This window comes from Candidatus Aenigmatarchaeota archaeon, assembly GCA_016932615.1.
Classification (GTDB): domain Archaea; phylum Aenigmatarchaeota; class Aenigmatarchaeia; order QMZS01; family QMZS01; genus JAFGCN01.
Genome location: JAFGCN010000017.1, coordinates 1 through 49,270, shown reverse-complemented (window position 1 = coordinate 49,270; position 49,270 = coordinate 1). Strand labels below are relative to the sequence as shown.

General features: G+C 47.0%; 43 protein-coding genes and 3 tRNA genes. 19 read left to right on the top strand and 27 right to left on the bottom strand.

Annotated elements, in window-relative coordinates; translation table 11 throughout:
* On the bottom strand, positions 1-672 hold a 672-nt coding region (locus tag JW727_04610; GenBank protein MBN2095303.1), incomplete at its 3' end, for a hypothetical protein.
* Between the two features lie 19 nt (positions 673-691).
* Between JW727_04610 and amrS the strand changes: the two genes are divergently transcribed.
* On the top strand, positions 692-1,678 hold the full coding sequence (gene amrS / locus JW727_04605; protein MBN2095302.1) for an AmmeMemoRadiSam system radical SAM enzyme: 987 nt from the start codon (positions 692-694) through the stop codon (positions 1,676-1,678).
* A 21-nt stretch (positions 1,679-1,699) separates the two neighbouring features.
* Here the strand turns inward: amrS and JW727_04600 are convergent, their stop codons facing one another.
* The 5 genes from JW727_04600 to JW727_04580 all read right to left on the bottom strand — a co-directional run bounded on the left by JW727_04600 (position 1,700) and on the right by JW727_04580 (position 5,995).
* On the bottom strand, positions 1,700-2,197 hold the full coding sequence (locus JW727_04600) for a hypothetical protein (GenBank protein MBN2095301.1): 498 nt from the start codon (positions 2,195-2,197) through the stop codon (positions 1,700-1,702).
* Positions 2,198-2,289: 92 nt separating this feature from the next.
* Positions 2,290-2,469: a hypothetical protein gene (locus tag JW727_04595; GenBank protein ID MBN2095300.1), complete on the bottom strand. Its 180-nt coding sequence runs from the start codon at positions 2,467-2,469 to the stop codon at positions 2,290-2,292.
* 98 nt (positions 2,470-2,567) lie between these two features.
* Positions 2,568-3,839 carry a translation elongation factor EF-1 subunit alpha gene (gene tuf, locus JW727_04590; protein ID MBN2095299.1) on the bottom strand — a complete coding sequence of 424 codons (1,272 nt, stop codon included), beginning with the start codon at positions 3,837-3,839 and terminating at the stop codon, positions 2,568-2,570.
* 97 nt (positions 3,840-3,936) lie between these two features.
* Positions 3,937-5,748, bottom strand: coding sequence for a glutamine--fructose-6-phosphate transaminase (isomerizing) (gene glmS / locus JW727_04585; protein ID MBN2095298.1), 1,812 nt, complete (start codon positions 5,746-5,748; stop codon positions 3,937-3,939).
* Between the two features lie 132 nt (positions 5,749-5,880).
* Positions 5,881-5,995, bottom strand: a tRNA-Phe gene (locus JW727_04580).
* Between the two features lie 51 nt (positions 5,996-6,046).
* Here JW727_04580 and JW727_04575 point away from each other — a divergent pair.
* Both JW727_04575 and JW727_04570 read left to right on the top strand, forming a co-directional pair.
* Positions 6,047-7,018: a flap endonuclease-1 gene (locus JW727_04575; GenBank protein MBN2095297.1), complete on the top strand. Its 972-nt coding sequence runs from the start codon at positions 6,047-6,049 to the stop codon at positions 7,016-7,018.
* 299 nt (positions 7,019-7,317) lie between these two features.
* A tRNA-Gln gene (locus JW727_04570) sits at positions 7,318-7,498 on the top strand.
* 117 nt (positions 7,499-7,615) lie between these two features.
* On the opposite strand, the gene JW727_04565 is transcribed toward JW727_04570, so the two are convergent.
* Together JW727_04565 and JW727_04560 are read right to left on the bottom strand one after the other, a co-directional pair.
* Positions 7,616-8,212 carry a hypothetical protein gene (locus JW727_04565; protein ID MBN2095296.1) on the bottom strand — a complete coding sequence of 199 codons (597 nt, stop codon included), beginning with the start codon at positions 8,210-8,212 and terminating at the stop codon, positions 7,616-7,618.
* A 70-nt stretch (positions 8,213-8,282) separates the two neighbouring features.
* Complete coding sequence (locus tag JW727_04560) at positions 8,283-8,849, bottom strand: acetate--CoA ligase family protein (GenBank protein MBN2095295.1); 567 nt, start codon at positions 8,847-8,849, stop codon at positions 8,283-8,285.
* Positions 8,850-8,931: 82 nt separating this feature from the next.
* On the opposite strand from JW727_04560, the gene JW727_04555 reads away from it, so the two are divergent.
* Positions 8,932-9,660 (top strand): hypothetical protein, encoded by a 729-nt coding sequence (locus JW727_04555; GenBank protein MBN2095294.1) that lies wholly within the window; start codon positions 8,932-8,934, stop codon positions 9,658-9,660.
* A gap of 38 nt (positions 9,661-9,698) precedes the next feature.
* Positions 9,699-9,888 (top strand) — tRNA-Arg (locus JW727_04550).
* Positions 9,889-9,897: 9 nt separating this feature from the next.
* Here JW727_04550 and JW727_04545 read toward each other — a convergent pair.
* Positions 9,898-10,788: a hypothetical protein gene (locus JW727_04545; protein ID MBN2095293.1), complete on the bottom strand. Its 891-nt coding sequence runs from the start codon at positions 10,786-10,788 to the stop codon at positions 9,898-9,900.
* 11 nt (positions 10,789-10,799) lie between these two features.
* Entirely contained in the window at positions 10,800-20,423 is a 9,624-nt protein-coding gene (locus JW727_04540) for a VWA domain-containing protein (protein ID MBN2095292.1), read from the bottom strand.
* Positions 20,424-20,607: 184 nt separating this feature from the next.
* Here JW727_04540 and JW727_04535 point away from each other — a divergent pair, with 184 nt between their 5' ends.
* Positions 20,608-21,558, top strand: coding sequence for a TIGR00269 family protein (locus JW727_04535; GenBank protein ID MBN2095291.1), 951 nt, complete (start codon positions 20,608-20,610; stop codon positions 21,556-21,558).
* 10 nt (positions 21,559-21,568) lie between these two features.
* Here the strand turns inward: JW727_04535 and JW727_04530 are convergent, their stop codons facing one another.
* Entirely contained in the window at positions 21,569-22,522 is a 954-nt protein-coding gene (locus JW727_04530; protein ID MBN2095290.1) for a hypothetical protein, read from the bottom strand.
* 27 nt (positions 22,523-22,549) lie between these two features.
* Here JW727_04530 and JW727_04525 point away from each other — a divergent pair, with 27 nt between their 5' ends.
* The gene (locus JW727_04525; GenBank protein MBN2095289.1) at positions 22,550-23,110 is read left to right on the top strand and encodes a hypothetical protein; all 561 of its coding nucleotides are present in this window, start codon (positions 22,550-22,552) and stop codon (positions 23,108-23,110) included.
* Here the strand turns inward: JW727_04525 and JW727_04520 are convergent.
* The gene (locus JW727_04520; protein ID MBN2095288.1) at positions 23,107-23,772 is read right to left on the bottom strand and encodes a hypothetical protein; all 666 of its coding nucleotides are present in this window, start codon (positions 23,770-23,772) and stop codon (positions 23,107-23,109) included. The two genes, JW727_04525 and JW727_04520, sit on opposite strands and share 4 nt — an antisense overlap.
* 12 nt (positions 23,773-23,784) lie before the next feature.
* Positions 23,785-24,531 carry a slipin family protein gene (locus JW727_04515; GenBank protein ID MBN2095287.1) on the bottom strand — a complete coding sequence of 249 codons (747 nt, stop codon included), beginning with the start codon at positions 24,529-24,531 and terminating at the stop codon, positions 23,785-23,787.
* A gap of 81 nt (positions 24,532-24,612) precedes the next feature.
* Here JW727_04515 and JW727_04510 point away from each other — a divergent pair, with 81 nt between their 5' ends.
* Positions 24,613-26,574 (top strand): DUF2075 domain-containing protein, encoded by a 1,962-nt coding sequence (locus tag JW727_04510; protein MBN2095286.1) that lies wholly within the window; start codon positions 24,613-24,615, stop codon positions 26,572-26,574.
* Between the two features lie 44 nt (positions 26,575-26,618).
* Complete coding sequence (locus tag JW727_04505) at positions 26,619-27,005, top strand: SRPBCC family protein (GenBank protein ID MBN2095285.1); 387 nt, start codon at positions 26,619-26,621, stop codon at positions 27,003-27,005.
* A 74-nt stretch (positions 27,006-27,079) separates the two neighbouring features.
* On the opposite strand, the gene JW727_04500 is transcribed toward JW727_04505, so the two are convergent.
* Both JW727_04500 and JW727_04495 read right to left on the bottom strand, forming a co-directional pair.
* Positions 27,080-27,694, bottom strand: a complete 615-nt coding sequence (locus JW727_04500; protein ID MBN2095284.1) for a LysE family transporter — start codon at positions 27,692-27,694, stop codon at positions 27,080-27,082.
* Complete coding sequence (locus tag JW727_04495) at positions 27,691-29,574, bottom strand: threonine--tRNA ligase (GenBank protein ID MBN2095283.1); 1,884 nt, start codon at positions 29,572-29,574, stop codon at positions 27,691-27,693. Before JW727_04495 ends, JW727_04500 begins: the two co-directional genes overlap by 4 nt.
* A 55-nt stretch (positions 29,575-29,629) precedes the next feature.
* Between JW727_04495 and JW727_04490 the strand changes: the two genes are divergently transcribed.
* From JW727_04490 to JW727_04475, 4 genes are read left to right on the top strand one after another with little or no spacing between them, the layout of a single operon-like run.
* Positions 29,630-30,280 (top strand): hypothetical protein, encoded by a 651-nt coding sequence (locus JW727_04490; GenBank protein MBN2095282.1) that lies wholly within the window; start codon positions 29,630-29,632, stop codon positions 30,278-30,280.
* Between the two features lie 35 nt (positions 30,281-30,315).
* Positions 30,316-31,428, top strand: coding sequence for an O-phospho-L-seryl-tRNA:Cys-tRNA synthase (gene pscS, locus JW727_04485; GenBank protein MBN2095281.1), 1,113 nt, complete (start codon positions 30,316-30,318; stop codon positions 31,426-31,428).
* A 48-nt stretch (positions 31,429-31,476) separates the two neighbouring features.
* Positions 31,477-32,250: a hypothetical protein gene (locus tag JW727_04480; GenBank protein MBN2095280.1), complete on the top strand. Its 774-nt coding sequence runs from the start codon at positions 31,477-31,479 to the stop codon at positions 32,248-32,250.
* Positions 32,251-32,253: 3 nt separating this feature from the next.
* Positions 32,254-32,607, top strand: coding sequence for a hypothetical protein (locus JW727_04475; GenBank protein MBN2095279.1), 354 nt, complete (start codon positions 32,254-32,256; stop codon positions 32,605-32,607).
* 60 nt (positions 32,608-32,667) lie between these two features.
* Here JW727_04475 and JW727_04470 read toward each other — a convergent pair whose 3' ends face one another.
* From JW727_04470 to porA, 5 genes are read right to left on the bottom strand one after another with little or no spacing between them, the layout of a single operon-like run.
* Entirely contained in the window at positions 32,668-34,452 is a 1,785-nt protein-coding gene (locus JW727_04470) for a DUF853 family protein (GenBank protein ID MBN2095278.1), read from the bottom strand.
* Positions 34,453-34,508: 56 nt separating this feature from the next.
* On the bottom strand, positions 34,509-35,756 hold the full coding sequence (locus JW727_04465) for an MBL fold metallo-hydrolase (GenBank protein ID MBN2095277.1): 1,248 nt from the start codon (positions 35,754-35,756) through the stop codon (positions 34,509-34,511).
* A gap of 2 nt (positions 35,757-35,758) precedes the next feature.
* Entirely contained in the window at positions 35,759-36,640 is an 882-nt protein-coding gene (locus JW727_04460) for a hypothetical protein (protein ID MBN2095276.1), read from the bottom strand.
* A gap of 37 nt (positions 36,641-36,677) precedes the next feature.
* Entirely contained in the window at positions 36,678-38,087 is a 1,410-nt protein-coding gene (locus tag JW727_04455; GenBank protein ID MBN2095275.1) for a hypothetical protein, read from the bottom strand.
* 54 nt (positions 38,088-38,141) lie between these two features.
* Positions 38,142-39,275 (bottom strand): pyruvate ferredoxin oxidoreductase, encoded by a 1,134-nt coding sequence (porA, locus tag JW727_04450; protein ID MBN2095274.1) that lies wholly within the window; start codon positions 39,273-39,275, stop codon positions 38,142-38,144.
* 34 nt (positions 39,276-39,309) lie between these two features.
* On the opposite strand from porA, the gene JW727_04445 reads away from it, so the two are divergent.
* Complete coding sequence (locus tag JW727_04445; GenBank protein ID MBN2095273.1) at positions 39,310-39,510, top strand: DUF3850 domain-containing protein; 201 nt, start codon at positions 39,310-39,312, stop codon at positions 39,508-39,510.
* 62 nt (positions 39,511-39,572) lie between these two features.
* On the opposite strand, the gene JW727_04440 is transcribed toward JW727_04445, so the two are convergent.
* Positions 39,573-39,950, bottom strand: coding sequence for a hypothetical protein (locus JW727_04440; protein MBN2095272.1), 378 nt, complete (start codon positions 39,948-39,950; stop codon positions 39,573-39,575).
* Positions 39,951-39,974: 24 nt separating this feature from the next.
* Here JW727_04440 and JW727_04435 point away from each other — a divergent pair, with 24 nt between their 5' ends.
* Complete coding sequence (locus tag JW727_04435) at positions 39,975-40,292, top strand: hypothetical protein (GenBank protein MBN2095271.1); 318 nt, start codon at positions 39,975-39,977, stop codon at positions 40,290-40,292.
* Here the strand turns inward: JW727_04435 and JW727_04430 are convergent.
* The gene (locus tag JW727_04430; protein ID MBN2095270.1) at positions 40,264-40,974 is read right to left on the bottom strand and encodes a helix-turn-helix domain-containing protein; all 711 of its coding nucleotides are present in this window, start codon (positions 40,972-40,974) and stop codon (positions 40,264-40,266) included. The genes JW727_04435 and JW727_04430 overlap by 29 nt on opposite strands.
* A 64-nt stretch (positions 40,975-41,038) precedes the next feature.
* On the opposite strand from JW727_04430, the gene rps28e reads away from it, so the two are divergent.
* From rps28e to JW727_04415, 3 genes are read left to right on the top strand one after another with little or no spacing between them, the layout of a single operon-like run.
* Positions 41,039-41,227 carry a 30S ribosomal protein S28e gene (gene rps28e, locus JW727_04425; protein ID MBN2095269.1) on the top strand — a complete coding sequence of 63 codons (189 nt, stop codon included), beginning with the start codon at positions 41,039-41,041 and terminating at the stop codon, positions 41,225-41,227.
* Between the two features lie 2 nt (positions 41,228-41,229).
* Positions 41,230-41,388 (top strand): 50S ribosomal protein L24e, encoded by a 159-nt coding sequence (locus tag JW727_04420; protein MBN2095268.1) that lies wholly within the window; start codon positions 41,230-41,232, stop codon positions 41,386-41,388.
* Positions 41,389-41,433: 45 nt separating this feature from the next.
* Complete coding sequence (locus JW727_04415; protein ID MBN2095267.1) at positions 41,434-41,862, top strand: hypothetical protein; 429 nt, start codon at positions 41,434-41,436, stop codon at positions 41,860-41,862.
* Between the two features lie 146 nt (positions 41,863-42,008).
* On the opposite strand, the gene JW727_04410 is transcribed toward JW727_04415, so the two are convergent.
* From JW727_04410 to JW727_04390, 5 genes are read right to left on the bottom strand one after another with little or no spacing between them, the layout of a single operon-like run.
* Positions 42,009-43,256: a hypothetical protein gene (locus JW727_04410; GenBank protein ID MBN2095266.1), complete on the bottom strand. Its 1,248-nt coding sequence runs from the start codon at positions 43,254-43,256 to the stop codon at positions 42,009-42,011.
* 1 nt (position 43,257) lies between these two features.
* Positions 43,258-47,130: a DUF2341 domain-containing protein gene (locus tag JW727_04405; protein ID MBN2095265.1), complete on the bottom strand. Its 3,873-nt coding sequence runs from the start codon at positions 47,128-47,130 to the stop codon at positions 43,258-43,260.
* A complete protein-coding gene (locus JW727_04400; protein ID MBN2095264.1) occupies positions 47,127-47,621 on the bottom strand; it encodes a hypothetical protein in 495 nt (164 codons plus the stop codon). The genes JW727_04405 and JW727_04400 overlap by 4 nt, the downstream gene beginning before the upstream one ends.
* Positions 47,596-47,964 carry a hypothetical protein gene (locus JW727_04395; GenBank protein ID MBN2095263.1) on the bottom strand — a complete coding sequence of 123 codons (369 nt, stop codon included), beginning with the start codon at positions 47,962-47,964 and terminating at the stop codon, positions 47,596-47,598. The genes JW727_04400 and JW727_04395 overlap by 26 nt, the downstream gene beginning before the upstream one ends.
* Complete coding sequence (locus JW727_04390) at positions 47,961-48,356, bottom strand: hypothetical protein (protein MBN2095262.1); 396 nt, start codon at positions 48,354-48,356, stop codon at positions 47,961-47,963. The genes JW727_04395 and JW727_04390 overlap by 4 nt, the downstream gene beginning before the upstream one ends.
* 19 nt (positions 48,357-48,375) lie before the next feature.
* Between JW727_04390 and JW727_04385 the strand changes: the two genes are divergently transcribed.
* Positions 48,376-49,270: hypothetical protein (locus tag JW727_04385; protein ID MBN2095261.1), on the top strand; the 895-nt coding region annotated here is incomplete at its 3' end.

The following is a 49,270-nucleotide window of genomic DNA, read 5'->3' as shown; positions in this document are numbered from 1 at the left end:
GTCAGGCACCATCAAGTTTCCTGCCAAGTCTTCTGCGCCGGTCACGTTGATTGTGTAGTTTCCGTCACCGGTGGAGATTGTGAAGTTATACCAGCCAACCCATCTGGTTGAGTTTGACCAGCCGGTTGCGGTTATTGTGTACTCGGAGGTGTTCTGTATTTTGACGATTGGGCTGACTGAAACGTTCATCTCTTCGGAGAAGTCAAGTGTGAAGGTTACGTTTCCTGCGGCTAAGGGTGAGGTGTCGTTTAGAGCGAGGTTTGTTAAGGTGGGCGCTGTAAGGTCAATGGTAACTATTCGCTCATCTGTTTGAGTAAGGTTATTGTCCGTGTCATTAGCCCAAGCATAATATGTGTATGTGCCCTCAGACAGGCCAGATATGTTCTTGTAGAACAAATACCTGCTGGAGTTGTAAGAGCTTATTTCTGGGGAAGCGTTGGTGTAGCTAGTGTTGCTCCCATTCCAGTTAAGGATAAATTCGCTAAAGTTGCCCGTGTCTATCGTTGTGTTAATCTCAAACCATGGGTGGTTTATGGAGCTTGCATTCTGCTCGGTCGGGTAGACAAAGTCCAGCAGAATGCTTTCGCCAAATACAAGCGCCAAGCCAAAAATAGCCAGCAGGAACAGCAAAGAATATTTTTGGATATTGGAAACTCTGCAACAGCAGTTCATAATATAATCTATATATCTTATGAAAGAAGCCCTATTTTACGAAAAGCTTCCCGAAAAAAAGGTCCGCTGCCAGCTTTGTGCAAGAAGTTGCCTTATCGGCGAAGGAAAGGCAGGATTCTGCTCCGTAAGAAAGAACATTGAAGGAAAGCTGTTTTCGCTTGTCTATGGAAAGCTATGCTCAATTGCAGTAGACCCTATCGAGAAAAAGCCATTCTACCACTTCCTGCCAGGAACAAGAGCCCTGTCAATTGCAACCGTGGGATGTAACCTGGCCTGCAAGTTCTGCCAGAATTTCGACATCTCAAAACCCAAAGAGATATTTGGAAAAAATACTGGGCCAAAAGAAGTGGTTGAGGCAGCAAGGAAAAACAACTGCCAGTCCATTGCCTATACCTACACCGAGCCAACCGTATTCTACGAGTACGCCCTTGATGTGATGAAGCTTGCAAAAAGGCAGGGGCTCAAAAACGTCTGGGTCTCAAATGGATATACCCAAAAGGAGCCAATTGCAAAAATGTCCAAGTACCTTGATGCAGTAAACGTGGACATAAAAGGGGACGAGAAGGTCTACAGCTCACTCTGCCTTGCCTCCTTGAAACCAGTCCTATCAGCCCTTAAGGAATACAAAAAGCGAAAGGTCTGGATTGAAATAACTATGCTTATAATCCCTGGCCACAATGACTCTGAAAAATGGATGGGTGAAATTACAGAATGGGTAAGCGAAAATCTTGGAAGAGAAACGCCCCTCCACATCTCCAGATTTTTCCCGATGTACCTGATGACTGACGTTCCTCCAACGCCCCTTGAAACACTCAAAAAACTGCATAAGGTTGCAAAGAAAAACCTGGACCACGTCTACCTGGGAAATATTCCTGAAGACCTTAGCAGAGATACTCTCTGCGCTTCCTGCGGCGAGCTTATGGTTTCCAGGTCAGGATATAAAATTACTCCGCCCCCAAAAGCATGCAAAAAATGCGGCAAAAAGCTTGCGGGGGTTTATGCTTAATGTTTTATAATCCGCCCCACCTTATTCCTTATAGGTACATAGGCCAGAGCCAGATTCCAACAAGACACATCGTGACGTGTCTCCAAGCAAAAGGTAGCAGTCTTCATCTGTAACGCAGCTGCTTCCGGGCGCAATGCCAGAACACCTCCAGCAGGCATTTATGCAGTCTTTTGGAGTAGCAAGCGGGTTGTTAAGGTACCCTTTGCAAACATTAAGAAAATTCCAGTTGTCTAATGGCCCAAACGTATGCTGCCCGGAGTAGGAGGGCTCTACCCGCGATACTGCCTCCTCGCTGCACCCGTAAACTTCCGAAAGAATTTCGCAGCCCCGCTCAAACTCTGCCATTTCAAACCCAGAGGACGCTTCACTGCCCAGCCAACTGACAGACTGGCCAATCTCATAGACGCTACTCACTGTCCAGACAATAAAAAGCAGCAAAACCACAGTCAGGCAAATCAACCAACCGGAGGCATAATCTTGTTTTTTATCGCGCTTTTTACTCAAAAAGCCAAATCCCATAACAGTAAATCTCCTAATAAATAAAAACAAATTGAGCATAAGTACCCCTCTGTAAGCTTCCTTTGCCGTTCAAAGAGAGCCGTTTTTCGCCATTAGTTGTCCTGGAAGATTTCATCGAACTCCTCAAAGGGGAGTGAACCTTCAAATGGTTCCTGAAGTATTCCGAACTTCGAAAAGAGCGTTTCGCAGTTTATGCACCTTAGGTAGTGTCCGTCCTTTTCTCCCATTATCCCGCAAACGGGACAATGCCCTTCCCTAAATGTCAGGAACATACTTTTTCATAAAGAAAAATAATAAATCTCTTGGTGAAATCTAAAACGATAGTCGATAATCTGGATAGAAACATTAAAATAGAAAAAACAGTTCAAAATTACTTCTTAGGTACAACATCTATGCAGATGCCTGCAGCAACGGTCTGACCCATATCTCTCAGTGCAAATCTTGCAAGCTGAGGGTATGTGCTCTGCGTCTCAATTACCATGGGCTTTGTTGGCTTTACCTTGATGATTGCAGCGTCACCAGTCTTTATGTAGTCTGGATGTTCAGCAACGGTCTGACCTGTCTTGGGGTCCATCTTCTTGACAATCTCGGTAATTGTGCAGGTAACCTGGGCGGTGTGCACGTGGAACACCGGGGTGTAACCTGCCGCAATCACAGTGGGGTGGTTCAGGACAATAATCTGCGCCGTGAACTCCTCTGCAACTGTTGCCGGGCTGTTAGGGTCACAAAGAACGTCACCTTTCTTGATGTCATTTTTGCCGACTCCCCTGAGGTTAAATCCAATGTTATCACCCGCCTTCGCCTCTGTAAGGGCTTGGTGGTGCATCTCGATGGACTTAATCTCTGCCTTAACGCCTCCAGGCATTATGAGTACCGCTTGGTTTGGCTTGACAGTGCCTGTCTCAACCCTGCCTACTGGAACCGTACCGACACCAGTAATGGAATAAACATCCTGAACTGGAAGCCGAAGCGGCTTGTCCGTAGGTCTCTGAGGTGGGGTAATCTGGTCCAAGGCCTCCAATATTGTAGGTCCGGTGTACCAAGGCATGTTGGTGCTCTTCTTTGCTATGTTGTCTCCAACGTATGCGGAAGCAGGAATGTATTTAACTGTGTCTGGCTTGAATCCTGCGCCAGTAAGAAGCTTCTCAACCTGTCCCTTGATTTCATTGAATCGGTCCTGCTTGTACTCCACAGCGTCCATCTTGTTAATTGACACGATTACCTGGTTGATTCCAAGAATCTTTGCAAGGAACGCGTGCTCCTTGGTCTGGTCCTGGATTCCTTCCCTTGCAGAAACAACCAAGATGGCTACATCTGCCTGAGAAGTACCGACAATCATGTTCTTAACAAAGTCCCTGTGGCCAGGTGCGTCGATAATAGTGAAGTAGTATTTTGGAGTCTCAAAACTCTTGAATGCTACGTCTATCGTTACGCCCCTTTCTCGCTCTTCCTTCAAGCTGTCCATTACGAAAGCAAATTCAAAGGTTTCCTTTTTCTTTTCTTTTGCCTCATCCTTTAGCTTTCTCATGGTCTCCTCTCTAACAGCGCCGCTGTCGAAAAGGAGCCGTCCTACAGATGTACTCTTTCCGTGGTCGACGTGACCTATCGTTACTAGATTCACATGTGTCTTGTTTGATGCCATACCTATACTACCCTTCTAAAATATAAATAAGGAATTTACGGTGAAAGGGGGTTTTGTGCAGCTAGAATGAGTGCTTTGGGGGGTAAGTTGCAGTAAATCATTCTACAGTCACTGACTTTGCCAGATTTTTGGGCTTATCTATCTCGCAGCCCCGCGCGACCCCGGCATAATATGAAAATAGCTGCAGGGGAATCGTGCTAAGGATGGGGGTCAGCATCTCAATTGTCTTTGGTATATATAGGACATCATCAGCGATAGTCTTTATTTCATTGTTTCCTTCCGTCGCTATGGCAAGAATCCTTCCCTTTCTGGCCTTTACTTCCTCCATATTGGAAATCATCTTCCGATACACGCTGTCGCTTGGGACAACGCAGACACAGGGAAACTTTTCGGACACAAGAGCCAACTCGCAGTGCTTTGGTTCTCCGCCCCGGCATCCCTCGGCATGCACATATGCTGTTTCCTTAATCTTGTGGGCGCCTTCCCTTGCAACTGGATAGCTATATTTCCTGCCAAGATAGAGATAATTCTCAAAGCCCTTGTATTTCTCTGCAAGTACCCTCATAGAAGAGCAATTGTTGATTGTTTGCTGCACAAGCTGCGGAATCTTCTCCAGTTCCAGGGTAATTTTCCTCCCATCTTCACGTGAAAGCCCCCTCTGCCTCCCAAGGTAAAGGGTCATCAGTGAAAGAACCGCCAGCTGCGTCGTAAAGGCCTTTGTGGAAGCGACGCTTATCTCGGGCCCGGCATGAGTGTAGAGCCCTGCATCGGTTTCCCTTGCCTGGGTCGAATCAATTACATTTGTAATGCCTAGTGTCAGAATCCCCTTTGCCTTTGCATCCCTTATTGCAGCAAGCGTATCCGCAGTTTCTCCCGACTGGGAGATTGCAAGCATAGCGGACTTTCGGTCTATAGTCGACTTGCGGTACCTGAACTCGGAAGAAACATCCACCTTGGTCGTAATGCCAGCATATTCTTCAAACATCAGCTCTGCAATAAGCCCTGCATGCCTTGCGGTGCCGCATGCCACAACATAAATCCTCTCAATTTCCTTCAGACGCTCCTCAAAATTTTTCAGGCCTCCAAGCTGGGCTCTGCCTTCTTCTGGCATAAGCCGGCCTCTAAGGCAGTTTTTGATACTCTCCGGCTGCTCCAGTATCTCCTTTAGCAGATAATGTGGATGGACGCCCCTCTCCACATCTGCCAGTTTCCACTCTATCTCCCGAAAAGGCCTCTCGGTAAATATGAAGTGGCTTTCCGGAGTAAGAATTGACATTTCGCCCTCATTAAGATAGATTACTTTCCTTGTATGGGCAATCACTGCAGCAGGGTCAGAGGCAACAAGGAGCTCTTTTTCCCCGATACCTATCAGCAAGGGGCTTCCGCAGCGCGCTGCAACAATCTTGCCTGGGTCCTGCCGGCATATTGCCGCCAAGCCATATGTTCCCTTGATGCAGTTTAACGCTTTTCTTACCGCAATTTCAAGATTTCCGCTGAAAAACTTCTCTATAAGGTGTGCTACGACTTCTGTATCGGTATCGGAAGAAAATTTGTGGCCTTCCTGGACCAGTCCATCTTTCAAATACTTGTAATTCTCAATTATCCCGTTATGGACAACGAAAACATTGTTTTTACAGTCCGTGTGCGGGTGGGCATTTTTCTCTGTAACCTCACCATGGGTTGCCCATCGTGTATGCGCAATGCCAAGATTCCCCGAATGAGTTCCGACAGGCAAACTTTTATCCAAATCCGAAACCTTTCCGACCCTTCTGAATAGATGGGGATTGGCATTCCGGTCAAGCACGCAAAAGCCATAGCTGTCATATCCCCGGTACTCCATGCGCTGAAGCCCCGATATAAGGATTGAAAATGCCTCCCTTCTGCCTATGTACCCAATTATGCCGCACATGAATGACCTTGAAAATTTGGCATATATAGGAGCATATTACTAAATAGGGCATACTGGATAATACGGTGCATCCCACAACGTTGCATTATAATTGAATTGCTTCCTCTAGCGATTATCCGAGTGTCTTGAGGATGGGGCGGGTGGGGTTTGAACCCACGACATCACGGTAACTAAGTCCCAAAATGACCCTATTGGCCCTTTCAGGGATGCTTCAGCCGTGCGCTCTCCCAAGCTGAGCTACCGCCCCATAAAGTAAGGTGGAAATAAATTAATCAAATAAGCCCCAGAATCAGATATTATGGGTGTCAACATTTCGGAAATTCTGGTCTCCGAGCAGATTGAACTGCCCTCCCTTTCAGGCAAAGTCCTCGCAATAGACGCGCTCAACATGATTTACCAGTTCCTTGGAAACATCCGCCAGGCGGACGGAACGCCCCTTATGGACTCAAAAGGCCAGGTAACAAGCCACTTGTCGGGGCTCTTCTACAGGAACATCAATTTCCTGGAGAGGGGGCTGAAATTGGTCTATGTCTTTGACGGCAAGCCCCCAGAAGCAAAAAGGTCCGAGCTTGACAGCAGGATGGAGGCAAGAACGAATGCCAAAGAGAAGTGGGAAAAAGCCATGGAGGAGGGGCGGCTCGAGGAGGCAAGAAAGTACGCCCAGAGAAGCGCAGTCGTTTCCGACGAGATGGTGGAGGAAAGCAAAAAACTTCTGGAGTGCATGGGAATCCCTGTGATTCAGGCAAAAAGCGAGGGGGAGGCCCAGTGCGCCAAAATCTGCCAGGACGGAAAGGCATATGCCGCCGTAACACAGGATTTTGATTCCCTTCTTTTCGGCTGCCCGAAGACTATCCGAAACCTGTCAGTTTCAAAGGCAGAAACCCTACAGATGATTGAGCTTGCCCGGCAAAAGCTCACAAGAAAGCAGCTGATAATGATCGGCCTTCTCGTGGGAACCGACTATAACCCCAAAGGAGTCTCAGGGATAGGACCGAAAAAAGCCCTTGCCTTGGTCGAAAAATTCGGGACGCTTGAAGAGATAAAAAAGCAGGTGGCTTGGGAGTTCGAGATAGAAATGGAGGACCTCTTCGAGTTTTTCATGAACCCACCCGTAGAAGAAACTTATGATATTGTTTTTGGCAGGCCCGACAGGGAAAAGGTAATCGGGCTTCTCTGCAAGGAGCATGACTTCTCGGAAGATAGGGTAAACAAAGGTCTTGACAAGCTCGAAATGAAAAAGCCGGCGCAGACGAATTTACTTGGGTTTTGACTAAGAGCCTTTAGGCAATCGAATAAGGAGTGGGATTCGAACCCACGAAGTCACTTAGGCGCCAGTTCGACAAACTGGAGGGTTTGACCACTTACCGTATCCTGTCAAAAACAATGACTATAATAATCAATAATCTAAATATAACTATTCAAGCATTATTTCTTCTCTTCAATCTCTTTCTTGAACCTTCTTAAGGTACTAGGTGCCTGCTCGGGGGTAACCTTCAGGAATTTGGAGGTTTTCCGGATTTCCTTGAGTTTTTGCCACATATTCATAATTTTGAAGGTATTTTATTTTATAGCCCCGTGGTGTAGCGGCCAAGCATACAGGCCTTTGGAAATCAAAGGTTTGAGGCGGGAGAAATCCTTAGCCAATGATTGAAGCTAGCCTGTGACCGCGGAAATCCCTTTTCTTGATAAGAAAAGGTCTTACAACCCCCAAAAGAAAACTTTTCGCGGAATTCGAATCCGCGCGGGGCTATAAATTAACAATTTAGCCAAAGAGGGCAGTTCTTTCTTGGTGGTGTCGGACCTTCTTTCTTTTTAAGAAAGAAGGACTGACCGTGCGGGGCTATATTTCATCAAACTACTCCCTAATCTACTTAAGGTCCTGAAATTCCTCCACCACAGACCTGACCTCTGCACGCATCTGTTCATCAATCCTTCTTTTAGCTATCCTCTCAAGTTCCTCTCCAGCCCCCAATACCTTTTCTACGGTAGGCAGTATATCCCCTAGCGTTTTTCCTTTGCCAAAATTAAGCACTTTGTAGAGGGTTGTGCCGCTTGAATCCAAACCCTCAAGTTGTGCTACCCCTCTTACGACTTCTCCAGGAAACTTAAATGCAGTCCTTGCGGGACCTATTAAACCTCCAATTACTCCCACACCAATAACATCATAATCAAAATCGCTTCCCTTTGGAAACTTGTCCTCCTTCAAACCGGCAAAGTCAAATCCATAAGGGTACCATTCAGGCCTGGTACCCGACAGGTCAGGATAAAGCTCCAAGGCGCAACCTGGCGTCTGAAGCACGTCGTCTCCCGCTGCCACATACCTGGGAGCATATTCCACATACCGGGGTAAAACAAAACCAAGCCCCTCTCTTACAGGAAACGGCTCCCTGAAACCAGAAACCCTAGGAAAGCCAAAAAGGGCTACCCTATCCAGTACATCTTCCCGAGTTACCGCCTTTGCCATAATAAACTCCCTTCCGGTGGCTTATTAATATACCAAAGAGCGTGACAATAGCACTACAACAGTAGGGCTTTCAAAATATCCTGCAGTCAACTGCCACGCCCCGTCGGTCATTGATTATGAAGGGGTTAATGTCCAGGCTGCTAATCTCAGGGTGGTTTTCTGCGATTTCTGAAAGCTTCAGTATCGCGTCCTCCACGAGGGACAAGTCATAGCTTTTGCCCCGAAAGCCCTTCAGGACCTCGTAAATCCTAAGCTCTTTTATCATCTCTGAGGCATCCTGCCTTGTTAGCGGGACTGCACGGAAGGAAACGTCCATCATGACCTGGGTAAATATGCCTCCTGCCCCAGCCATTATCACCTTGCCAAAGGTCTCATCCGTATGTATTCCAAGTATCAGCTCTATGCCGGAAACCCTCTCCTGAACCAGTATGTCCTGGGTTTTTCCCATCTTGTGCCACGCCTCGCCAAACTCCCCAGGGCAGTGTATAATCCGCACCAGGTTCTGTTCAGACTTGTGCTCCAAAACATTTGCCTTGAGCACTACAGGAAACTCCTCAGGCATGCCCCGCACATGCTTAGTGCTCGCTATGCTGATTCCGTTATCCTTCAGAAAGTTAAGGCATTCGAGGAGGTCCATAAAGGTATATTATATATTAGGAATATTCAAAAATGCTCAGACGGCGCAGAAGCATGGCATAAAAATACAAATATGTTTGATTATGGACAAAGTTCTGGATTTGATAGTCAATGGTTCCGACTGGGAGTCCGCCCTGAAAGAAATAGTGCTCGAAAAAGGCATGGACCTCTGGAACATAAACATTGTGGTGCTTTCCGAAGCCCTTGTAGAGCACCTTTCAAAGCTTGAGACCATAAACTTCAGGATTCCGGCAAGGTTTATACTCATCTCAGCAGTCCTTCTCAGGATGAAGTCAGAAACGCTTATGGAAAAGCCGGTCCAGGAAAGAATCCCGGAAGTTCTTGACATAAACGGCATCAACCTGCTTGAAATGCCTATCAAGAGAATACCTGTGCGAAACATCACCTTCGAAGAGCTTACTTACGCCCTTGGAAAGATTGTAAAGGACACGCAGGTAAAAGAAGAAATACGCATAAACAAGGAGCACAAAATCGAGAACATAAAAAAGCTCCTGGAGCTTGACATAGACAACTATGTCGACAGGGTCTACAGGGAGCTAAGAAAAATAAGGAAAACTACCTACTACACCATCACAAAAGGAAAAGAGCAGCTGGAGTCTGCAAAGTATTTTGTCGCCATGCTTCACCTGGCAAACCAGCAGAAGGTTTCTGTCCACCAGGAAATTATATTCGAAGACATCGATATAGATGTCAGGGAAATGGAGGAAATAAAAAAGGAAATCGAGAGGTCTGAAAGCGAAAACACCCCTACTGACCCTCTTGCGGGCCTTGCAAACAGTCAAGCGAGCTGAATTTGCACGTTTAATCAATTTTCAGGCAATAAATTTATGCCTCTGTAGTGTAGTGGATAACATGCTTCCCTGCGGTCATCCCTTCAGCTTAATTGGCTAAAGGTCTGACAACCCCAAGAAAAAATTTCTTGGAATCAAATGGCAGCTAGGAGGTGATCCGGGGTTCGAAAAAACAGCCCTCAAATAACCCTAAGGCAGGGGGTTGAAGCGAAATTCCCCGCAGAGGCAAAACAACCCTTATTCTGCAGTTTTCTTTTTCTTCCTGTAGATAAAAAAGTAATATCCCAAGCCAATCAAAAGCAGGAGCAAAATCCCAATACCTATCCCGGTAGGGCTTGTAAGGAACCTTCCTGTAAATATATTGGTAAGCAAGTCGTCACCATTCTCGCTTGGGCTCTCTGTCTTAGGCGCGCAGTCTGCTTCGCATATTTCCCCGGGGCTGCATATGCCGTCACCGCAGGTAACTTCAACCGACGAGAAATCACACTCCTGTGACACTGGAGGCATATCATCAAATGTGGAGCAATCATTAAGGTCTATGCAAACCCTGGTCTGGAAACCATTTATGCACTCTGACCAGTCCTCACAAGTCCAGTTCTCGCTGCATTTTTCTGTTTTATTTACCGTAACCCACTCAAGCCCCTCGACATCATCCGAGCTTGATGAAGAAGAAGGGGTTATAGACGAGCTTGATGAATGGCTGGAACTGCTCGAGGAAGTGGTCTGGGCTGGAGGGCAATCTTCAGGGCAGGTGGAAGAAGACTCCTCTCCGTTGCATAGTGTGTCGCCACACGCGGGGCCAGCAAGCGTCAGGTCAAGCTGCTCGTGAGAGCCATCAGAAAAAACAGCCCCCTCCTGCGCTTCAACTGAGCCAATCTTAAACACGATTGTGTCGCCTTCATCTGCATCTGAAACAATAAGCTCATAGTAGCCAGGGCCAATCCTCTCCCCAACAAGGGTCGTGTCATACAACTCCCCGTCAATGTAAGCGCTTACGGGAGTCCCGTCAGGCGCAAGGTCGCTTCCTACATAAGCTCGTCCCCACCAGTCTCCCGGAAAAGCGGCAAATGCAGGAGCCACAGACACCAGAAGCAAGAAAAAACCAGCCAAAACAAGTTTTGCGTTCATCTTAAGTCACCTCACACAGGAATGCAATTATCATCCTGACTACAGTCAGGGTCATCACAATCAATCAATTCGTCGCAGTCATTGTCAAGTTCATCAGCGCAGCTCGTTTCGGTATCGTGCCAGCACTCGCACCTCCCGCAGGCAGCAGTGCCTATTGCATCGCCTTCAGAGGAGGCGCACTGGTTTTGCGAGGTTGTTGAGCCGCAGTAAGCGTCGCAGCCATAATTCCAGCTCGTAACGCTCTCGGACACAAATCTTCCGATTTCATAGCCCTGCGGCGTGCAGACATTGTCCATGCACCAGGAGTCATCCGCGCATATTCCATAATCGCAAGTAAGCTCCGGCTCGCAGGAAAGCTCATCTTCTGCGCCGTTCCCGCTTTCTTCCTCAGAGCATTCAGCTTCGCACTGCTCATCATCGCAGTCAACCAGGCCATCGCAATCGTCATCAATAGTGTTATTGCAAATCTCCTGCGCTGCAGGGCTTACTGCAGAATCATCATCATCGCAATCCCTCCCGGAAGTGCTTTCCGAGTAACCAATTGGGATTTCAGAGCCGTAGCATATCGAAAACAGGTCTTCTTCATTCTGGTTTTCCTCTCCCCAAAGGTGGAACCCATCCTCGTCACCGTCATAATAGAAGGTGCCAACCCTCCAGGAGGCGTTATTGCCATCGTTGCAGTCGACAGGACCGCAATCCTCTCCCTCTATGGAATAACCATCCCCATCAAGGTCTGTGCATGAATCAATCCTTGCATCCAGATCGTCTGAACAGGTCGCCTGAACAGACAAGTCATAAAGTATTGGTGACTCGGAACCTGCAACACCCTTCAAAGTAGCTTCAACCTGAAGATACCTTCCATCAGGTGTTGTGCTGAGAGAAACGCCATTTTGCGCAGTCTCCCAGGAGGACCAGGACAAATTATCTGAAGAACTTCTCACCTTCACGGTAATTGATGTCCCGTTAGGGGAATAGCCCGTCCAGGAAACCGCGTCAAAAGAAGTTCCGTTCTTTTTCGAGTCAAAGACAACCGTCCATACCCCAACTGAAATAGAGCCCCTAAGCCCGAGCCCGCTTGCATCACTATAGGTATATGGCTGAAGTCCCGTGTCAAACACACCTAAAGGAGACCCATCAGTTCCGTTGAACTTTGCCATCTTGCTGTCTCCCCTGTGAATTGCCCAGACATTATCATCACTGTCAACAACAGTGCCTCTTATCTCAGAGGCCACCTGTGCAGGAGCAAGCCATATCAAGCTTCCATCAGGCGCGTATTTTCCCATGCGGCCATCCGAGTTGCTGCCGGAAAGGATGTTCCCTTCTGAATCCGTCGCAACTCCATAAGAATAATAGTCTGAAGTTGCCGGCTGGCTGAAGGTCTCATCGGAAGAATTAAACTGAAGGTAAGGGTTATGGTACCCAAGATAAACCTGGGTGCTGCCCTCAGAGTCATATCCAAGAGCAATTCCATAGTTGCTGCCGCTGTGCGTATAAATCGTCCAGTTTCCTGTATTGGTGTCAAGCTTAAGCAGGTTATTGTCAAGGGATGCGCCCCAAAGGAAGCCATATCGGTCGACCAAAGCGCCATAAGGCGTGTGCGCCCCAACATAAATCGGGCCCTGAATTACACTTCCGTCAGTCCCGTTAAGCTTATAGTAGGACCTTTCATTGAAAAGGCCAAGCCAGATATTTCCTTCGAGGTCTATTGCAAGCCCCCTTCCAAGGCCACTTGAAGGCCCGACAGTCGCAACCCAGGCAACCCTCTCATCGGTTATCTCCTCGGGGTCAATCCTTTCGTTTCCATTTGTGTCATTCATTGGGAGCATTTCCCCCCCCTCGATTACTGAATTATTGTTTGCGTCATATGAAGTGTCCATTATCCCGTTTCCGTTCCTGTCAATCCAGTCATTTGCAAGAATCTTTATGACATCTGCCGGGTAATCGTCAAAGTGCCTGTTTGCGACATAGCAGTTTCCGTCAGTGTCAACTGCCGTCCTGGATGGGGCAGCGCCAGACCATGCCCCATGGTCAGCAAGAACTCCAAACCAGGTGTGGTACCTTGCAAGCTCCCTATTCTGCGAAGTGTCCCATTTCGAAACAGAATCTTCCCCGGCATTTGCAACCCAAAGTATCGGGTAGGTCGTAACCTGCCCCTCAATAATCTGAAGCTGGTCTGGGACGGTGGTGTGTTCCAGACCCGACAAAGTGCCTTCATCGAAATCGGCATTAAGAGTATAACCTTTCTCGGAAACGCAGGAGTCATTTACCAGCTCAAGCGTGCATTCCTCTGAGCAACCATCTCCTCCCTGCGTGTTATTGTCATCGCATTCCTCAAACCGCTCCGTGATGCCATTTCCGCAAACGGAAATCTCAAGGCCATCCTCTCTATCCAGGCACTCCGTATCGTAAGGGTAATCCCAGTACCCATCAGCATCGTTATCGAGCCGGTCCCAGCACTCCGTAAGATCCATGGAGCAGCCCTCCCGAAGGTCATTGAAAATGACAAAGTAGCTCATGTACCTTGCGTCATCCTTGAGCTTTATATAATACTTTCCGGGACCCTGGTCAAAATCATTCAGGCTGTTCATCGGCTCTCCTGTTTCGTTGTTCAGCCGCTCAGGGTCATAAGAGGTCCAGTCCCCAGTAAGGTAGTCCTGGAAGTAGATGATATCATACTGTCCTTCCATGAGCTTCATGACATTCCACATTCTCGAGTCGTTTGTGTACAGGTCCACCATCATCTCAGGTATCTCTACTGAACGCCACTCCCAGCCAAACATTCCTGAGTACTTTATTGGAACCTTGCATTCCTCACCCGGAAGATTCTCATGGACCACGAAAGTCTCTATATCTTCAACTGTGTTTCCCAGGCAGTCCGTGACCCTCACTTTCAGCCGGTGGGTGGAGTCGCCAAGAAGGTTAAACTCTCCAGTGTAAGTCTTCCAGCTGTCCCAGATTCCGCTTCCATCGTACCATATGCTGTACTCGATCTTTGTCCTTCCCGAAGCGCACGGCTCAAGAGCATCGTAAGTCCCATCAAGGCTTATCGGAGTATCGGTGGTAATATCCCAGGCATCCTCTCCGGTCTGAGGGTTTTTGCCCATGTAAATACTTGGCCAGCCGACTTCCTTCAGGATTTCAGGCGCGTGGTTGTCGACCCTGTGGTACTGAATGTGTACCTTTTCTATATTTTCAACCCGGTCGACGGCATACCAGACAATTTTGTGAAGGCAGTCCTCGCCAAGAGTTAGGGTAGTGTTTAGTTCTGAGCTTCCGTTTGCAGGCACGTCCTGTTCATCCAACTTCACCCACTCATCTCCAGTTCCGTCCTCGCTGTACCAAACCTCATAGTGAAGGTGGTCAAGCCCTGATGAGCAGTTAGTCATCCCCTCAACCGCTGAGAGTGTTATGGTAGAGTTGCTTGTAAGCCAGAAGGACTCTATTTCCTCATCAAGAGTGAGGTTGAATAGCTCTAGGTCCTCTTCAGTTGCATTGCACATCGACCCTTCAATCAGCTTGTAAGTCCTGGGTGGGGTCTGGTCTACCTTGTGGTACTGTATATGCTCATCTTCAGGGTTTCCAAGAAGGTCTACTGCATACCAGACAATTTTGTGAATGCAGTCCCGCTCAAGGTTAATTGTAACGATTGAAGAGGAGGCATTTTCATCATCAATCTTCATGTCGACTTCTCCGTCACCGTCAGAGTCCCACCAGAGTTCGTAGTGTATGTAGTCCACGCCAACAGCGCAAGGGCTTGCCTCATCGACTGCCAAAAGTATTATATCAGTTTCATTTGAAACCCAGTAATTTTCCCAGTAGGGATTTGTCTTGTCTGTGTCGTCCCAGGTAGGGCCATCGAAAGTCTTTGTTGTAACCGGCGGCGTTGAATCGACCCTATGGTATTGGGACCGCTTTTCCTCAGTGTTTCCAAGCATATCCACTGAGTACCACTCAATTTTGTGAAGGCAGTCCTCATTAACCGTGAAGTTTACATAGCTTCCTGTAACGACGCTCCAGTTGCCCATCTCCAATCCATCGACCATTTCGTCTCCGTCCATGTCCTTTCCAACCCGGTACCACAACTCTCTTATGCCGACAGCACATGGCTCTATTGTGTCTGTCGCGTTAAGCTCAACTACAGTCACATGGTCCCTCATCCAAAAGTTTTCTGCCTGCTCTTCAGTAAGCTCAAACTGCTCCTCGTCCTTTTCGGAGGCAGGATACTTCGGGCCGATAAAGCTCTTGACAGTAACCGGCGGCTGTGAGTCAACCCTGAAAAGTTCAGTATCGTTAACTACATTGCCTAAGGCATCACGGCAGGAAATGTGGAGCTCGTGAAGGCAGTCCTCAGTAAACACTATCGGCCCCCTGTATTCAAACGGCCCTTCCCAGGTCGTGTTGTTTACAAGGTACCAGTAATCGCACTGCACCCGGTCTATTGCGCAAACGTCTCCTCCATCAACAGGGTCGAGGGTGATATTTGTGTAGTGGTCGCGAAGCCAGTAATCGCAGCCCTCACCTTCAGTGCATTCAATCTTCGGCTCTCCGATAATCTTGTTCATTTCAGGTGGGGTTGTGTCCACCTTATCAATTTCAACCTGGGTCTCTTCCTTATTGCCAAGTGCATCGACGCAATACCACTCAAGCCGGTGAACCGAGTCCTCGCCATAATTTATCGCCCTTGTGTATTCTGTCCAGTCCTGGAAGAGGACATCATCCACAAAGTACCTGTAATAAATCTTAACGCCGCCCACGGGGTGAGGGGCCTGGTCTTCGCAGTAAAGCTCAAGAAGTGTATTCTGGGTAATCCACTTGTCGCAAACCTCTCCCTCTGTGCAGTTTACGTACGTGCCGTTAATATCCTTCCATGAAACCGGCGGCTTGGTGTCAACAGCGTCAATTTCTTCTGTAAGAGGGCCCGTGTTTTCAAGGGCGTCAGAGCACCAGTAAACCAGCTTGTGGCAGGAATCCCTGAAGCTTGTAAATGACTTGTAGCCATCGGTGACTCCACTTGCAAGCTCCTCCCAGTCCGGCCTGATACACTCCTCGCTCCAGTATAAAGTCCAGTTAAGCGTAACGTCGCCGACAGGGTGGGGCATGACATCCGTGCAGTTGAGTGTGATGTTTGAAGTGCCATTGAGGTACCAATCAATAGTGCTGTTTCCCATTAGGGCGCCGTTCACTTGCTTTACTACCTCAGGCGGGCTTGAATCAACCATGTCAAGCTCGGTTCTAACTTCTTCGGCATTTCCAAGGGCGTCTATGCAGTACCACTCGAGCAGGTGGAAAGAATCATTTTCGTACGAAAATGTAACCGGGTTTGTGCTTTTTATCCAGGTTCCGGAAATCCAGGTGTCTCCTGTAGCATTCTTCCAGTCGATTTTGTAGAATAAATCAACGTTTCCGACCGGGTGTGGTAGAGAGTCCCGGCATTCCAAGGTGACCTCAGTTTCAGTTGTCACATAATAGCAGCCATCCGAGTAGTTACCCTCACCAATCTCCCTGCAGTCAGTTTCTATCTGAGGCCCCTGAATGCCTTTCACGCTTACCGGCGGCTCGTTATCCACGAATACGCACTGGGCTTTTATTCTCTCGCGGTTTCCAAGCCTGTCTTCAGACCAGTATTCTATAAGGTGGCATGAGGTTTCAGTCTTGTAGAACGGGGCAGTATATTCTGTCCAGCCCTCATCCTCGAAGTCATGGACTGGCTGGCAGTTTAGAGGCGCTTCCTCGCACATATAATCGTTAACTATCGTGTTCATCCAGTAAGTCTTATCGACTCCGACTGCGCATATTTCGCCGCCGTCAGTTGATTCCAATGTGACGGGAGTGCTGGAGTTTATCCACTTGGGGTATGAGCCATCAGTATCGAACAATGGCCAGCCATAAGTCTTGTTAGTTTCAGGCGGGGTTGTGTCCACCTTGTCGACCTCAACCTGCGTTTCTTCCCTGTTTCCAAGAATATCCGTGCAGTAATATTCCAGTGTGTGAACCGAGTCTTCAGGATAGCTGAAAGCATCATATCCTCCAAACACCTCATTCCAGCCGGTAAAGTTCCCACCATCCACCTTATACCTCCAGTAAAGAGTTACTCCGCTGACAGGGTGAGGGTCAGTATCTGTACAGTTAAGGATAATTGTCGACTCCTGGGTAATCCACCAGTCAAAAGTCTGGCCGTCGCCTTCAAGCCTTACTCCTTCAATTGTTTTTTCGGTTTTCGGCTCCGCAGTGTCAACTATGTCAAGCTCGTAGTGGTGAGTTTCCGCGTTTCCACACGAGTCTTCAGAATAATATTCTATCTCGTGTATTGAGTCTTCTCTCAGGACAATCGGCTCCCTGTAAAGAGTCCAGATTGACCAGTCCTCCCAAGGGCTTGTCCAGTTATTTCTCCATCTGATTCTGTACCAGGTTGTCAGGGATTCCGCCCGGCAGGATTCGTTCTGGGACCCAAGGTCATCAAACCCTTCGAGAAGAATCTCGGTTCCCTGCACGGTGTAAAAGCACCCTGCGTCAAGCGCGTTGCCCTCGCCGTCATCTGCCAAATCGCAAGGAATAACCGTTCCATTAATCATCTTGTTTGTCCTTGGAGGGGTCTTATCAAGTATAAACTTGTGCTGGTAGTTGGGGCTTGGCTTTCCCCAGTTTCCAGCATCATCCACTCCGTGAAGCCGCACCCAGTGGCAGCCATCAGACACATTTGTGACGTCTATAGTGGCATTCAGGTTAGCGCAAAAATATCTTCCTTCGGGCTCTTCAAGTACATATTGGCTCTGCACATACATCAAAAGGCCCTGCCCGCCAGGAATCCAGTCCGTAAATATGTCAAAATAATATTCGCCGCCCACAACATCCGACTCTGCGTCACAGACCTTTGCGTTCAAAGTCCTGTTCTGGTTGCATATATAAGGCGTAAGCGTAACATTTGTCGGGTCAAGCGGAACCTGGGTATCCACATTTATGCAGTCGCAGTATATATTGCCCCAGTAGCCAGCGTCGTTTTTGCCCCTTATGGAAAAGCAGTAAAGCCCGTCGTTTTCCTCATTAAATGTGTGAGTTGTGTTTACCAATTCCACAAGCCCGCCAAAAGAGCCGTCAAGCGCACCCATAGGCGTTCCCCTCTCAGTGTCCGGAGGATAATAGCAAACATTCTTTGAAACAAAATATTCCGCAGCAGAAACATTCGAGCAGTCCTCTGTTTCAAGGGCGCTGATGTTTACCAGCCACTTTGCTGGAAGTGGCCCTGGAAGGAATTGAGGTGGAATCGGGTCAGCAGTGAAATTACTGGTTACAGGCCCAATCATGTCCACAGGGCCAAGAATCTCATCGCAAACAAGCCCCGGGCAAGACATTTCTGCGCTTGTAACCTGGCAGCCGTTTTCGGTGCAGGACTGCTCGCCATAGTAGCAGGTTCCATTATCTTCAGTCCCAGGTGGTGGGCAGAACTGGGACAAGTAACCGCATAAGCATGAGGAATTGCATTCTCCGCCATAGTAGCAGTAATTCTCATCCTGCTTTGGAAGGCATGGAGTCTCAGTATCGCACTCGGCTCCGCATTCGACCGAGCAGCCATTCCAGGCGCATTCAGCAGACTCGCTTATGCAGTTTCCGAGAGGATAATAAACATTCCTGAAAGGGTTGTTGCAGGAAGGGCACCACTTGCAGCCCTCATCTTCCTCACAGGACTCTGAATTGGAGTGCTCGCTGCACAAAACCCCGCTGTTGTTAAATTCACAGTAAACCGCATCATTTGGACCAATCACTATTCCAGTAACCGTTCCAACGCCAGGCGTTCCCACCGGATTTTCATCCTGGTCTTTGCAAGCTGCGCTGACAAAATTATATCCCTGCTTGGGAGTTTCTGTTATGTCCACAGTTGAAACCGTGTCTGTTATGTTTATGTCAAAAACCGGGTCTATGAAGCCATCTTCACCGGTTGTGGAAGTTGCCGGGATTGATTCTCCATCGGTTACGCTTGCCGAAAATTCCCAGCCGCCTGCAGGGCTTCCGTCAACCAGCTTCCTTACTGTTATCGTGCCTCCGCAAAGCTCATCGGCAAGGTCAGCCAAGTCATCCGCAAGGGTGTCAAATCCTGAGGAATAGTAGGCATCCTCGCTTGAGATTGCTTTAAGGTTGGAAGCGCCGTCACCTGTAACGCCAATTCCAAGAGTGATTATCCTTACGCCAGACAGCTTTAACTGGTTTGCCCTTTCTATAGCTGCAGCAAGAGACTCGGGCTCTCCATCCACTGCCGGGTCGCCATGGCGGTTCGGCTGCCCGTCAGAAGCAAAAACGTACAAGTCCGGCTTTGGCGAGTTGTCAAACTCATCCTGCGCCTCCTTTAGCCCATCGTCCCAGTTGGTGTAGCCATCGCTTGTCGACACCGAATCAATTGCATTCTTTATTTCGGTTGCGTCTCCGCTATAGTCCAAAACAAGGTCTCCATCAGTATTGAACTTGACAACCGCTATGTGGGTGGGGGTATCCGGCAGGAAAGCGTCAACAAAGCCCTTAAACGCGTTTTTCATTGCCGTGAGCTCCGAGTTGTCAATGCTCCCGGAATTGTCTATAATAAGCGCAATATCTATTCCGCAAGAGCTTGGAAGGGCAGGATTATACACCAGGCACTCACTCGGCTCACCTGTGCAGGACCAACCGGCTTCAATGGCGCAGGATGAGCCGCATCCATCGGAGTCATCAGTGTTGGCATCATCACACTCCTCGGTTGCAGTTATTATGCCATTTCCGCACACTTCTGCGCAAGAGCTTGGCTCACCAGCGCAGGACCAGCCGGATTCCACCTGGCAGGAAGACGAGCAGCCGTCAGCATCGTCGGTATTAGCATCATCGCAGGATTCGGGCGCTTCAATCTCCCCATCGCCGCATACGGCGTCAGATGTGACTGTTATGCCGTCGATTAAAGTATAGGTATTGCTTGGGCTGCTTCCTGTACAGTCATTGTTAAGATAAGCGATAAAACTGGCATCATAAACGCCGGGCGCAGAAGGGGCTGTTATTGAAAAGGGCTCTGTATAAGTGTGAGTTCCTGACTCAGTGTGGTCTGGCGTATCCACGCACACGGCGCTTTCACCCTCAATCTGGTACATTGTGGAGCGCCAGTAGCTGCCGGATGTCGAAACAAGGGTTACCGCAGCAGTAATGGAAGCGCTTGGAAGAACTGAAACGCTGCTTAAGCCGTCAAGAGTCACGTTTGTAATATTCCGGCCATCCATGAAGCAGAATTCCGCATAATTTTTGCCGTCAGTCACCCGGACGGTGTAATTTCCGGTTATGCCGTTAAGAAGGTAAAGATAATCAAAAAAAGACCCTTCCCTGTCGGATATCAGGGTGCCATTCAAGAACCTAAAATAGCAGGAAGAAGAGCCGCAGGAGTCGGTAACACGGTCCGGCCGGGTAATCGTAATATTTAATGGTGCCTTTGGCAGAAAGCCGTGCCCGGTAATATTCACAGTCTCTCCCGGCTCGTAATCCGGCTTATCTGTATAAATTTCGGTGCCTGTGGTGCAAAACGCCGAATAAGTGTCCGCATTAACGCAAAAGGCGAGCAAAATAAGCGTTATCAGGCATAGACTCAATTTAAATGAAGCGCTCGACCCCTTTTTCCAAGGCAGTGACATCTTGCTCTCTACTAATTAGGATAATGTCATATATATACTTTTTAGCAGTTGTAGCCGTAATGTAATGCCTGGCTAAAGTATCTTTAGGTAGTGAATGTGAAAATGGGCAAAGAACCAATCAAAATAACGCTCTTGCCGGCAGGCAGAAAAACAAGGAAAATAGGCAAATAACGCACATATATTTATGGCTTGCAAATGCGGCAGGGAAACTTATTTTACGAGGACCTACGAGGGCACGGAACTGTGCAGAAAATGCTTCGTGCAGTCCATTGAAAAGAAAGTAAAAAGGGTCATAAGGACCAATAATCTGCTCTCCAGGGGGGATAAGGTAGGCGTTGCGCTTTCGGGGGGAAAAGACAGCTCCAGCGCACTCTACATCCTGGCAGAGATTGTAAAGAAAAGGCGCGACATGGAGATATTTGCGGTTTCAATTGACGAGGGCATCGGAGAATACCGGCTTAAGACCATCAGGAAAAGCTCAATTTTGTGCAAAAAGCTTGGCGTGCCCCATTACGTGTACTCCTTTGAAGAGGAATATGGGGGGCCACTCCCCGAACTGATGAAGCACAATCCAGAGCTGAACGCATGCACCTTTTGCGGCGTTTTAAGAAGGGGGCTTTTGAACCGAAAGGCGCGGGAGCTTGGGGCCACAAAGCTTGCGTACGGCTTCAACCTTAATGACGAGGCAGAATCGGTCTTCATGAATTTCGTCTTTGGAAACCTCGATAAATTCATACGGCTAGGGCCTATCGTGAAAAACAAAAAAATCGAGAAATTCGTGCCGCGGCTTAAGCCACTGCGGGAGATACCTGAAGAGGAGCTTTTCCTTTACTGCGATGCCCTGAAAATCCCTTATTACGGCAAAAAAAGGTGCCCTTATGGAAAAGAGTCCGTCAGAAAGACCATCAGAAAGTACCTCTACGACCTTGAGAAAAAGTACCCCGGAACTCTCTTCCAGATTGTGAAATTTGCCGATATCATCATACCTCCCTTAAGGGAGAAGTTTCAGAAAACCGGAAAAGCCGCAGAATGTGAGAGTTGCGGAGAGATTACGTCCAAGGAAATATGCAAGGTATGCGAACTACTTGAAAAAGTGCCCCACAAAAAAAGAAAGGAAGCCAAAAAGCCAGAGTAACCCTTCCGGACTATACCTGCCCCAGCTTATCCACTTCCTTTTTCAGGATTGTTAGTTCCTTGCTCAGGTCGGAAATGACATCCCCCAGCTTTGTAAGCTCAACCTCGCTGTCCCTCGTGCCTTCCAGCTGCATGCCTCTTGGCTTCAGAAGCCCTGAAGAAAGCTTCGAAGAGGTTGCAATCGCCTTTTTCTGCAGTTTCTCGATTGCAGAGATATTCATGACCCTCACCTGTTCAAGCTCAGAAACGAGCTCCAGGAGCCGTGTCATGCCTTTTAGGTAATTTTCAAGGTCGTTTAGATGCTCGAGCGTTTCCCGGTATTTTCCGACCTTTACGAAAAGAGGCGCAAAGTCCCCAGTGCTTCGCCCGATTCCATCCTCCTCTGCGGGAGGCGACTGTTCTGCACCTGGCTGGCCAACGGATTCCATTCTTCTGTCGCCTCTTGGCATTTCTTCTGCTTTGGGCATTTCAGGCGGGTTTGCGTGAATCTCAACAAGCTCAAGCTCGTGCTCTCCCTGGAAAGACGGATTTCCCTGCGGCCTTGGAGCAACCATTCCTGCAGTGCCTGGCGCAGGGCTTGCGGCGGGCGGCCTTTGCTGTTGCTGTCCTTGCTGCCCCAGAGAACCGCGGCACTTCTCAAGATAATCGATGAAAACCGGCTCGATTGCAGCATACTCATAGCCCTCCTTCTCAAGTAAATCATATATTTCATCGAGCTTCCTGCCTTTCGCGTGAAGATCTCCAATCTTGCGGTAAATTTCCCCGGCCAGCTCTCTTGCGTCTTTCTGCTTGTTGGGCTTTACTGCTCCTGTTTCTTCGTCTCTTGAAACATAATTCCTGCTTGTCGGGGTCTCTACCCTGTTGGTAACGCTGTTTTCGGTTTTAGGATTAAGGTCAATCAAAGTGGGAAGCTTGAAACCAACTGCGCCATGCTTGATTTCCTTAACATACTCTGCTTCCCCCATACACAATTTTGGATTCTTTTATATATTATGCGAGATTTTGAGCTTTTGGGGCTCCTGTACGCTTCCGGCTCGGTTAAGCTGGGCAAAGGCCACCGGATAGAATTCCAGACAAAGCGGGAAGAATTTTCGGAAATTGTCTTTTCCCGCCTTATTGAATTTGGAAAAGCCCGGATAAAAAAGGGAAAAGCAATTGAGGTGTCGCTTAGCCAAAAAGAAGAGGTCGAAGGCCTTTTGAAAAAAATCGGCCTTTCGCTTCCCTTTGACAAGGAAAAACTGCCCACTGAAGCGCTGGACACTTCGGAAAAGAGGAGAGCTTTTCTTCGCGGGTTTTTTGAAGGCAAAAGTTCAGTCTCCTCGCAAAAACGGCTCATAAAAGTTTCCGGCGGCGTTGAGCAGCTTGAGGGGCTGAAAAAGCTGCTGGCACTCGAAGGCGTGATGTCCGGCATATACTCGACAGGAAAATACAAGTCACTCTACATCCAGGGAAAGATGCGCTGCGAGAGCTTCATGAAAATCGGCTTTCTCTCAAAAGAAAAAAACAACATGCTCGATGAAACAACAACATTCGGGAAGTGGAGAAAATTTTAGTCTATTGTCTCCAAAAACTCCTCCGCCACCTTCGGTATGTCTTCTACCAGGCCTATCCCCGTCCAGGGGTCGTCCTCGCTTACCAGGTTTACCACGACTATGTTTGCCCCGTTAAAAATCGCGCTGCTCGCCTCCTTGAGGTCGACTCCTCCCGCCGCAGAAATCAGGACATCGAACTTGCTTTTAATCTTGTTTATATGCCTGTACTTAATCACTTTTCCCCTTGTCGTCTCCTCGTCGCGGCCCCTGTGAAGCACCACAACCGACGGGGGCACCTTCAAGCCCAACAGAATTTTTAGCGGCTCTTCGACCCCGATAAGGTCAATCATCGAAACCATCCGGAATTCGCTGCACTTTTTTATGAACAGGTCAAGCGTTTCCTTTGAAGCGCTTCCAAGAACCGTTGCGGCAGTCGCTCCGGCGCGATATGCAAGCTCAACTTCACCGACTGCCCCGTCCATTGTCTTGAGGTCTGCAACAACCATGCCTTTCCAAAGCTCTGAAATTCTCCTTATCCCCCGAAAGCCCTCCTTCTTTATGAATGGAGTTCCCGCCTCGATAAGAATCCGCTCATTTGCAGGAATCTGCGGAAGTATTTCCTCGACAGAAGAAAGCCCGCCGTTAAACGCAATCTGAAGATACCTTATCTTTTTTTCAAGCATTTTTACGCCACCTTATTTTTTGAAAGCCCGTTTAAACACGTCGCCTGCGTCCGAAGGAAGGAAGAGGACGATTTTTTCCGAAGGGTCTGAGGCGATGTCCCTTATCGTCTGAAGAGTTCTCAAGTGAATTGCCGCCGGGCTTTTGGACAGGTTTTCGGATGCCTTCCTGAGGTTCTCGGATGCCTTCAGTTCGCCCTCTGCGGCTATTATTACCGCGCGCCTTTCCCTCTCGGCCTCTGCCTGCTTTGCCATCGCGCGCTTCATCTCTGCCGGAAGCTCTATCTCCTGAATCTTGATCGATTCTATGTCGACCCCCCAGCCGGAAGTCTCGCTGTCGACAATCTTCTTGATGCTTGAGGCGATCTTTTCCCTTTCCGTCAGGACAAAATCAAGCTCGCTGTTTCCGACTACGTCCCTTAAGGCCGCCTGGGTGTACTGCCGGACTGCGTACTCGAAGTCCTCAATCTTAATGACTGCATCAGCTGGCTTTTCGACCTTGAAGTAAACGACAGTGTTTGCAAGAATTGGAATGTTATCTTTGGTTATGACTTCCTGGCGCGGAATGTCTGACGTCTTTATCCGTATGTCCATCTTTCTCATCGTCTGGAAGACCGGAACTATCCAGACAAGCCCAGGGTCCTTTACGTGGCTGTACCTTCCAAGCGTGAAAACGACTCCCCTCTCGTACTGGTAAAGAAGCCGCAGGCCTGAAGCAATAATAGCAAGAAGAATTACAACCAAGACGTATTCCCACACCATTATTAGTATTGGGAGAGGAGGTATTTATAGGAAGCATATCTCTTAGTATGTGCCTGAGTGCATTTATCTTAAACTATGATTATGAAACGCTCTTACTATTCAAGACCCTTGAGTGAATTCTTAACAGATGATTCTCAGACAATTTTAGGAAACTTAACTGAAAATCATGAATTTAGATTAGAAGAGCAACAAAGAAACGCTTGGTTGCAGGAAATAATCCTACTTAAAGAACAACTGGCGAACTTCGAAAAAGGCCATATTCTTTTCGAGTATTCAATCCCAAGAATGGGTCGCAGGGTAGACGTAATACTCATTGTATCGGGAATGGTTTTTGTTCTAGAATTCAAGGTAGGCAGTTCAGATTATCCAAAAAGTGCAATAGATCAAGTGGTGGACTATGCTGTAGACCTAAAAAATTTTCAAGAAGGGAGCCATAATATTAAATTAGTGCCCATTCTAGTAGCAACTAATGCTCCTGAGAAACACGCTGAGTTGAAGGTATATGAAGATGGCATCTTTCAACCCCTCTATTGTAACTCCTCAAATCTCTCCAAAACCATAGCTGAGGTCCTTACCAAACACAAGGAAAGAGAAATTAACCCTTACGACTGGGAAAATTCAGTATATATGCCAACACCCACAATTATCGAAGCCGCACAGGCCTTATACCAGGGGCATAGTGTTGAAGAAATATCCCGTTCGGATTCTGGAAAGATTAATCTAAGCAGAACTGCAGAAGCCATAAATCAAATAATTGATAAAGCAAAACAAGAAAAAATTAAAGCGATTTGTTTTATTACTGGAGTTCCGGGGGCAGGAAAAACTCTTGCTGGATTGAATCTAGCAAATGAAAGGCACAAATTCATTGAAGAAGAGCATGCGGTCTTTTTATCCGGAAATGGCCCCCTAGTAGACGTATTACAAGAGGCGTTAGCTAGAAACGAGGTTAAAACTTCCCAAGAGAAAGTTACAAAGACAAAAGCTTTAAAGAAATCCAAAGCATTCATTCAAAATATTCATCACTTTAGAGATGATGCCTTAAGTGTTAAGACCCCTCCCCTTGAGAAGGTTGTAATCTTCGATGAAGCCCAAAGAGCATGGACCCACAAACAAACCTCGGCATTTATGCAGAAGAAAAAAGGAGTCCTAAATTTTGACATGTCTGAACCAGAGTTTCTAATCAGCATAATGGATCGCCACAAAGACTGGGCAGTTATTATATGCTTGATTGGTGGAGGTCAAGAGATAAATACGGGGGAGGCCGGTTTGCCTGAATGGTTCACAGCATTGAGAAAAAAGTTCGCCCATTGGCAAATCTATCTTTCAACAGAGATATCTGAAGTAGAATATACTCAAGGGGCTAACCTCCAAGAGCTACTTGGTGAATTAATATATCATTCTATTGAGGATTTACACCTAAGCACAGATATTCGCTCATTCAGAAGTGAAAATGTATCCAAGTTCATCAAATCGCTTTTAGACTGCGATAAAGAATCTGCAATAGATATAGTCCCTCAGTTAGAGGGTAAATACCCAATTGTGGTTACGAGGGACATCAATAAAGCAAAAGTCTGGCTGAAACAAAAAGCAAGAGGTTCAGAAAGAATAGGTCTCGTCGCTAGCTCTGGAGCATATAGACTAAAACCCTATGGGTTATGCGTCCAGGTAAAGATTAATGCCAAAAATTGGTTCTTAAATCCTAAAGAAGATGTTAGATCATCATTCTATCTTGAAGATGTGGCTACAGAATTTGACATACAAGGTCTAGAGCTTGATTGGGTGTGTGTCGCATGGGACGCTGACCTCAGATTTGAAGATGGGGGTTGGGCCTATAAACTTTTCAGAGGAAAAGGTTGGCAAACTATGAGAGAAAAGGAAAACCAAAATTATCTAAAAAATACTTATCGAGTACTGCTCACGCGGGCAAGACAAGGCCTAGTGATATTTATACCTGAAGGAGACCTTAATGACGCCACCAGACTTCCAGAGTTCTATGACAAAACATTCAAGTACCTAAGGGAACTTGGGATTAAAGAAGTATGAATCATCAGTAGCCGCCCTATTAGAGAATATTGGCATTATTAAGCATGAAAGAAAACAGCATCACAGTCAGGATTGATAAACCAATTGAAGAAGTTTTCGATTTTACGACAGACCCGTGCAACACGCACCTCTGGATTCCTTCCATTCAGGAAGAAGTTGCCGAAGATTACCCGCCCAAAATCGGCACAAACTACAAAAATCGCGGAAAAGAAGGCAAGTGGAATTTCTACAAAGTTATAGAATACGAGCCAGGAAAAATATTCACGCTATCCGACCGGGAGGGAAATTATCACGTGAGGTACACTTACAAAGAATTGGATGAACGTAGAACTGAAATGACCTATTTTGAATGGATGAACGAAGGTGAACTGGAATGCCCATTTACAGAGGACATTTTGCAAAACCTCAAGCGGGTTTTAGAAAAAAGATAATCCTGCTATCTTCTCGCGCTTTTTGCAGCACTTGGGCTGAAAAGAAGCTCTGCCAAAAAATAAAATGCCTGCAGTCAGGCAAAATTTGCCAAGCCGGACAAAGCATAAACCCCATAGCATATCAGAACCAGGCCAAACAGTTTTGAAGTTGCCAAAATGTATTTGGACTCAATCTTGCCCCTGAACGTGTGAACCGCAAAAGCAAGGCCAAAAAAGAAAACCATGACTCCAAAGGCAAGCATAAGCATATGGGTAAGCGCAACTGAGCGCACTGCGTACTGGGCAAGGTAGGATCCACCCAGGGAAATCCAAACGGCAATCGACAGTGGGCTTGTAAAAGCAAGGCCAAAACCCATAAAGGCAGAGTTGGTTTCCGAAGCTTTCTTCTTCGACGCCTGTTTGATTTCTTTTTCACTTATTCGCATCGAGCTAACCCCTATGAATATGAGGAGAAGCCCTCCTGCTAGATACATTGCTACACTTAGCCAGCCAATTGCAAGAAACTGGCTTAGGCCATAAAAGGTCAAGACCAGAAGCAAAAAATCAGCCAAGAAGACGCCAAGAATCAGCAGGGATGTCTTCCCAAAGCCCCGGGCTAAAGTTCTCCGCATTACCTCAAAAAATACCGGGCCGGGAATTGCAGCTAGAGAAACCCCCAAGAGAATGCTCTCCAGATAAGGCATAATCATCCGACAAACTTGACCTGCCTGGTAAGAAGCTTTGGCACGGGAAGCGGCCTGAAAGGCATCCCATTCGTGTTCTCATTCATGTACTTGACAAGCCCGTCGAACGACATCTTCTCGGTTTTTCCGGTTTCCCTGAAGCGCACCACAAGCTCGCCGGACTTCTCCTTCTCTCCGAAAACAATTATCAGGGGAACCCAGTCGATTTCTGCGCTTCTCACTTTCTTTGGAATCGACTCCATCCTGTCATCCACGTCAGATCTTATGCCGTTTTTCTCGAGCTTCTCGGAAAATTCAACCGCCGGCCCCACAAACTCGTCGGACACCGGGCAGATTCTTACCTGTGTGGGCGAAAGCCACAAAGGCAAAATGGGGTTTTTTCCTTTCGCCTGCTCCATGGCGCATTTTTCAAGGACTGCGTAAAGCACCCTCTCAATTGCGCCGCTCGGTGACAGGTGAAGAATTACCGGCTTTTCCTCAGTGCCGTCGCTTTTCACGTAGTTTATGTCGTACGTCTTCGAGTTTTCTACATCGAACTGGTCGGTCGTAAGGGTTGCCGCCTTGTCAAGCGCATCGACAAAGTTCCATTCGTGCTTAAGCACAAAGTAGAAGAACTGGTCCTCCCAAATCTCCACAAGAACGGGCTTACCCATCTTGTCTATGAGCTTGTGGACAAACTCCTTGTTCTCGTCATAGAACTTTCTGACCAGGCGAAGCGCAAACTCGAAGTCATTTTCAATTGTAAGCCCGATTCCCTCCTGCACTTTCTTAGCCAAGTCAAAGCGCTTCATCATCTCCACCTTTGACTCTTCCATATCAGCGCACATTGCGTGGCAGTCAGGCATCGTAAACGCCCGAAGACGCCTGAGGCCCGCAAGCTCTCCCCTCTGCTCGACCCGGAAGCTATACCTTGTAAGCTCATACAGCCGTAAAGGCAGATTCCTGTAGGAGATGTTTGCGTCGTGCGCCATCAAGAACTGGCCAAAGCACGCGGCAAACCTCAAAAACACTTTCTTGTTTGGAGTGTCAATCTGGTACTGCCTTGCGGGAAAGCGGTTCAGGTATTTCTTAAGCGTCGGGTGGTTTAAGTCATACATCAAAGGAGTCTCGACCTCCATCGCTCCGTACTCAAGCATATTTTTGGTGACCCATTCCTCAAGAAGCGCCTTTATCATCCTTCCTTTCGGGTAATACCTCATGTTTCCAGGGTCTGAGGCCGGCTCGTAATCGGCCAATTCAAGCTTCTTCATCAGCTTTATGTGGGGCGGTTCGACGTCAACTGCCCGGTTCTTTGCAAGCTCATACTTTACGAGCTTTTCGAACTTCGGGAATTTTGAAAAGTTAAAGCCAATAAGCTTTCCGTCCTCAATCCGGATTTCAGTCTCATTTCCGCCCGGCTCGAAAACATAGAATTTTGATTTCAGCGTTTCCTCCTTTTTCAGGGCTTCGGAGACAATCTCCTTTTTCTCGCCTCCAATCACCCGGCTAAGCTCCGAAAGAGGGTGTCCCTTGCACTCGATTCCAAAGCTCTTGTAATAACCAAACGGCGCCTTGTGGACCTCGAACTCTGCTTTTAGCTTCTCCTCAAGCTTTCCCTCGATTTCAAGCGCCAGGTCTTTTCCTGCGGGCTTGGCGCCAAAAAGGAGGTGAACGTAAGGGTAAAGAATGATGTTTTTCTCGTTTATCTGCCCTGCAACTGACTTTATCTCGTTAAAGGCGTTTTCCGCGATATTGTCCGCGTTGGTGTCTGTGTCTTCAGCAGTCCAGAAAACCACCAGGCAGTCCTTGAAGTGCCCCTCGGTTTCCTTAGGCACCTCAGCGTCTTTTAAGGCCTTTTTATTCGCCTTGAAATCCAATTTGTCCGAGTGAATCAGGAGGAGTCTCATAAATAATGGACTTAATCTATTTGAAACCCTAAAATAGCCAAAATCAGCTATTATTATGGGCTACCTTTCAAATTACAAAAAAGAGGACTTCAGGCAGCTAAGCTGGCAGGAGTATGGCAAAACCCTGGAAATCCTGGCAGATAAAGTATCAGATTATGTCCTCAGAAGCAACCTGAAGGTAGATGCAGTTGTCCCGATACTTCGGGCGGGGGCAATTCCGGGAACAACCCTTGCCTACAAGCTTAAGGTCCTGAGGATTCTTCCGGTCCAGTACAAGTATTTTTTCAGTGAGGGGAATATGGAGCTCCGGGCAATATTGCGGCTTCAAACTTCCGAACTTCCGGAAAAACCCACCCTTCTCGTTGTTGAAGGAAACCACTGCTTCGGGCTCACCGCCCAAACTGCAATAAATGACCTGAAGGAGTCCTTTCCGGGCTGCAGGATCTTGTATGCAGCAGACCACGCAGACCATTCCTATCAGAAAATGAGCGGGGTTGAAGAGTGCTTCTATGGAAACCTTACGAACGAGACAAGGGCGCTTAGCGAAGAAGAATGCAAAGAAAAGGGAATATTTCCATTGTCCTTCCTTTTCCCATGGGAAAACATCGAAGAGGAATTTGAAACTGTGCAGGGAAAACAATACGAATACGCTGACAAGGATTCAGCCATCAAAGGTTCGGAACTGAAAAAGACCCTTAAGCTTTAATCTGGCAGCTACTAATATACTTTCCTTAGAATTTTATGGACCTTGCACGCGAACGCCCTGAAATCAACCTTAACCCTATCCAGAGAGGAGGAATTCTGACGCCTGAAGCAAAACAGGCCCTGGTCGAATGGGGGGACGGCTACTCGGTATGCGACTTCTGCGGCGGGCGGCTCGATATGGTGCAAAAGCCAAACATTCAGGAGTTCATCTACAAAGACCTCCCGGAATTTTTGGGCTGCGACGTTGCAAGGACAACGAACGGGGCAAGAGAAGCGATGTTCGCCATTATGCACACCCTGAAAGACAACGGGGAATACGTGCTCGTGGACGGAAATGCCCACTACACGACGCTCGTTTCAGCCGAGCTTTCGGGGCTTGACGTAAAAATGGTCGACTCCTCGGGAAGCCCGGAACACAAAATCGACGTCGAAAATTACGTAAAGTTCTTGCAGGAGGAAAAGCCCGCGCTTGTTGTCCTCACTTACCCTGACGGGTCTTATGGAAACCTGCCTGACGCCGCAAAGCTTGCAAAAATCTGCTCGGACTTCAAAGTGCCCTTTGCAATCAACGGCGCGTACTCTGTAGGAAGGATGCCGCTATCCATGACTGAATTAGGCGCTGACTTCATAATTGGCTCAGGCCACAAGTCCATGGCTGCAAGCGGGCCCATCGGGGTCCTGGGAACCACAAAGGAATGGTCTGAAAAGCTGTTTCGTATAAGCGCGCTTGCCAAAAACAAGGAAGTAGAGATTCTTGGCTGCTCTTCAAGGGGCGCAACGCTGATGACACTTATTGCCTCCTTTCCTGCTGTTAAAGAGAGAATAAAACGATGGGATGAGGAGATTGAAAAGGCAAGAAGGTTTTCAAGGGAAATGGAAAAGCTTGGGATGGTTCAGCTCGGCGAAAAGCCGCACAATCACGACCTTCTGAATTTTGAAACAAATCCATTCTTCAGGATTTCCGAAAAGCACAAGAAAAGGGGCTTTTTCCTCCACTCGGCATTAAAAGACCGGGGCATCGGCGGAATAAAGCCCGGAAGGACAAAGTCTATGAAACTCTCAACTTACCTCCTGACCGACGCTGAAATCGACAGAGTAGTAAACGCCTTCAGGGAGATAATTGAGGAAAATAAAGGGCTTCTGGAGTAAACTCCAAAGTGGAACTACTATATATCTTCTCAAGCAATATACTATTATATGAGACGAGGATTACACGAAAGTTTAAGCGGATCAGATGCTCTTACGCCTGATTCCATTACTGCGAACATTGGCGAAACAGTTAACGCAACATACAGCAGCACAGGAGCCAGCTCTTCAATGACAACAGACACAGCTTATTCCAGCGGACTAGCCAGCACAGCTACCAGCGGTGCAGGCTCTCCAATTGAAGGGGCAGACTACCTGAGTAGTGACTCCCTGCTCATGAACTTCTATGTGCATGCCACCAAAGGCAACCTAAGCGAAGCATCAAAGCTCTATGAGCATGCGACCAAAACCCAAACTGCCGAAGAAGCCCTTAGAACACTTAATGATGCAGGGCAGATTCCAGATGCCTCTTGGCTGGACTTGCCAGAAGCGGGCTCAGAGCTAGGACAGGCGGTAATAAAAGATGCAGGAGCTATATCCTACGCAGGCGAGCTTAGCTCCACACAATCCAGCTACCTTGGCCTTATCAGGGACAACACTCCCGGATCTTCAGGCTACAATCCTGCACTAACCACCCCCTCATTAGCGGATGTTTCCAGCCCTGTTGCAACCGAACCCGCAGTAGGCAGTACATCAGACCAGGGAATCGTACAGCAAGCGATTGAAAAAGCGCAGGACCTTCTGACAACCGACTCCGGCTCTGTCGACCCGATGGCCATAGCAGCAGTGCTTGGCGCTGGAGCAGTAGGCATAGGGGCATGGAAGCTGAAAGGCAGAGTTAGCAGCAGCGGCAAAGCAGTTCAGGGGGCTTACTCCCGAATTTAAAATATGAAACAGAAAAAAACTTCCGGGAAAACCACCAAAAAGCCAGTCAAGAACATCAGGGAATTTGCCAAGAAAACCGAAAATGATTATAACAAGGCAGTAAGTTTCCTCCTCAAGGAGATTAAGAAAGCTGAGCTTGAACGAGACCCCAAAAAACTGAGAGCGACAAGAGATGTATGCGACGCATGGGCCACCTTCTTTGGCGCAGTCGGAGAAGAGCTTGCCAAAAGCGAGTCTGCTGGAAAGCAGAGAAAATTCGCAGACGACCAGATAATCTTCTTTAAGCTCCTGTCGAGGGAAATAGACAACCGCTTGCAGTTTTTGAAGGCAAAAGACATGGAAAGAGTGCTTGCATAAACTTTTGATTTTTTTGAGAGTTTTGATTTTTATAAACTTTGGTGCCTGTATTTCAAAAAGCTAAAAGACTACAAAAAGGTAAACCAGCACCAGGGTAAAAATAAGCCGGAAAATGTCAAAAATTATCTTCGAGTGTCCCTCCACCCTGAAAAGCTCAGCAGTAAGGGGAGTCCACAAAACAGCAAGGCAGAAGAACAGCCAGCAGTTCATGTTAAGCATAATCAGAAGCCAAAAACCCGCAATAAACATGAGCGTGATAAAGGCAGCCCTTACAACTGGGCGGATTCCGATCGATTCGTTGTCGAAAAAGAATAGCTTTGAAAGTGAAAAATCGCCCCCGGATTCTGATTGCCTGTGCGTCTCGTGGTGTACATGCTTTTCCCGGCGTTCATCTGATTCCACCGCTTCGCTTTTTTTGCGCTCAAGTTCCTCCTCGATTTCCTTCTTTCGGTATTCTTCTTCGAGCTCCTCCCTTGTTTTTTCGCCGCCACTGTCATCAGGATGCCTTTTTCTTTCTTTTTTCGGCGCTTCATCATCTGAAGTCTCCTCCCGCCCCTTGTCTTCGGATTCATCTTCATTCTCCGCCAAGGCTTCCTCTGCGCCCAGGGCATCTTCCTGCGGCTCTTCCTCCCGCTCGTCATAAACCGGCTCCTTTCTCTCAGCAGTAACCTCTTCCTCATCAGGACCATCTTTTCCCAGAGAATCGTTTTCAATTAAGAGGTCTTCTGGCTTAACCCGGGGAACCACTTTTTGTGGCTCGCGCTTCTCGGTTTTTTTGCCGGAATATTTCGCCTGCTCCTTCATTTTCGCTTTTTCCTCTTCGGTCATCCTGTCCTGAAGCCGGGTTATATGGACCCGCTCGGCCTTATCGGACCGCGAGAACTTGACATAACCAATTCCTGGCTCAATCAAGTTTCTTACCTTCTTTGAGTCAAGGCCCAGTTGCTTTCCCACAAAAACTGCATCCTTCTCCAGTGTGCACTGAAAGCTTAATAACACGCCCGCATTGGCGAGAACTGTTTCGTTAAAGTCTGTGGGCCGCTGCGAAGCAAGAATCACTCCAACGCCATACTTTCTGGACTCCCTCAAAAAACGGTCCAGAGGAGAGCCCTCATACATAAGGCGGTGCGCCTCATCTACAACAACATAAAGCTTCATCTGCTTTGACTTTTCAAGCGAGTAGATATAATAAGATAGCTTTGCAAGGAAAAACTCCGCGATAACCGACTTTATCTCTTCGGTCGGAAAGTTCTTCAGGTCAACTACAGTCGTCCCGTTCAGGAGGTCTGAAAAAGCAATCTGGTTGCTGCTCTGGAAAAGCTCAAGCTCAAAAAGAGGGTCAATTCTACTCATGAGAGACTCTATGTTTCTCTTTGTTGATGGAGTTTCAAGCTGGTATATATGCTGTTTTACATCTGAAAAGGTAGGATAGCTTTCCGCGGGGCCTTCCCTTCGAACATCAATTCCCATTTCAAGGTAGCTGTTTTTCAGCGCCTGCCTGATTATTGACTGCTGTATCTCGCCAAGCCCGAATATCTTCTTTATGATTCCTGAAACCTCATAAACTACCGACTCAGGAGTTTCATGCTCTGAAAACTCAAGAGGGTTCATTCCTGAGTCCCTCATATTCAGGACTTTATCCCCGACCCCGGAAAACTCGCTGTGAAAATCAATTATAAGTGAAGGCACCTTTGCGGCGTTAAGGTCATGTATTATCGCCTTCAGGGTTTCCGTCTTTCCGCACCCGGAAGTCCCCAAAACGAGCAGATGCGGGTTTTTTTCCTTTTCAATCTCCCAATTGACGGGCTTGTCGATAATGTTCTTTCCCAGAAGAACTTTTGGCATAACTGAATACACTTATGAAATAAAATAGAATCGCATGCCCGGGCAAAAACAGAAATCTAAACCTCAAGTACGTCTCCATTCCTGGGTGCAAATGCCTCAATGTGAAACCTGTCGCGGACTTCCTCAGAGAATCTCTTGGTATGCTCTCCATGAACGCACACGACCGTTTTCGGCTTTACATTTTTAATCAGGCCAAAGAGTTCGCTTCTTCCGGCATGGCCGCTAAAATCGTATTTCATCACCTCAAGATTCACCTTGTACCGGCCATCCTCCTCATTTTCAAAGTAGCCCGTCTTAAGCACGCCATAACCGGGAGTGTTTTCCGCCTGGTAGCCAGTAAGAAGAAGGCAAGCATCGGAATCGTCCCGCACTTTCCTGAGGTAATAGCATATTGGTCCTCCGCTAAGCATGCCTGAAGTCGTCAGTACAATCCCACCCTTCTTGCATATGGCGGCTCTCTGCTTCTTTGTCTTCACAAAGTGCGCTTTCTTCATCGCTTCCTTAAGCTCATGCGCATCCCTAAGCTCATTTTTGTGGTAGAGTATTATGTCCGCCGCTTTTTGCGCCATGCCGTCAAGATAAATGTCCTGCTTTATCCCGTTTGCGTGGAGCATCAGAAGAAGCTCCTGCGCCCTTCCGACAGCAAAGCTTGGAAGAAGGACTATGCCTCCGGCATATTCCTTTATTTTCTCAATGAACCTCTTCTCTTCTCTTTCCCTGTCCGGATGGTCTTCAGCGGCATAAGTTGTTTCCATCATAAGGCAGTCGGTCTTTGGATAGTTTATGTGGTGGTAGCCCAGAAGGTAGGTCTTGGACTGAGCAATATCGCCTGTGAAAAGAAGCGACTTTGCGCCTCTTAAATGAATCGAAGCGCTTCCTGGGATGTGGTACGCCGGAAAAATCCTGCAGTCGAGGTTTCCGACACGAAACTGCTTATTGTAAGAGCACCGCTTGAAATTTCGGTTCATCATGTCCATGTCGCGGGCAGTAAACTCGGAAAAGCCCCTCGTAAGCTTTCCGACCTTTATGTAGTCTTCAAGAAGGAGATGCATAAGGTCCATCGTTGCGGAAGTTGCATAGAGCTTTGGGTTCTGGAGCCGGTAAAGAAGCGGCGCCATTCCGCTATGGTCAAGGTGAGCGTGTGAAATAAAAACGCCGTCGAGCTTTACGGTAGGAACTGAAGGGAGCTCTATTTTTGGCTGAAGCTTTACCCCATACTCAAGAAGAAGATTCGAATTCCTGTCACTTGCCACAAAGCCGGCTCTCCCCACTTCATTGCACCCTCCAAGAAAATTAAGCATCATTGTCACTTCCTCCTCGATTGTGTCACTTTCTTCTTTGCCGCATTCCGTGGCGTCATCTCAGAGCCCCTTGCCTGTTTTTTGCCTGATTTATCAAGGTAGTATGAGGACAGCAGCAGCGCAATCAGGGGTGAAACAAAAAATCCGGAAAAAAGAAGTGCCGCCAGGGCATTTAAAACACCCAGAATTCCGCTTACAACCATCAGAACCATAGCCACCAGGATAAGCCCAACAATCCCCCAATAATGCTTAATGCCCAGGGCGTAACTCTCCCTGAACGCCTCAACTACGCTTCTGCCAGAAACAACTGAAGGGGACACGAGCAGCACAAGAGGCAAAATAGGAGCGATTATCAGGATAAAAAACAGAACGAAAAGCATGCCAAGCAGCCCTTCAGAAACCGAGAAAATTGCGTTAGCAACCGCTGCGAAAACAAGGCCTGTAAGAAACAAAAGCACAAGCGAAACAGTAAGCCCTGCAAGAAGTGCGATTTTTGACAAAACAAGGGTAACCCCACTTTCCCGAAGAGACCTGAAAAAATCAGAAAGAGATGGCCGCCCTTTTATGGCAGAAAGGCATACCCCATAGGTTCCCGCAAGCATATATGATGTCACGATGGCCGCCAGGCCCTCGAACACAAAAAACCAGGGGGAAAACAGTTCAGGAGGGTAAGGTGAGTCCTCCCAAATAGAAACTCTGTCAGCAAAGTAGGTCTCCTTTGCAAGTCGCCCCGCTTCGCCAAAAGAGAAGTCAGACACTGCGTAAAATCCGAGCCCCACCAGCATTGCCGACGGAATTGCTGCAATGATGAGCGCAAGCGCTATTACCCGGAAATTGCGAATATAAGCTCCGAAACTTCGTCTGAGGTGTTCTGTAAATGTCACCATAATTGACTATATTATATAATTAATAGCCCTCTAGCACTCACTTGCCCTTCTTTGGCTTATTTTTTGGCAACTCCAGCTGCTGGAAAAGCTCAATGTCCCGGTTCTTTGCAGTCGTGTGCTTTGCAATTGCCCTCTGCACAATTGAATGCCTTGCGGCAGGAGTTTTCACTTTCTTCACGGGCTTCTTTTTTAAAGGAGCTTTTGAAGGTGCGCTTGGAATGGGGGCAATTGCTGCGGGCTCGGCAGCAGTTTCCTTAGTTGCTGGGCCTGCCTTTTTCGCGCGGGCTTCTTTCACAGGCACTTTCTTTTTTTGCTTTTTTTCTGCAGGCTTCTTTTTCACAATCGGCTTCTTCAACTTTGGCTTCTTTGCCGATTTTGTCTTGAGAGTATCTTTTTTCTTCTTTCTGGCGGTTGCAGCGGACACCTGCTTTTTCTTTTGCCCTTGTTTTTTCCGGTCTTCCGAAATAGCCCTTTCTCTAAGCTCCGAAACAAGCTTTTTCTTTGACTCTGAAACTGTAAAGTCAACGGGCGGCTCCTCTATAAACTCGCTTTCCTTTGCAGGCCTTTGGTTTTCAGCCGCAGCCCTGGCAGGCATAACCCTTGCAGGAATTCTTCTCTGCCCGGAAGGTTGCTTTGGGGATTCTTTGTGCGCACCCATCTTAGCTGGGCTTACCCTGTCAAGGTAAAAGGAGCAGTTGACAAATGTAGCAATAGGCACGGAAATGAAAAACAAAATTCCCGCCCAAATGTATGGAATGAGCGCAGAAACAAAAAAACCTGTAAAGAGAAGCACCTCAAGAAGCAAAAGCTCAAGGTAATTATCCCTGCCTACAGCCATACTCTCCCTGAAAGCATTTATTATCCCCCTTCCGGAAACTATGGCTGGAAGGACAGAGAAGAAGAAAGGCGTAAGAAGGAAGCCCAGGAAATAAATGAGCAAAAACCAGACAAGATAAGACTGAACTGCCGCAGCAACAGGCATGCTTACAAAAAGAAATATTGGAACAAACATTGCAAGCACGATAAATCCCATCAGGAAACCTAAAAGGATGAGTGAAGCGATTAGGTACGACCCGCCACGCCTTGCAACGGAACTGAAAAATGCCCTTACAGAGACTCTTCCCCTGAGCCCCTCAAGACAAACTCCATAAACTCCGGCAGACATATACAGGAATGCAACGAGAGCCAAAAAAGAGAAGGTAAAGAGTATCGCTATGTTTCCCGGTGTCATCAATGCGAGCAACACTACTGCAGGGTCAAGCTCCGCCTGGTTCATAAACTCCTCCGAGTAAAAGACAGACTCCGAGTTAAGCACGAAAACAAGCATTCCAAGGAACATGACAAAAACGGCAGCAAAGCAAACAAGAAGCGCCGAGAATGTATACGGAATCAGGTTCTTTCGGTAAGCACTAAAAGCTCTTTCGAAGTGCTGCAAAAGGCTTGCCATAACTATAGTATTAGATAGATTATTATATATAAGCATAATTCTGGATAATTGGAATCAGCTTCTAAGACCTATATACTTTACCTGACCATCCAGCTTTTTCTTCTTCAGTTCGTCAAATACCTTGTGGATGTCGGAAGAGAAGATGTCTCTTCCGCCAAGCCCGTAAATATAACTGGCTGCTTTTCCGCAGGCGTCTTTTATGTCGAGATACAATGGCGGCTTTGCGCCAAAAGACATGCTCCTGTCCAGAACAGCAACTGCCTTTCCCCTGAGCGCCTGCTCGATTTCTTTTGTCGGAAACGGCCTGAACAGCTTTATTTTCAAAAGCCCTACTTTCTCGCCCTTTGCCCGCCGCTCGTCAACAACATCCTTTATCACTCCTGCCGTCGAGCCGGCAGCGACAATAACGGACTTTGCGTCCCTTAGCCGGTATGGCTCAAAATAAGGATACTTTTTTCTCGTAACTAGACCAAGCTCGCGCCCTACTTTCAGGTATTCCTTCTTCGCATTTGACATCGCAGCCTCCTGCTGCATCTTGAATTCATAGTAGTAATCCTGAAGCGCAAAAGGCCCAAGAGTTACGGGATGTTTCAGGTCAAGCAGGGCAAATTTCGGTGAATAATTTCCAACAAACTTTGCAGCCACCTTGTCTTCAAGAAGCTCGACGCCCTCTACCGAATGGGAGGTTACAAACCCATCCTGCACCACCATCGCAGGAAGTGAAACTCTCTCCGCAAGCTTTGTTGCAAGGAAGGTATTTTCATACGCCTCCTGGGCGTTTTCGGAAAAAATCTGTATCCAGCCGGTGTCACGGCAGGCCATGATGTCGCTATGGTCACAGTGTATGTTGATAGGGCCTGAAAGGGCCCTTGCGACGGCCTGCATCACGATTGGAAGGCGAAGTGAGGAAGCTATAGGCAAAATCTCAAACATGAGCGCAAGACCCTGCGAGCTTGAGGCAGTAAATGTTCTTGCCCCTGCCGCAGAACTGCCTACACAGGCAGACATCGCAGAGTGCTCGGACTCCACCCTCACCATTTCAGTGCTGACAACACCATCTGCGATAAACTTCGAGTATTTCTCTATTATCGGCGTCTGAGGGGTTATTGGATAAGCTGCAAAAACATCAGGGTTTATCTGCCGGATTGCCTCAGTTGCCGCGTGCGCTCCGGTCAAGGGAACTCTCATAATTATACTAGTAGGATATAAGAAAAAATCAATTATGCGTATCGAAAAGAAATCCTGGCCCGACCTTTTCGAAAGAGCCCTAAGCGGCAAAAAAAAGTTTGACCTTCGTCTTGCAGATTTTGACTGCTCACCTGGCGACACACTCCTTCTCAAAGAATGGGGCCCAAGAAAAAAGAGTTACACTAGGAGAGTCCTGGAAAAGAAGGTGGCTTTTGTGATGAATACAAAAACCTGAACTTCTGGGCAGAAGAAGAGGTTCTGGAGAAGGGTTTTATCGTAAGGTCACTGGAATAGTCTCTAAGCCCAGGGATTCTCTAAGAAAGACTCATCTGGAAGCCGGGCATCACCTATTCCTATTGATTTCCCATAATCCCTCAGCTCGACCAAGCTCTCCTTGTCCCCTTTTATGTGCCGAAAGCTACGGTCCTTGTAAATTATGACCATAAGGTCATCCTTGCACAGGTGAATATACCAGCCCCGCTTTATTGCACTTTTGCCCTTCCGGATCACCTTTTCTATAACATCATCCGAAACCCTGACCTTGTAAAAGTGAAACAAGCCCTTTTCCCCTTCACTTTCCAAATCCCGTTTATACCTCCCAACAATCTCAGCATCCTCAAGAAGCTCTTTATTGCCCAAACTTTCTTCGATTATCACTCCTTTCCAATCCCCCATCAATATACTTGTAGTATCTTTATTATGCAAAAAGGCTATTTTTTCTCACTTGAAGCGCTCATAGCCTCGCTAATTATAATCTCTGCCATAGCCGTGCTCAGCTCCAATCATGCAGCAAGCCCGGAATATGAAGAAAAGATATATGGCGGGCTTAGCAACCTCGAAAAAAGCGGAAAGCTCGCTTCCATGGAGGAAAGTGAAATTGAGACCCGCCTTGAAGAAACTCTCTGCTTTCCTGTTAGTGTCGGAAAAGCCCCGCCCGGTGGCCAAAGCGTAAAATACCTGCTGGTGTACGGCCCTGAAAAGTTCAAAACTATCCAAATAGCTTATCAACTGCCTTAAGCCGCTCCAAAAGCCGGTCTTTTGTGGAGGTGTACGATATCGCAAGAGGTATTTTGTCTATCCTGGCGGTCCTTAATGCTGTGTCGTCAACCTTCTCTATGCCGTGAAGCACCACCAGGCCGGGCCTCAGGTTTGCAAGCCGTATGGCAATAAGCGGGGACCTGCCCCTCGAAAGGTTGGTAAAAATCAGGCAGTGGTTGTTGATAAGGGAGGTTATTGTAGTAATATCTGTCGGGGAGAAGTGAATAATTGCCGCTTCACTGTCGATAAGCGAGTAGCCATAGATATTCTCGTCCAAAAACGGGTAGCAGACCTCCCCGTCAATTTCCTTTAAAAACTCCTTTATGCCAACTGGCCTCGAAAACTCCTTCATGGCAAGCACAAATGAGCTAAATTTGTTCCCCTTGTAGATTCCGGTAAATTCCTCGATTATCTTTCCCCCACGCTCAGAGTCTATATCCATAAGAGACTCTACCACCCTGTGGATAAGCTTTGTCCCGGGGGATTTCCTGCGCCCGGACTCGTAGTCCGATATGACTGAAGGGCTTATTTCAAGCTTTGAAGCAAGCTCCGTCTGGGAGATTCTAAAGAGCTGTCTCCACTTTTTTATGGTTTCGCCGGCATTCTCAGACAGCACGATTTCGCCTGCAATCTTCTTTTTAAGCTCCTCCAGGTATTCCATAAGGATAAATATTTGTTTAAAATAGTAAAATCTGCTAATTTAAATGTTAATCGGTATCTTAAATATGGCAGACGCAGCCGAAGTAATCAAGGTTCTCAAAAGGAAAGGCCCAAAAGGGATTTCGCTTGTAAAGTGCCGTATAATCGAAGGAACAAAGCAAAATAAGGTGCTTAACCGGGCGGTAATCGGTAGAGTCAAGGAGGGAGATGTAATTTACCTTAAGGAGACCGATATGGAGGTTGTGGGGGTATAAATATGGTAAACTGCTTTTTTTGCGGCAAAACTGTGAAGAAGGGAATAGGCATACTGTATGTCAACAATAAAGGACAAAATATGCACTTTTGCTCATCCAAGTGCAGAAAGTACTCTCTTATGGGCAGGAAAAAAGGCAAGTGGGCAATTGAAAAAGAGTAGCCAGTGGCATACTGCTAAACTTATATATAACATCTTACAATAGTTATGAATGCACGAAGATTCAAAGGACAGGTGTCCTTAGAATACTTAATGACTTACGGCATAGCAATAGCGATAGTTGTAATTGCAGTAGCTGCCCTTTACTCCATGGGAGTATTCAGCTCCGGCTCAAGCACAACTACCCCACCTTGCACACCATGCTTCAGCGACTTTGCATACAATGCACACTCGTACAACGGCAGCCACCTCGCGCTTGAAGTTAAGAACAGGGGGGAAGGAATAAATTTGACAGCATGCCTTCCCAGCGGATGTGTTCTTCCAAGCCCAGCAACGGTCAATGCAAACCAGGTATTTATACTCTATGTACCTAATAACGGAGCAAATGATGTTGGTGCCAGCCTGACCTACACAAAAGCGGGAAGCTCACTTTCACAGACAAGAACGCAGACACTTCAATCCGGATACTTCCAGTAAGTCATTCTTTTTGCTTTTTAGTTTAACCTTTTTTCTTTTAGCCGCTCCAAAGAAACTATATTCTACAGGCCGCCAAATTTCACAAACAAAATGACCTCCTCCCAACCAGGGCAAGCCCTGGGGTATTGAAAAAATAAACCTCTCAACTAACCAAGATAACTTCCGGAGGAGCCATCCAGCCGGAATTCATAAAATGTCGGGTCAACTGAGGATTCGTTCAGCCCAAACTTTTCCCCCGCCTGCCCCTGGAGGTATTCATGAAGCGTGTTGGAGGCGGTTGTGTTTACATTGATGTGAAGTTCCGGTGCGGAAAGGATGTTTTTGTCAAGTACGGTCTCAAGACCCACAGGGCCATACTCGGCGCAATAAGTGCATTCAAATGTTCCCTCCAGCGCGTCGAAAAAGCTGGGGGCGCTGCTTGAGTTTATATAGCTTCCTTCCCGGACATGAACAATGAGATTTGAAACGTCCAAAAGCCCATCTTCCTCACTCCATGATTCAGCGCTTCCAAAAATAAGAAAGCTTTGGCCTGACAGAGATGAAAGCCCCGCCAGCGAATCCACTCTCAGGTAGCTTGTAGCAGGCTCGCTTCCTGACTCGTAAACCACCCCACAAAATGAATCCAGGCCGGGATAAACAGTATCATTGAAGAATATTTTATGTTCCTTTTCAGAAGCGCCTGCATCGTCCGTAAGCTCACCATAACAGTTCCCATTTCCGGATAAAACAATCAGAGGCACCCTTCGGGTAAAGTTATCAGTATGCTGGCTTTTGTTGAAAACCCGGGAAAGCGTTCCCCCGGTAAGGTTTTCCAGGTAAAGCGGGTCTTCAAACCCCAAGATTGAAACTTTCTCCAGAACAATAAATCTTCTAGAAAGGTTCGCCACACCTTCTTTCGAAATATTCACCTCAACGGTAGAGTTTATGAAGACATTAAAGGCATCATAAAGCCCGACCTTTGCACTCTCATAGCCAAAGTCTATTGAGACATTGTATCCCTTTGGGTTACGAGAATAATATTCCTCAAGGAGCTCCAGATTGTGCTCAAGAGTGTTATTTTCCATAAATGTTACTTCCTCGCCGGTAGCTGGCAGTGTTCCATTCCACATCAGCTGCTTTATTGCGTCCGGAGCTTTTTGCCCGCCAGAAAAAAATGATACCCCATCAATCAAAACCGAGTTCTCGGATGATATTATGGCGCGCCTGAGCGAAACATCACAAAGGGTATGTATGCTGCGCTCTATGCTGTCATAAGAAGCATCCATATCCATCAGCCTATCGTTAAGTGAAAATGTTTCTCTTTCTTCGCTTACTCTTTCCCTTTGCACAAGCATTATTGAAAAAAGAGCAAACAGGACCAGAACCATAAGCCCGGAATAAAGAAAGCCATTCATATTACCACATAATAAACCTCACAAGAGCAATTTGTGAAAGTTCCCTTATGCCTTCTATTGTAAGAGAAGTGCTTATCTCATAGCTGCTGATTTCCTCTCCGGTCTTTGATTCAATATGCTGTATAAGCCGCTCAGTTGCATTGTCTCTTGCCTCCTGTGAGGTATTAAACACAAATTCATCCCCACCATATCCCACCGAACCCGGAACTTTTATGGAATATATGACCCGGTATGCCTTCGACTGGTTTTGAGGGTTTCCGTTCTCGATGCCGTGATAAAGCGTAATGTTGTTTGCTCCGTCGGAAAAGAAATCCGAAGGAAGCTTTATGCTGTAAGGGTCTCCCAGAACTTCAAAATCCCCATATGTTGACAAGTTGTAAATCGTTGAAACGTGCCCTGAAGAGTTTGAAACCTGAATCAGGTCGGCCCAATAATCACCCGAATAAGAAGTAACTCTTGCGTCAATCAGGGAAACATCAGCAGACTTGTTAAGAATGCAGTATCCGCCTGTGCAGTTTTTCTCAAAGGTAAGCAAAAATTCACCTTCTCCAAAAACTGATTCCTCTGTAAGGTTTATGCTCATACGCGAATCATTGTACAGCACGTTTCTAAAGCCCCAGTCACCCTGAACGTAAACCGCCTGGCGCTGCGCAGACATGTTGACAATATCATCAGCTATCCTCTTATAGATTTCCATAAGCTCCTCCTCATTGTTGCTCTGGAAGTACTTCGAGCAGTTGGTCTCATTTTCCCCTGGAAGCCAATTATTTGCAGAGCAGTTCCAGCAGGCGATTTTCTTGAGTGTTAGTGTGTCTGCATCAGAGCCAAAAGCAACAGAATATACCGTAATATTGTCATCCCTCGCATTGCAGGAGTATTGGATTGCATCCACCGGACCCTGATAAGTGCTGTACTGCCAGGGTGTGCACTCATAATTAGCACCGCCATCACTCATTACAAGCATTGCCCTTTTTCTTCCGACAACAGTTTCCAGGCGCAGGTCAAAAAGAGCCGCAGAGGAGTCGTCATTTTTAACCCTTGCAGAAACCACATTCCAGCCGAGCCGGAAAAGAGATTTATCAAAAGGCATAACGCGGTTCCAGTAGGAGGCATTATGCTCTGAAGTATCATTGTCGATAAGGTTTCCATTGAGGTAAACTTCAGCGGCATCGTCAGAAAAAACATATAGGGAAGAATTTATTAGCATTTCTGTGCTTTCGATAAAGAACTTTTTCCTGAAGTAGTAGTCCCCACCATTATTTGCCAAAACTGTGGAGACATTCGAACTTAATACGGCAGTTGTCCCTTCCTGGCTGCCTATCGATCCAAGATACGGCTCGGAGAGGGCATAGTGATATATCATTACATCATCCAGATGAGCTTCCTCGTTATCATCGCTAGCTTCATTATCAAACCTCACCCTGACTGGGCTAGAGGTATCATACTCAGAAAGATTGAGTGTAAATTGGTGCCAGTTTCCGGTATCGTAAGTTTCTCCATTCAAATTCAGCTCTCCATAATGCCAGGAGCCATCATAAACATCGACATATATCCGGTCAGCATCTTCCCAGTTGGTGGTGAGCTTAATCCAAAAATCAAGACGGCAGTTAGTGCAGCCCGAAAGGTTCAGCAGCCCATCACGAGTGCTTATGGCAACCTCTCCCTCGTCGCCTTCCTCCATCTCCCCACCCCAAGAGCCAGTGCGCACGTCCGCCGAGTCTGTGTGAACTCTACACTCATCGCCATCGCTTCCATAATCCACCGACCAGACAGAAGTATTAAACCCTGTAGGTCCGACGGCAGAAGAATCCTCAAAGCCGCCATAAAACAGCAGGCATCTTCCGCCCTGAACACCTGCGGGGCAAATTGAAAGGTTATTTCCAGGGGATGCTGAGGGGTTTCCATAGTATAGGTAAAGTGTTGTTTCTGAGCTTGCAGCCATGTAAGGCACGCTGACCCAAAAAGTGGCATTGTCGCTGCCAGAAAGGTTGCAGCTTTCAATAAGGTAGGGAAGTTCAGTTTCGGTGCCGGAGGTTGAATTATAATATGTAAACCTTGCATCCCCACAGTACTGCTTTACCCTGCCGTCAGAGTAATCTCCAGAAAGGTTAATTGATATCCTGACAGGATAGCTGTAAAGGGCTCCGGCGGCATTTGAAAGGTTAAGCTGCCTTCGGTAGTCCCAGCTTATGTTAAAAAATCCAAGGGCAGCAGGACCCTCCGCCCATGCGGAATCATTGTAGTCTTTGTCGGTCCAGTTTCTTCCGTCCATTTCCGGAGGGGCCAAAAGAGGATAGCTTGTAGTGTACTTCCATATCGAGCCGCTCGGCAAAGCGTCAACGGAAAGGTATTTTTGTGAAAGAAGTTCTGTACTTTTTTCAATACCACAACATATGCAAGTTCCTCCACCGGAAACATAGGTATCTATTTCGCTCTGAAGCGTCTGGTTGTCCCCCGTCAGAGATATGGATCCTGAAAGCGCATCATCGAAAGAGACGAGCCCAACCCTGTTTCCATTAAGCCCCAGCATTCCACTGACAAACTCCCGATCGGAATCCTTTGCAACATTTATCCTGTTTCGGTAGCATGGTGGAGGCGCATCGCAGTCGCAGGAATTGTTCGAGTAAACATCGCACGTGCTCATACTGCCAGAAACATCAGTTATCAGCACGGCATCTCCAAAACCCTGACCCCGGGTATAATTAAGGCTCCTTATTCCCACCCTCAAGGGCACAGTGCTTCCTGTCAAACCCTGCACATTAAGCCCTGCCCCCGCAAGGCCTTCGGAAATGTTCGATTCATTGAGTTCAATTAATGACTCCCCGGAAGCATTGCTGTTGTAAAGCGTGGCATTGGCAAAATTAAGGTAAACCTCAGAACCCGGGATTTCATTATAATAGTGAAGGTGTATTTCGGTGACGTTTCCCTGAAGATACACCCCATCATAAACATTGATAAGCCCTTCTATTCCAGGAAATCTGTATTCCTCAACCAGACCCGGCTTTTCATCGTAAAAGGCACTTGTTGTATAATCGACACGAAGAAATCCACCTCCAATATATGAATAGCGGTAATCCGTGGAATTAAATAAAATCCCTAAGGTATTGTTACCTTCCCGGAAGTTGGAGATGTTGATGCCGGAGGAAACAATATTTGCGGTAAAATTAGGGGCGCTTTCGTTTATGGAAAAATACCCCGAAAAATTACTGTTTATATAAAGAGACAGGTTTGCCCCGGAAAAAACATTGAGCTCCGCCCCGGTAACAGACTCATATTCCGGAAGCTCAAGAAGAGCCGAAATATTTCCCTGACCCACAAACCCTCCAAAGTACAAATATCTTGACCGCTCAGTTTTTATCCCATTCAGGTAAGCCCTTGCCATATAGCCATGCCTTGAGTTTGAGCTGTAGGTATTTTCAATCAGGGAGGAAACTACAACAGAATTTTGCGTGCCGGCATAGTCTCCAACCACCGGGTCGCTGCCTATGCTAAGGGAAAAATTATATCGCTCCAGGCACCTTGTGGCGTTTATCAGTTCCTTTGTTATATTTTCCGCATAATCCCTTTTAGTGTAATCACCCTCCCGATTCGAGTAAGCCCAGTAGGTCAAAATGAAGTCCAGGACAGAAAGTTCCATCTCATCGTCCGTCAGCCCTCCTCCCTTGAGCTGGTTAAGCGTCGGGCTTTGTGTTGTTTCATTGACGCGCATCGTTGCAAGAGCTTCCAGAAAATCTCTTGCAAGGGCAGACTTCTGGTCCATCCCGGTTTCCTCATAAAAGGGTTGTGGCGAAAAAAGATAGTAATTTGATGCCAGGAGAAGCACCATAAGTGAAATCCCCAGCACTAAATCCAGCGAAAACACAATTCCCTTCATCTTTCAAAAACAAGAACCCTTACTGTTGCAATAGTCCCATTCTCCAAAACCACGACACGCTCTTTCTTGACAATAGACGAGGCACCATCATAAGCCGCCCCGTACGACCTAACAACTTCATCGCCGCATAAAACGGTAATATTATATTCACTTTCAAGCCCCATAAGGATCATTGTACGCCCTACATCGAGCTGCCCAAATTTTTCCAGCTTTTCATCGCTAATCCTTCCTGAAGATTCAAGCCCCAGTATCTGCACATTCGCTGCATTCCAGTCTCGCGGATACCCCTCCCTGAAAAAAATTTCCCCCAGGGTGTTCGCATCCCTCAAAATAACATCCTTTCGCTCAATCTCCATCGACTCCTTTACGGCATATCCCGCCTGGATGACTAAAAGCGCTCCGAGGAAAAGGAAAACCGAGCACACAATCAGGAAATCAAATGAAAGCATCTGGCCCTTTGATGCTCTACTCAAGGTAGAAGCCGGTTCCATTATATATTACGGTATTTTTTCCAATAGTCAGGTTCCGAGTGATATTTACGTATGTGTAACAGACTGCCATGCCAGAAGGATAATTAACGACAATCTCATAATTCTGGAGTGTTGCGTTATAGTCTCCATAAGGAAGATAAAATGACCTCTCATAATCCGGGCCAATGCGAAGGGCACTGTCAATCTCGCCTGCAATCTGCTTGCATACCGAACGATAGTCACCGCCTGTCGAAACGGAGGCCTGGTATATTCCATATCCAACATAATAGCTAAAAGATATGGCAAAAATCACAGAAAGAATTCCAAGAAGCAAAAGAAGCTCAACAGACGCCTGGCATCTCATGATATGGAAAGATTGACAAACGCAGGGTTGGCTTCCACAACAATGTTCCAGCAACCAGAAATACCGGGCATTGTGCCATTCAAAACCACTTCAGAATCCTGATAAATATACTCGCCAGTCCTGAGGGAACACTGAAGAGTAGTGTTGTAAACAGAGCAGGTTTCAAGAGACATTGGAAAACACACATTCACAGTCTGTTTTGCCGGCTCCCCCTGAAGAGCTACAAACTTTGCGGTAGTTGCGATTTTTTCAAGAGAATCTTTTAGCAAAAACTGGTCGTTTCCTTTCTTATAGCTATCTATAGAGGCATATCCATATAGTATATATATGCTTACTATAAGCATGCCTAAGCCCACAACGATAAGCATTTCTACGGAAATCTGACCCTTCATAAATCTATATAACTATATTATGAGGAAGTTCTCAAAGAAGGCAAATCCGATAAAATCCAAAACAAAGGCAATTAAGGCCAGGCGCGATTTGCCTAACGCTAAAAAAAATGTAAGCCCCCGCCATAAGAAAAATTCAAGCCAGAAAAAGAAAACCATTGAAAAGAAAGAAAAGCTTCTAAAAAAGGCGGCAGGTATTAAGGGCAATTTTAAAAATAGCAAAAAATCCGTGAAAAATGTGGGTAAAAGAAAAATAAGGGAGACTCTCCTTCGAGAAACCTCAAAAAAGCATATTCAAAAAAAAGGGTCTTCCCGGAAAATAGATAGGTCTCCAGAAAAAGCCAGAGAAAAAAAAGAAACTGAGCAGGACACCCTAAAAAAAGTCCTGGCGCAGACCAAGACCATAGACCTTGCTGAGCCCGCAGAAGTAGTAAGTGAAGATTTGCCAATTAAAGACGTCCTGATCCTGCTGGAGAAGAATTCATTTGTCATAGTTTCAAAAAAATACGCTGTTACCGGCATCATTACTCACTTAAGCATATTAAAGTCTCTTCAAAACAAAGGTTTTGAAAAGGCAATTGCAAAGGACTTCAATGATGCAACCTATATGATAGAATCAGATAAACCCATTCAAAAAGCCCTTGAGGAAATGTCTACCAGAAACACAGACATTCTTATCGTAACCAACAAGGGGAGCCTAATTGGGACCATATGTTCAAAAAAAATACTGGACCACCTTAGTAAGAAAGCGATAGAGCAGAGTTTTGAAGGAAGTGATATCATCGAGACCAGCATCGACCTCTTTGTAGAGCTTCTAAGAAAAGGCCCAATCCCGGTCAAGGAAGTCCAGGAAAAATTTGGCGTCACAAATGAGCAGATAGAGGGATGGATAGATATACTGGAAAAACAGAATATCC

Bases quoted from the DNA above. Each gene is read 5' to 3' on its own strand.
- JW727_04390 (MBN2095262.1), bottom strand. From the start codon at position 48,356: ATGAAGGGTCAGATTTCCGTAGAAATGCTTATCGTTGTGGGCTTAGGC.
- JW727_04495 (MBN2095283.1), bottom strand. From the start codon at position 29,574: ATGAGACTCCTCCTGATTCACTCGGACAAATTGGATTTCAAGGCGAAT.
- JW727_04600 (MBN2095301.1), bottom strand. From the start codon at position 2,197: ATGGGATTTGGCTTTTTGAGTAAAAAGCGCGATAAAAAACAAGATTAT.
- JW727_04540 (MBN2095292.1), bottom strand. From the start codon at position 20,423: ATGTCACTGCCTTGGAAAAAGGGGTCGAGCGCTTCATTTAAATTGAGT.
- JW727_04410 (MBN2095266.1), bottom strand. From the start codon at position 43,256: ATGAATGGCTTTCTTTATTCCGGGCTTATGGTTCTGGTCCTGTTTGCT.
- glmS (MBN2095298.1), bottom strand. From the start codon at position 5,748: ATGTGCGGCATAATTGGGTACATAGGCAGAAGGGAGGCATTTTCAATC.
- JW727_04465 (MBN2095277.1), bottom strand. From the start codon at position 35,756: ATGATGCTTAATTTTCTTGGAGGGTGCAATGAAGTGGGGAGAGCCGGC.
- rps28e (MBN2095269.1), top strand. From the start codon at position 41,039: ATGGCAGACGCAGCCGAAGTAATCAAGGTTCTCAAAAGGAAAGGCCCA.
- JW727_04530 (MBN2095290.1), bottom strand. From the start codon at position 22,522: ATGGGGGAAGCAGAGTATGTTAAGGAAATCAAGCATGGCGCAGTTGGT.
- JW727_04505 (MBN2095285.1), top strand. From the start codon at position 26,619: ATGAAAGAAAACAGCATCACAGTCAGGATTGATAAACCAATTGAAGAA.
- JW727_04415 (MBN2095267.1), top strand. From the start codon at position 41,434: ATGAATGCACGAAGATTCAAAGGACAGGTGTCCTTAGAATACTTAATG.
- JW727_04480 (MBN2095280.1), top strand. From the start codon at position 31,477: ATGAGACGAGGATTACACGAAAGTTTAAGCGGATCAGATGCTCTTACG.
- JW727_04400 (MBN2095264.1), bottom strand. From the start codon at position 47,621: ATGGAACCGGCTTCTACCTTGAGTAGAGCATCAAAGGGCCAGATGCTT.
- JW727_04535 (MBN2095291.1), top strand. From the start codon at position 20,608: ATGGCTTGCAAATGCGGCAGGGAAACTTATTTTACGAGGACCTACGAG.
- JW727_04525 (MBN2095289.1), top strand. From the start codon at position 22,550: ATGCGAGATTTTGAGCTTTTGGGGCTCCTGTACGCTTCCGGCTCGGTT.
- JW727_04595 (MBN2095300.1), bottom strand. From the start codon at position 2,469: ATGTTCCTGACATTTAGGGAAGGGCATTGTCCCGTTTGCGGGATAATG.
- JW727_04490 (MBN2095282.1), top strand. From the start codon at position 29,630: ATGGGCTACCTTTCAAATTACAAAAAAGAGGACTTCAGGCAGCTAAGC.
- JW727_04575 (MBN2095297.1), top strand. From the start codon at position 6,047: ATGGGTGTCAACATTTCGGAAATTCTGGTCTCCGAGCAGATTGAACTG.
- JW727_04430 (MBN2095270.1), bottom strand. From the start codon at position 40,974: ATGGAATACCTGGAGGAGCTTAAAAAGAAGATTGCAGGCGAAATCGTG.
- JW727_04520 (MBN2095288.1), bottom strand. From the start codon at position 23,772: ATGCTTGAAAAAAAGATAAGGTATCTTCAGATTGCGTTTAACGGCGGG.
- JW727_04560 (MBN2095295.1), bottom strand. From the start codon at position 8,849: ATGGACCTCCTCGAATGCCTTAACTTTCTGAAGGATAACGGAATCAGC.
- JW727_04445 (MBN2095273.1), top strand. From the start codon at position 39,310: ATGCGTATCGAAAAGAAATCCTGGCCCGACCTTTTCGAAAGAGCCCTA.
- JW727_04460 (MBN2095276.1), bottom strand. From the start codon at position 36,640: ATGGTGACATTTACAGAACACCTCAGACGAAGTTTCGGAGCTTATATT.
- porA (MBN2095274.1), bottom strand. From the start codon at position 39,275: ATGAGAGTTCCCTTGACCGGAGCGCACGCGGCAACTGAGGCAATCCGG.
- tuf (MBN2095299.1), bottom strand. From the start codon at position 3,839: ATGGCATCAAACAAGACACATGTGAATCTAGTAACGATAGGTCACGTC.
- JW727_04470 (MBN2095278.1), bottom strand. From the start codon at position 34,452: ATGCCAAAAGTTCTTCTGGGAAAGAACATTATCGACAAGCCCGTCAAT.
- amrS (MBN2095302.1), top strand. From the start codon at position 692: ATGAAAGAAGCCCTATTTTACGAAAAGCTTCCCGAAAAAAAGGTCCGC.
- JW727_04500 (MBN2095284.1), bottom strand. From the start codon at position 27,694: ATGATTATGCCTTATCTGGAGAGCATTCTCTTGGGGGTTTCTCTAGCT.
- JW727_04555 (MBN2095294.1), top strand. From the start codon at position 8,932: ATGGACAAAGTTCTGGATTTGATAGTCAATGGTTCCGACTGGGAGTCC.
- pscS (MBN2095281.1), top strand. From the start codon at position 30,316: ATGGACCTTGCACGCGAACGCCCTGAAATCAACCTTAACCCTATCCAG.
- JW727_04565 (MBN2095296.1), bottom strand. From the start codon at position 8,212: ATGGCAAAGGCGGTAACTCGGGAAGATGTACTGGATAGGGTAGCCCTT.
- JW727_04440 (MBN2095272.1), bottom strand. From the start codon at position 39,950: ATGGGGGATTGGAAAGGAGTGATAATCGAAGAAAGTTTGGGCAATAAA.
- JW727_04405 (MBN2095265.1), bottom strand. From the start codon at position 47,130: ATGAAGGGAATTGTGTTTTCGCTGGATTTAGTGCTGGGGATTTCACTT.
- JW727_04435 (MBN2095271.1), top strand. From the start codon at position 39,975: ATGCAAAAAGGCTATTTTTTCTCACTTGAAGCGCTCATAGCCTCGCTA.
- JW727_04515 (MBN2095287.1), bottom strand. From the start codon at position 24,531: ATGGTGTGGGAATACGTCTTGGTTGTAATTCTTCTTGCTATTATTGCT.
- JW727_04455 (MBN2095275.1), bottom strand. From the start codon at position 38,087: ATGGCAAGCCTTTTGCAGCACTTCGAAAGAGCTTTTAGTGCTTACCGA.
- JW727_04510 (MBN2095286.1), top strand. From the start codon at position 24,613: ATGAAACGCTCTTACTATTCAAGACCCTTGAGTGAATTCTTAACAGAT.
- JW727_04420 (MBN2095268.1), top strand. From the start codon at position 41,230: ATGGTAAACTGCTTTTTTTGCGGCAAAACTGTGAAGAAGGGAATAGGC.
- JW727_04395 (MBN2095263.1), bottom strand. From the start codon at position 47,964: ATGAGATGCCAGGCGTCTGTTGAGCTTCTTTTGCTTCTTGGAATTCTT.
- JW727_04475 (MBN2095279.1), top strand. From the start codon at position 32,254: ATGAAACAGAAAAAAACTTCCGGGAAAACCACCAAAAAGCCAGTCAAG.
- JW727_04545 (MBN2095293.1), bottom strand. From the start codon at position 10,788: ATGAACGCAAAACTTGTTTTGGCTGGTTTTTTCTTGCTTCTGGTGTCT.